The organism is Paraburkholderia sp. EG304 (assembly GCF_046543485.1).
GTDB lineage: Bacteria > Pseudomonadota > Gammaproteobacteria > Burkholderiales > Burkholderiaceae > Paraburkholderia > Paraburkholderia youngii.
Map to the genome: position 1 here is coordinate 55,414 of NZ_JBKGUA010000029.1, position 47,790 is coordinate 103,203.

General features: G+C 62.9%; 40 protein-coding genes (1 of these 40 only partly in view). 20 read left to right on the forward strand and 20 right to left on the reverse strand.

Features of this window, described 5'->3' with window-relative positions:
* From ACLFKU_RS28255 to ACLFKU_RS28270, 4 genes are all read left to right on the forward strand, one after another.
* Nucleotides 1–568, forward strand: the end of a protein-coding gene (locus tag ACLFKU_RS28255) for an ABC transporter substrate-binding protein (RefSeq protein ID WP_368581290.1). The gene continues 698 nt to the left of window position 1, outside the view; 568 of the gene's 1,266 nt are visible here — the last part of the coding sequence; the start codon falls outside the window, past its left edge; it ends in the stop codon at nt 566–568.
* Between the two features lie 91 nt (nt 569–659).
* Nucleotides 660–1,535, forward strand: coding sequence for a branched-chain amino acid ABC transporter permease (locus ACLFKU_RS28260; protein WP_410851261.1), 876 nt, complete (start codon nt 660–662; stop codon nt 1,533–1,535).
* A 23-nt stretch (nt 1,536–1,558) separates the two neighbouring features.
* Nucleotides 1,559–2,485: a branched-chain amino acid ABC transporter permease gene (locus ACLFKU_RS28265; RefSeq protein ID WP_368581292.1), complete on the forward strand. Its 927-nt coding sequence runs from the start codon at nt 1,559–1,561 to the stop codon at nt 2,483–2,485.
* Nucleotides 2,482–4,005, forward strand: a complete 1,524-nt coding sequence (locus ACLFKU_RS28270) for an ATP-binding cassette domain-containing protein (protein WP_410851262.1) — start codon at nt 2,482–2,484, stop codon at nt 4,003–4,005. Before ACLFKU_RS28265 ends, ACLFKU_RS28270 begins: the two co-directional genes overlap by 4 nt.
* Before the next feature lie 34 nt (nt 4,006–4,039).
* On the opposite strand, the gene ACLFKU_RS28275 is transcribed toward ACLFKU_RS28270, so the two are convergent.
* The 3 genes from ACLFKU_RS28275 to ACLFKU_RS28285 form a co-directional block, all read right to left on the reverse strand.
* The gene (locus ACLFKU_RS28275; protein ID WP_368581294.1) at nt 4,040–5,587 is read right to left on the reverse strand and encodes a methyl-accepting chemotaxis protein; all 1,548 of its coding nucleotides are present in this window, start codon (nt 5,585–5,587) and stop codon (nt 4,040–4,042) included.
* A 61-nt stretch (nt 5,588–5,648) separates the two neighbouring features.
* Nucleotides 5,649–7,019 carry a C4-dicarboxylate transporter DctA gene (gene dctA / locus ACLFKU_RS28280; RefSeq protein ID WP_410851263.1) on the reverse strand — a complete coding sequence of 457 codons (1,371 nt, stop codon included), beginning with the start codon at nt 7,017–7,019 and terminating at the stop codon, nt 5,649–5,651.
* A gap of 146 nt (nt 7,020–7,165) precedes the next feature.
* Nucleotides 7,166–8,332 (reverse strand): mandelate racemase/muconate lactonizing enzyme family protein, encoded by a 1,167-nt coding sequence (locus tag ACLFKU_RS28285; protein WP_410851264.1) that lies wholly within the window; start codon nt 8,330–8,332, stop codon nt 7,166–7,168.
* Nucleotides 8,333–8,511: 179 nt separating this feature from the next.
* Between ACLFKU_RS28285 and ACLFKU_RS28290 the strand changes: the two genes are divergently transcribed.
* Together ACLFKU_RS28290 and ACLFKU_RS28295 are read left to right on the forward strand one after the other, a co-directional pair.
* Nucleotides 8,512–9,408, forward strand: coding sequence for a LysR substrate-binding domain-containing protein (locus ACLFKU_RS28290; protein WP_410842391.1), 897 nt, complete (start codon nt 8,512–8,514; stop codon nt 9,406–9,408).
* A gap of 179 nt (nt 9,409–9,587) precedes the next feature.
* Nucleotides 9,588–11,177: a methyl-accepting chemotaxis protein gene (locus tag ACLFKU_RS28295; protein WP_410851265.1), complete on the forward strand. Its 1,590-nt coding sequence runs from the start codon at nt 9,588–9,590 to the stop codon at nt 11,175–11,177.
* Nucleotides 11,178–11,196: 19 nt separating this feature from the next.
* Here ACLFKU_RS28295 and ACLFKU_RS28300 read toward each other — a convergent pair whose 3' ends face one another.
* The 3 genes from ACLFKU_RS28300 to ACLFKU_RS28310 form a co-directional block, all read right to left on the reverse strand.
* The gene (locus ACLFKU_RS28300; protein WP_410851266.1) at nt 11,197–12,042 is read right to left on the reverse strand and encodes a GNAT family N-acetyltransferase; all 846 of its coding nucleotides are present in this window, start codon (nt 12,040–12,042) and stop codon (nt 11,197–11,199) included.
* A 33-nt stretch (nt 12,043–12,075) separates the two neighbouring features.
* A complete protein-coding gene (locus ACLFKU_RS28305; protein ID WP_410851267.1) occupies nt 12,076–12,405 on the reverse strand; it encodes a hypothetical protein in 330 nt (109 codons plus the stop codon).
* A 66-nt stretch (nt 12,406–12,471) separates the two neighbouring features.
* Nucleotides 12,472–13,779, reverse strand: coding sequence for a tryptophan leader peptide (locus ACLFKU_RS28310; RefSeq protein WP_410851268.1), 1,308 nt, complete (start codon nt 13,777–13,779; stop codon nt 12,472–12,474).
* 362 nt (nt 13,780–14,141) lie between these two features.
* On the opposite strand from ACLFKU_RS28310, the gene ACLFKU_RS28315 reads away from it, so the two are divergent.
* Nucleotides 14,142–14,627, forward strand: a complete 486-nt coding sequence (locus ACLFKU_RS28315) for an adenosine-specific kinase (protein ID WP_368581300.1) — start codon at nt 14,142–14,144, stop codon at nt 14,625–14,627.
* 51 nt (nt 14,628–14,678) lie between these two features.
* On the forward strand, nt 14,679–15,581 hold the full coding sequence (locus ACLFKU_RS28320) for an ATP adenylyltransferase family protein (RefSeq protein ID WP_410851269.1): 903 nt from the start codon (nt 14,679–14,681) through the stop codon (nt 15,579–15,581).
* A gap of 15 nt (nt 15,582–15,596) precedes the next feature.
* Here the strand turns inward: ACLFKU_RS28320 and ACLFKU_RS28325 are convergent, their stop codons facing one another.
* Complete coding sequence (locus tag ACLFKU_RS28325) at nt 15,597–17,252, reverse strand: FAD-dependent oxidoreductase (protein ID WP_410851270.1); 1,656 nt, start codon at nt 17,250–17,252, stop codon at nt 15,597–15,599.
* Nucleotides 17,253–17,477: 225 nt separating this feature from the next.
* Here ACLFKU_RS28325 and ACLFKU_RS28330 point away from each other — a divergent pair, with 225 nt between their 5' ends.
* Complete coding sequence (locus ACLFKU_RS28330; protein WP_410851292.1) at nt 17,478–18,137, forward strand: DUF4410 domain-containing protein; 660 nt, start codon at nt 17,478–17,480, stop codon at nt 18,135–18,137.
* Between the two features lie 88 nt (nt 18,138–18,225).
* Here the strand turns inward: ACLFKU_RS28330 and ACLFKU_RS28335 are convergent, their stop codons facing one another.
* Complete coding sequence (locus tag ACLFKU_RS28335) at nt 18,226–19,449, reverse strand: YeeE/YedE family protein (protein WP_410851271.1); 1,224 nt, start codon at nt 19,447–19,449, stop codon at nt 18,226–18,228.
* Nucleotides 19,450–19,988: 539 nt separating this feature from the next.
* Here ACLFKU_RS28335 and ACLFKU_RS28340 point away from each other — a divergent pair.
* Genes ACLFKU_RS28340 through ACLFKU_RS28350 form a run of 3 tightly spaced genes read left to right on the forward strand, consistent with a single transcriptional unit; the run spans nt 19,989 to nt 23,167 of the window.
* A complete protein-coding gene (locus tag ACLFKU_RS28340; protein ID WP_410851272.1) occupies nt 19,989–22,379 on the forward strand; it encodes a filamentous hemagglutinin N-terminal domain-containing protein in 2,391 nt (796 codons plus the stop codon).
* A gap of 55 nt (nt 22,380–22,434) precedes the next feature.
* Complete coding sequence (locus tag ACLFKU_RS28345; protein WP_368581306.1) at nt 22,435–22,590, forward strand: hypothetical protein; 156 nt, start codon at nt 22,435–22,437, stop codon at nt 22,588–22,590.
* A 28-nt stretch (nt 22,591–22,618) separates the two neighbouring features.
* Nucleotides 22,619–23,167, forward strand: coding sequence for a hypothetical protein (locus tag ACLFKU_RS28350; RefSeq protein ID WP_410851273.1), 549 nt, complete (start codon nt 22,619–22,621; stop codon nt 23,165–23,167).
* Between the two features lie 44 nt (nt 23,168–23,211).
* Here ACLFKU_RS28350 and ACLFKU_RS28355 read toward each other — a convergent pair whose 3' ends face one another.
* Nucleotides 23,212–25,227: an acyl CoA:acetate/3-ketoacid CoA transferase gene (locus ACLFKU_RS28355; RefSeq protein WP_410851274.1), complete on the reverse strand. Its 2,016-nt coding sequence runs from the start codon at nt 25,225–25,227 to the stop codon at nt 23,212–23,214.
* 31 nt (nt 25,228–25,258) lie between these two features.
* Nucleotides 25,259–25,726 (reverse strand): CBS domain-containing protein, encoded by a 468-nt coding sequence (locus ACLFKU_RS28360; protein WP_368581309.1) that lies wholly within the window; start codon nt 25,724–25,726, stop codon nt 25,259–25,261.
* An 808-nt stretch (nt 25,727–26,534) separates the two neighbouring features.
* Here ACLFKU_RS28360 and ACLFKU_RS28365 point away from each other — a divergent pair.
* Nucleotides 26,535–26,672, forward strand: coding sequence for a hypothetical protein (locus ACLFKU_RS28365; protein WP_410851275.1), 138 nt, complete (start codon nt 26,535–26,537; stop codon nt 26,670–26,672).
* 20 nt (nt 26,673–26,692) lie between these two features.
* Here the strand turns inward: ACLFKU_RS28365 and ACLFKU_RS28370 are convergent, their stop codons facing one another.
* The gene (locus ACLFKU_RS28370) at nt 26,693–27,628 is read right to left on the reverse strand and encodes a LysR family transcriptional regulator (RefSeq protein ID WP_410851276.1); all 936 of its coding nucleotides are present in this window, start codon (nt 27,626–27,628) and stop codon (nt 26,693–26,695) included.
* A gap of 169 nt (nt 27,629–27,797) precedes the next feature.
* Here ACLFKU_RS28370 and ACLFKU_RS28375 point away from each other — a divergent pair, with 169 nt between their 5' ends.
* The 5 genes from ACLFKU_RS28375 to ACLFKU_RS28395 all read left to right on the forward strand — a co-directional run bounded on the left by ACLFKU_RS28375 (nt 27,798) and on the right by ACLFKU_RS28395 (nt 33,647).
* Complete coding sequence (locus ACLFKU_RS28375; RefSeq protein ID WP_410851277.1) at nt 27,798–29,636, forward strand: assimilatory sulfite reductase (NADPH) flavoprotein subunit; 1,839 nt, start codon at nt 27,798–27,800, stop codon at nt 29,634–29,636.
* An 8-nt stretch (nt 29,637–29,644) separates the two neighbouring features.
* A complete protein-coding gene (locus tag ACLFKU_RS28380; RefSeq protein ID WP_410851278.1) occupies nt 29,645–31,378 on the forward strand; it encodes an NADPH-dependent assimilatory sulfite reductase hemoprotein subunit in 1,734 nt (577 codons plus the stop codon).
* 65 nt (nt 31,379–31,443) lie between these two features.
* Nucleotides 31,444–32,652 carry a class I SAM-dependent methyltransferase gene (locus ACLFKU_RS28385; RefSeq protein WP_410851279.1) on the forward strand — a complete coding sequence of 403 codons (1,209 nt, stop codon included), beginning with the start codon at nt 31,444–31,446 and terminating at the stop codon, nt 32,650–32,652.
* Between the two features lie 58 nt (nt 32,653–32,710).
* Complete coding sequence (locus tag ACLFKU_RS28390) at nt 32,711–33,352, forward strand: peroxiredoxin (protein WP_410851280.1); 642 nt, start codon at nt 32,711–32,713, stop codon at nt 33,350–33,352.
* A gap of 76 nt (nt 33,353–33,428) precedes the next feature.
* Complete coding sequence (locus ACLFKU_RS28395) at nt 33,429–33,647, forward strand: DUF2945 domain-containing protein (protein ID WP_368581316.1); 219 nt, start codon at nt 33,429–33,431, stop codon at nt 33,645–33,647.
* A 112-nt stretch (nt 33,648–33,759) separates the two neighbouring features.
* On the opposite strand, the gene ACLFKU_RS28400 is transcribed toward ACLFKU_RS28395, so the two are convergent.
* The 6 genes from ACLFKU_RS28400 to ACLFKU_RS28425 all read right to left on the reverse strand — a co-directional run bounded on the left by ACLFKU_RS28400 (nt 33,760) and on the right by ACLFKU_RS28425 (nt 40,585).
* Nucleotides 33,760–34,659, reverse strand: coding sequence for an NAD-dependent epimerase/dehydratase family protein (locus ACLFKU_RS28400; RefSeq protein ID WP_410851281.1), 900 nt, complete (start codon nt 34,657–34,659; stop codon nt 33,760–33,762).
* 101 nt (nt 34,660–34,760) lie between these two features.
* Nucleotides 34,761–35,117, reverse strand: coding sequence for an STAS/SEC14 domain-containing protein (locus ACLFKU_RS28405; RefSeq protein WP_368581318.1), 357 nt, complete (start codon nt 35,115–35,117; stop codon nt 34,761–34,763).
* A 169-nt stretch (nt 35,118–35,286) separates the two neighbouring features.
* Nucleotides 35,287–36,735, reverse strand: a complete 1,449-nt coding sequence (locus ACLFKU_RS28410; protein ID WP_410851282.1) for a UbiA family prenyltransferase — start codon at nt 36,733–36,735, stop codon at nt 35,287–35,289.
* Nucleotides 36,732–38,258, reverse strand: coding sequence for a glycosyltransferase family 39 protein (locus tag ACLFKU_RS28415; RefSeq protein ID WP_410851283.1), 1,527 nt, complete (start codon nt 38,256–38,258; stop codon nt 36,732–36,734). Before ACLFKU_RS28415 ends, ACLFKU_RS28410 begins: the two co-directional genes overlap by 4 nt.
* A gap of 287 nt (nt 38,259–38,545) precedes the next feature.
* Nucleotides 38,546–39,424 carry an ATP-grasp fold amidoligase family protein gene (locus ACLFKU_RS28420; RefSeq protein WP_368581321.1) on the reverse strand — a complete coding sequence of 293 codons (879 nt, stop codon included), beginning with the start codon at nt 39,422–39,424 and terminating at the stop codon, nt 38,546–38,548.
* A gap of 342 nt (nt 39,425–39,766) precedes the next feature.
* Nucleotides 39,767–40,585, reverse strand: a complete 819-nt coding sequence (locus ACLFKU_RS28425) for a class II aldolase/adducin family protein (RefSeq protein WP_410851284.1) — start codon at nt 40,583–40,585, stop codon at nt 39,767–39,769.
* A gap of 243 nt (nt 40,586–40,828) precedes the next feature.
* Here ACLFKU_RS28425 and ACLFKU_RS28430 point away from each other — a divergent pair, with 243 nt between their 5' ends.
* Together ACLFKU_RS28430 and ACLFKU_RS28435 are read left to right on the forward strand one after the other, a co-directional pair.
* Nucleotides 40,829–42,157 carry an MFS transporter gene (locus ACLFKU_RS28430; RefSeq protein ID WP_410851285.1) on the forward strand — a complete coding sequence of 443 codons (1,329 nt, stop codon included), beginning with the start codon at nt 40,829–40,831 and terminating at the stop codon, nt 42,155–42,157.
* A gap of 25 nt (nt 42,158–42,182) precedes the next feature.
* A complete protein-coding gene (locus ACLFKU_RS28435) occupies nt 42,183–43,124 on the forward strand; it encodes a LysR substrate-binding domain-containing protein (protein WP_410851286.1) in 942 nt (313 codons plus the stop codon).
* Between the two features lie 232 nt (nt 43,125–43,356).
* Here the strand turns inward: ACLFKU_RS28435 and ACLFKU_RS28440 are convergent, their stop codons facing one another.
* The 3 genes from ACLFKU_RS28440 to ACLFKU_RS28450 all read right to left on the reverse strand — a co-directional run bounded on the left by ACLFKU_RS28440 (nt 43,357) and on the right by ACLFKU_RS28450 (nt 47,490).
* On the reverse strand, nt 43,357–43,842 hold the full coding sequence (locus ACLFKU_RS28440) for a hypothetical protein (RefSeq protein ID WP_410851287.1): 486 nt from the start codon (nt 43,840–43,842) through the stop codon (nt 43,357–43,359).
* Nucleotides 43,843–44,043: 201 nt separating this feature from the next.
* On the reverse strand, nt 44,044–44,313 hold the full coding sequence (locus ACLFKU_RS28445; protein ID WP_410851288.1) for a hypothetical protein: 270 nt from the start codon (nt 44,311–44,313) through the stop codon (nt 44,044–44,046).
* 435 nt (nt 44,314–44,748) lie between these two features.
* Nucleotides 44,749–47,490 carry a winged helix-turn-helix domain-containing protein gene (locus tag ACLFKU_RS28450; RefSeq protein WP_410851289.1) on the reverse strand — a complete coding sequence of 914 codons (2,742 nt, stop codon included), beginning with the start codon at nt 47,488–47,490 and terminating at the stop codon, nt 44,749–44,751.
* Nucleotides 47,491–47,790 lie beyond the last annotated feature (300 nt).

A 47,790-nucleotide genomic window follows, 5' to 3' on the forward strand; every position in this document is an offset into this window, starting at 1 on the left:
GCACCCCGATACGATCACCACCGGCATCAGCCACGTGGGCGTGCAGCCGACCGTGCAATGGCACGACCAGCAAGTGCCGATCCCGATGTCGGGGCAAAGCTCGCAGGCCACGACCACGAGCTTCTGGAAGGACACGAACGGCGCGACTGAAGGCGTGATCACGGCCTCGGCCGCCGCGCCGGGCGTGGCGATCACGCCGAAAACGGTGCCCTTCACGGATGAGTACCAGAAGAAGTTCGGCGTTTCTCCGGCGTATTGCGGCTTCACAAGCTACGACCTCGTTTACATCATCGCGGACGCGATCAAGCGCAACAAGGGCTCGACCGATCCGGACCAGATGGTCGACGCGCTCGAAAAAACCGACTACGTCGGCACGATCGGACGCTGGCAGTTCTATGGCAAGAGCGATCAGTTCACGCACGCGCTGAAGTACGGGCCCGGCTATATCACGGGCATCAACCTGCAATGGCAGAACGGCAAGCAGGTCGCGATCTGGCCCAAGTCGATCGCCAACGGCGCGGTGAAATTCCCGACCTTCATCAAGGTGCAGCAGGCAAGCGCGAACTAGCCGCGCGATGATCGCGACTGTCCGGACCAGCGCATGGCGAAGGCCCGGACAGCGCACGAATCGACACCCTAACCAACATGAAAGGCCGGGCATGTTGCTACTGCAGATTCTCGTCGACGGCTTTGCAATCAGCTCCCTCTATGCGCTGGGCGCGATCGGCTTCACGTTGATCTTCGGCGTCTCCGGCATCCTGAATCTCGCGCACGGCGGCGTGATGCTGGTCGCGGCGCTGATGGGCTGGATGCTCGCGGGCGAGGCGGGGCTTGGCACCTATCTCGGCACGCTGCTCGGCGTGATCGCGGGTCTCGTGACGGCCTTCGTCACCTACCTGATGGTGGTGCGGCCCATCCAACGCTCGGCTGCGATTCCCGGCGAAGAGAAGGAAATCTTCGTGCTCACCGGCACGTTGCTGTGGGGCATCATGATCCAGCAGGGCATGGCGTGGCTCTTCACCGACAACCCGGTGACGATGCGCCCGCTGATCAGCGGCGTGGCGATGGTGGGCCGCGTGCGCGTGCCGTACAACGAAATCATGATCGCGGTGGTCTGCTGGGCCGTGATCGGCATGCTGTGGCTGTTCGTGAACCGCACGCGTGCAGGCAAGGCGCTGCTCGCGGCTTCGATGAATCCGCGCGGTCTCACGCTGCTCGGTTTCGAACTCTCCCGGATCTATCTTCTCGCGTGGAGCATCTACGGCGTGCTGGCCGGCATAGCGGGCGTGCTGCTCGCTTCGTTCCTTGGCGTGAGCACGAACAATGCGGGGCAGCTGACGGCCAGCGCGTTCTCGATCGTCGTGCTGGGCGGGCTCGGCAGTGTATCGGGCTCGTTGATGGCCGCGTACGTGGTGGGTTATCTGGAGACCGTCACGGCCTATCTGATCGCGCCGACGCTGCGCCCGCTGCCCGCGTTGCTGCTGCTGGTGCTGGTCGTGTACGTGCGGCCCCAGGGCTTCCTGGGACGCCGCTAACAGTGCGAATGGAGCGTACCCCTATGTCCGTTCTTCTCCGTTCGCGTGGCGCATGGATCGCCGTTGCGCTCGTCGTGATCGCCGCGACGTTGCCGTGGTGGCTTTCCGGCTACATCCTCGGCGTGCTCACGGTGGCGTTCTACTTCGGCGTGTTCGCGATGTCGTGGGACCTGTTGTTCGGCTTTGCCGGCGAGGTCAACTTCGGGCCGACGTTCCTGATCGGACTCGGCGCCTATTCAGCTGCGATCCTCAACGCCAGATGGGGCCTGCCCATACCCGTTTGCGTGCTCTCGGGCGGCGGCGTCGCGCTGGTGGGCGGCTTGCTGCTGGCGGTGCCCGCGCTGCGGCTGCGCGGTCCTTACTTCGGGCTGGTTACGCTCGTGGCCGTGCTGCTGCTGCAGAACGCCATCGTGATCTTCGCGGGCATAACGGGCGGCGAGATCGGCATGATGGTGCCGGACGTGATGTCGGTCGATGCGAACCATAACTACTGGATCGCGCTCGCGTTCCTGATCGTTTGCGCGATCCTGCTGTTCGGCCTGTCGCGTTCGGCAGTCGGTCTGATCCTGCAGGCCAGCGGTCAGGACGCAACCGGCGCGCAGGCGCTGGGTTTCAATGTCACGCGGCACAAGCTCGTGGCCTTCTGCATCAGCGCCGTTTTCTCGGGCGTGGCAGGCGCGATGCTGGTGTTCTACCAGGGCACGGCTTCCGTGAGCACGGTGGTGGATCTCAGCGTGGGCGTGCAGATCATCATCGCGGCCGTGCTCGGCGGACGCCGCACGATACTCGGCGCGGTGCTCGGCTCGATCTTCCTGATCGTCGCCGGCGAGTTCCTGCGACCGCTCGGTCAGCTCAACACGTTCGTCGTCGCGGCGGTCGCACTGGCTGCGCTGCTGTTCTTTCCGGACGGCCTGCTCGGCAATCTGCTACGCGCGAGGGAGCGCCAATGAACGACACGCCGCTGCTCTCCGTACGCGGGCTGACCAAGCGCTTTGGCGGCCTCGTCGCGGTGAAGGATATCGGCTTCGACATCCGGCCCGGCGAGATCCTCGGTCTGATTGGACCGAACGGCTCGGGCAAGTCCACGGTCATGAAGCTGATCATGGGCATCGAGCGGCCCAATGCGGGGTCGGTCAAAGTGAACGGCGTGGAGATGGCCGGCTGGGCGCCGCACCGGATCGCGCGCGCGGGCGTGGGCATCGTGTTTCAGCATTCGCGGCCGCTGCATCGGCAAACGGTGCTGGAACACATCAAGCTCGCGCTGCTGCCTGATTCGCTCGTCAAGCTCGCTGCCGAACCCCACGTGCACCAGCGCGCGCAGGAAATCGCCGAGCGGGTGGGCCTTGCCGGCGTCATGCATCGGCATCCCGCGACGCTGCCGTTTGCGGATCTGCGCCGCATGGAGATGGCCAAGGCGATTGCGCGCGACCCGCAGGTCGTGCTGGTGGACGAGCCGTTCGCGGGACTGACGGTGGCGGAATCGCACGCGTTTTCCGAGCTGATTCGCGGCTTTCGCGCCGAAGGGCGCGCGGTGCTGCTGGTCGATCACAACGTCAAGAGTTTGTCCGCGCTCGCCGACCGCGTGCTCGCGATGTACCTCGGCGAGCGTGTCGCCGAAGGCACCGCCGAACAGGTGATGCAGAACGAGACGGTGCGCCGCGTCTATCTGGGCAGCAAGCTGGAGTTGCGCCAGCGCACCGGCGCCGCGGGCAATGCGAAGCCCACGATCCTCGAGGTGAGCGGTGTGCGCGTGCTCTACGACAAGGCTTGCGCACTCGACGACGTCAGTCTGCAAGTGCGCGAGGGCGAGTTCGTCTCGGTCGTTGGGCTCAACGGCGCGGGCAAGACGACGTTGTTCAACGCGCTCTCCGGCCTCGTGCCGTACAAGGGGACGATTCGCTTCGACGGGCGCGATCTGCGCGGAATCAGCGGTGCGGCGATCTCGCGCGCCGGCCTCGTGCAATGCCCGGAAACGCGCGAGCTATTCGGCGACATGACGGTACGCGAGAATCTCGAGCTCGGCGGATATCATCTCGCCGACACGGCGCGCGCGAAACAGCTGTCGTGGCTGTTCGATCTGTTTCCGATCCTGAAGGCGCGCCAGGGACAAACCGCGCGTACGCTGTCCGGCGGCGAGCAGCAAATGCTCGCGATCGCGCGCGCACTAATGACCCAGCCGAAGCTGCTGATTCTCGACGAGCCGACTCTCGGCCTCGCGCCCGTGATTCTCGAGCAATTGTCGAAAGCGCTGGATTCGCTGCAGAAATCCACGCCTATCACCGTGTTGCTGGGCGAGCAGAACGTCAGGTTTGCGCTGCCGCATGCCGATCGCGTCTACGTTCTCGAACATGCGCGCATCATCTGGGAGGGCAGCGCTGCGCGCTTCGAGGCGGAGATGGGGCGCGGCTTTCTCGAGGCGGTGCCTGCCAATGACGCCGACACCACGGCCTCCGGCGTCTCGCGGACCTGAAGCGCGGAGCGGCACGCGAGCCTATAGCGTGGCATCAGGCCATGGAGGCAAAGCGGAAGCGGCCAGCCGCCTGCGTCAGCAGGCCAGTCTGCTCGGTTAGCGACGCGGCCGCGGCGGCTGCCTGCTCGACGAGCGCGGCATTTTGCTGCGACATCTGATCCATCTGCGTAATCGCGCGATTGACTTCCTCGATGCCATCGCTCTGTTCGGCCGAAGCCGTCGCGATGTCGCTCATGATCGACGTGACGCGACCGACGGCCGTCTGTACTTCGCCCATCGTCTCACCGGCCCGGCCGACGAGGCGCGAACCGTCGGCGACGCGCGCGGTCGACGCGTCGATCAGCTCCTTGATTTCCTTCGCCGCGGTCGCCGAACGCTGGGCAAGATTGCGCACCTCGCCCGCGACGACGGCAAAGCCGCGTCCTTCCTCTCCGGCGCGAGCGGCCTCGACAGCCGCATTCAACGCGAGGATGTTGGTCTGAAAGGCGATACCTTCGATCACGCCGATGATCTCGCCCATTCTCTTCGCGCCGTCGTGAATGTCGCTCATCGCGTCGATGACCTGACGCACCACGTCCGCGCCCGCACCGGCCGTCGCCTTCGTTGCGTCGGCCAACTCGCGCGCCTCACGCGCGTGCGCCGCGTTCTCCGTGACGGCATTGGTCAGTTGTTCCATGCTCGCCGCCGTTTCCTCGATGGACGCCGCCTGCGCCTCGGTGCGCGCCGACAGGTCCGCGTTGCCGGCCGAAATTTGCTGGGTCGCGGACGCGATCGACTCGCTGCCGCGCGCGATCTGTTCGATCATCGTGCCGATGTCCTTCTGCATCTGCCCAACGCTTCGGATGAGGCGACCCATTTCGTCATTACTGTCGAAGCGCAATTGCTGCGACATGTCACCCTGAGCGAGTCGCTCGACATGGCGCACCGTCATGTCGATCGGGCGCGCGATTGCGCGCAGCAGCGTGAAGCCGCAAGTGACACAGGTCAGAAGACCGACGGCGATCGCAATCGCGGTAATGGTCACGAGGGTGTCGTAGCGGTCCTGCGCTGTCATGTAGCGGTTATTGCCTTGCGCGTTGCGAAACTTGTCCAGCTCCGCGGATTTCTGCGTTAGAGCCGCCGCAAACGGCGGCATAACGACCATCGCGATATGGTCGGCATCATCGTGATCGCCGCGGCTCATTGCGTCGATCATCGGCTCGAGTGCGCCACGCAGCATCGCTTCGCGGGCGTCGGCGACGGCCTTCGACAAGGCCGCCTCCGCGTCGGAAACGGGCAGTGCGCGGTACTCTTTCCAGGCCTTGTCGGAGACCGCAAGGTAGTTGCGCGCCTTATCGATGAGAGCGGCTCGATCCGCCGCCTCCGGGTGCAGCAGCACGCGATCGAGCGTGGTGCGCACTACGGTCAGGTTCAGGTTGGACTTGCCGAGCGCGGTTGCGGCGGCCACGTCGTTGGTGTACGCCTGCGCAACGGCATGGTTCGAACCACGCATGCCGGCGATACCCAGTACGCCAGTCACCGTCAGCAGGAACCCGAGCAAGGTGAGGGTGGCGAGAAGACGGAACTTGATGGTCAGTTTCATGCTGAATTCGGAAGAGTGAGATACCGCTGGGTTAACGGCACCCATTCCGAAAAGTTCAGTTCTATTGATGGTTCGGTGAGCCATCGAGGAGCGCCTCCGCTTCGGTCGGCGATGCCGAACTGACCGCGGGTTGCGCGGCAGGACCCGATGTTTGGACGTGAGCCGTGTTGTCGCGATTCAGCACCGCGCGCGCCAGCTTCCAATCGAGTTGCCTTTCCCAGCGAGCGACGACGACAGTGGCAACGCCATTGCCGATCAGGTTCGTGACCGCACGCGCCTCGTTCAGAAAGCGGTCCACGCCGAGCAGCAGCACGAGGCCTTCGACGGGAATCTTGTGCATCGAGGCCAGCGTCGCGGCCAGTGCGACGAATCCCGCCCCGGCCACGCCCGCTGAGCCTTTCGATGTGAGCAGCAGCACGCCGAGCACGAGCAACTGGTCCCAGATACTAAGGTGGACGTTCATCGCCTGGGCGATGAACAGCGCCGCCATCGTCAGATAAATCGCCGTTCCGTCGGCATTGAACGTGTAGCCGGTGGGCAGGACCATGCCGACGACGGGGCGAGGGCAGCCCATCGCCTCCATCTTGATCAGCATCTGCGGCAACACCGCTTCTGTCGACGCCGTGCCGAGCGTAATCAGAATCTCGTCCCTGATGTAGCGGAGAAACTTCCATAGCGAAAGCCCGCACATCTTCATGACAAGGCCAAGCACGACGAACACGAAGAAGAACGAGGTCAGGTAGAGACAAAGCATCAGCTCGCCGAACGATGCCAACGTGCCGATGCCGTATTTGCCGATCGTGAAGGCCATGCCGCCGAATGCGCCGATCGGAGCCACGTACATGACGATCCGCACCACGCCGAACATGCCTTGAAGGAACATGTCGAGCATGTCGACGAATGGCGCGGTACGGGCTCCCAGCTTCGCCAGCGAGATAGCGAGCAGAACTGAAAAGAAAATGACCGGAAGCATCTCGCCCTTGGCGAATGCCCCGACGATGCTATTCGGAACGATGCTCATGAAGAAGTCGAGCATGCCGTGTTGCTGCGCCGCGTGCGTATAGGTCGAAATCGCGGCGGCATCGATTTGCGACGGATCGATGTTCATGCCGCTGCCGGGCTTGACGACATTGACGACCACCATCCCCGCAATCAGCGCGACCGTCGATGCCAGTTCGAAATAGAGAAGGGCTTTCACGCCTACCCGGCCCGCCTGATGGAGGTCGTTCATGCGCGCGATCCCGACCACGACCGACGCGAAGATGATCGGCGCAAGCAGCATCCGGATCAGCTTGATGAACAGGTCGCCCAGCGGCTTCATCTGCGACGCGAGATCGGGGTAGAAGTGACCCAGCAGGACACCGGCCACGATCCCGATGACGACCTGAACGTACAGCTTGGAAAGTGCTCTTCTTACTTTCGATACTGGCATTTCTGTCTCCTGTGCGTGGCGTCTTCAAAGGGAAAATGCGGCCCTGCCACGCGAAAAGCGTGGGAGGGCCGCATTGAGCCGGCTTCGTTCCGTCTTTTATGAACCATTCGAGCGGGAATGTTGGTCGATGCCGTTGCGAGCGCGCGTTATTCAGCCAGCTTGCGCATCTCGGCGATCAGGTCGGATTTGCCTTCGAAGCCAATGCCGGGCAGCTCCGGCATCGTGATAAATCCGTTCTCGACGCGAACGCCGTCCGGGAAACCGCCGTATGGCTGAAACAGGTCCGGGTACGATTCGTTGCCGCCAAGTCCGAGGCCCGCCGCGATGTTCAGCGACATCTGGTGCCCGCCGTGCGGAATGCAACGGCTTCTCGACCAGCCATGCTGATGCAGCATGTCGAGCGTTCGCAGATATTCGACGAGGCCGTAGCTCAGCGCGCAATCGAATTGCAGCCAGTCGCGATCGGGGCGCATTCCGCCGTAGCGGATCAGGTTGCGCGCATCCTGCATCGAGAACAGGTTTTCGCCGGTCGCCATCGGCTTGTCATAGTAGTTGCGCAGCGTGGCCTGCAACTCGAAGTCGAGCGGGTCGCCGGCCTCTTCGTACCAGAACAGGTCGTACTGGGACAGCGCCTTCGCATAGCTGATCGCGGTATCGAGATCGAAGCGGCCGTTGGCATCGACCGCGAGCTTCTGTCCGTCCTGCAGCACGCTGAGGATCGAGTCGATGCGTCGCAGGTCTTCGTCGAGCGACGTGCCGCCGATTTTCTTCTTCACGACCGTGTAGCCGCGGTCGATGTAGCTGCGCATTTCATCCTTGAGCTTTTCGTGGTCCTGGCCCGGATAGTAGTAGCCGCCCGCCGCATAGACGAAGATCTTGCGGTTGGCCTCGCCGTTGCCGTACCGCTCGGCGAGCAACTGGAACAGCGGTTTGCCGGCGATTTTCGCCACCGCGTCCCAGACCGCCATATCGATCGTGCCGATCGCGACGGAGCGCTCACCGTGGCCACCGGGCTTCTCGTTGATGAACATCGTCGCCCAGATCTTGTGGGGATCGAGGTTGTCGCCGGAGTCGTCGACGAGCGAGGCCGGGTCGGCCTCGAGCAGGCGCGCGATGAAGCGCTCGCGCATCAGTTTGCCCTGGCCATAGCGGCCGTTCGAGTTGAAGCCGTAGCCGATCACCGGCTTGCCGTCGCGGATCACGTCGGTGACGACCGCGACGAGACTCAAGGTCATTTTGCTGAAGTCGATGTAGGCGTTCCGGATCGGGGAACTGATCGGAACGGTCTTTTCGCGGATTTCAACGATTCTCACGCCACTGTCTCCAGAGATTTGAACAGTTATTGAGCCGCACGGGCTGTAATGTGGTGCGTAGCTTAGCCGCGAAAGAGCTTGCTAAAATTCACTTGCGTTCACTACATATTTCACCAAAAGTGAGTACTGCACCCGCATCCGACTTCGAGTTCTTCATTCTCCTTGCGAAACTCAGGAGCATGTCCGGCGCCGCCCGCGCGCTCGATCTCAGTCCGCCGGCGGCGACCAAGCGGCTGGGGATCATCGAGCAGCGGCTCGGCGCGCGTCTGGTCAACCGGACCACGCGCAGCGTCAGCCTGACGCCCGAGGGAGAGACCTATCTGCGCTACGCGTCCCAGATCGTCGGGCAGGTCCGCGAGATGGAGGAGGCCATCTCCGGTGCCCGGCGCGATCCGCATGGGCCGTTGCGCATCAACGCGACGCTAGGTTTCGGCAGGACGACCATCGCACCGCTCGTCTCCGACTTCGCCAAACGTTTTCCGAACGTCGAAGTGCAGTTCGAGGTGACGGACCGGCCGGTCGATCTCGTCGAAGGCGCGTTCGACATGGCGATACGGTTCGGCGAGCTGCCGGACAGTCGGCTGAGCGCAAGGCGCATCATGAGCAATCGCCGTTTTCTTTGCGCGTCGCCAAAGTATCTGGAGCGGTTTGGAACGCCCGAGCGCGTGGAGGATCTGCATCAGCATCGCTGCATCATTCATCGGCAGAACGATGATGCTTATGGCGTGTGGCGCTACATCGTGAATGACCACATCGAGGCGATCAAGGTCAAAGGCGTGCTATCGAGCAATGACGGCGACATTGCGCTTCGGTGGGCGCTCGACGGTCACGGGATTCTGATTCGCTCCGAATGGGATCTGGCCAAGTACGTACAGAGCGGGCGCCTCAAGCTGGTGCTGCCGAATACCGTGCTGCCGTCGGCGGATCTGTTCGTCTATTACCCGAGGCAGCGCAATCAGACGGCGCGGGCGCGAGCCTTCATCGATTTCCTCGTCGATCATTTTCAGGCACCGTTCACGCCGGTCGACCCCACCGTCGAAGCTCCGGAAAGGAAGAAGAGGGGCTCGCGCAAGTGACGTTCATGTCGCCTGGCGTCGCCGCCACAGGTTCATAGCACTTGGTGGGGCGATGCTTTCGATTACCCGACTAAGCTAGTCAGATAACCCTCAATATTTTGAGGGTATTGCCGTTAGAACGTCCATTGACCGACATTCCGGCGCCTTCAGCAGAGCGCGGTGCCTCGCTAACGACTTTCATGCGCAATAACCAGCCTGTAACACAACGCGAATTCGATTTTCCCGCCTCGGAAATGCTTGTCTCGGCAACCGACCTGAAAGGAAGGATTCAGTACTGCAACCCCGCGTTCATTGCGATCTCAGGCTTCACGCGAGAAGAGTTGCTCGGCGCGCCACATAACATCGTCCGGCATCCCGACATGCCGCGCGAGGCCTACGCCGACATGTGGGAGACGATCCGCGCGGGTCAGCCGTGGACGGCGCTGGTGAAAAACCGCCGCAAGAATGGCGACCATTACTGGGTATGCGCGAACGTCACGCCAGTGATCGAGAGCGGTCAGATCGTCGGCTATCTGAGCGTTCGTACCAAGCCATCCCGCAACGAAGTGAGGCTTGCAGAGTCAACCTATGCGCGGATGCGCGAAGGCACGTTGCGCTCGCACAAGTTGCGCCGCGGGAAGCTCGTGCGTACCGGGATAGCCGGCAAGCTTCAGGCACTGACACGCATGTCGGTCGTGGCGCGCATCGGGATCGGCTACGCGATCGCGCCGCTGGTCTTTCCGCTCCTCGGCGCGGTGCAGTACGGCGGGCTGCCGCCGTTGCCGTACTGGACTGCGACGGCCGTCTCCGCAGTGCTGGCCGGCCTCGCCTGGTTCGCGCTGAGTAAGCAGTTGGGTGCGCCGCTCGCGGGGCTCTCCAGTTTCGCCACCCGTATGGCTGCCGGTGACCTGACTGCCGAAATGAGGATCTCGAGGAACGGCGATTTCGGCGACGTACTGAGCGCGCTGAACCAACTGAAGGCGAACCTCGGCGCGATCGTGCTGGACGTGCGTGGCCAGATCGGCGGTGTGGTCGGCTCCGCTCGGGAAATGTCGAGCGGTAATGAGGATCTGGCGCGCCGCACTGAATCGCAAGCGGCGTCGCTCGAGGAAACGGCCGCGACCATGGAGCAATTCACCACCAGCGTGAAGGCCAATGCAGACGCCGCCGCATCCGCGCTCGGACTTGCCCGGGAAGCGCAGGATGCCGCGGCGCTTGGCGGCGAGATCGTCGGTCACGTTGAGCGCACCATGTCCGGCATTACGTCGGCGTCGCAGCGTATCGCCGATATCACGGGCGTGATCGATGGGATCGCCTTTCAGACCAACATCATTGCACTGAACGCGGCGGTCGAAGCCGCCCGTGCCGGCGACGCCGGCCGATCGTTCGCGGTCGTCGCCACCGAAGTGCGCATGCTGGCGCAACGTTGCGCGGAGTCTGCAAGGCAAATCAAGTCCGTGGTGGATCTGACCGTCGCGGAAGTCTCGCAAGGAACGGAACTGATCGACCGCACCGCGTCGCAGATGAAAGTGATCGACGAGACGGTCAGACGCGTACTGACCATCATCGACGATGTGTCAAACGCAAGCGACGAGCAGGCCAAAGGCATCATGCAGGTGAATCAGGCAATCACGCACCTCGACAGCGCGACCCAGCAAAATGCCGCGCTGGTGGAGCAAGCGACGGCCACCGCGCAACGGCTGATCGACTCCGCTCAAGTGCTGGATGAGACCGTGCGCCTTTTCACCATTTCCGGTCAGCGTGAGTCGTCGCTGACGGCCGCTCGATGATCGTTCCGTTGCATTGCCGTCAACCCAGTTCGAACGTACTCACCCCGAACACGCGTTGCACCGGAATCGCCGGCGCGGCGCGCGTGTACATGCGCGCCGTTTCGAATGCGCTCACCATGCCGTAGCGTTGCGCGAGCGCGACGGCAGCCGCGTTGACTTCCGGGACATCGAGCGCGATGACTTCGCCCGCGACGCTCGCGACCAGGCCGTCGAATAGCTCGCTGGCAATCCGTGCGTCGTCGGCAAAGAGCGGCCCGATCTTGTAGCCGCTCCTGCAACGGCGCAGCACGCCGTACCCTCTGATCTGGGCGTTGCGCACATTCGCCAGAGCCAGCGCCTGTGGTTGCGCGATCCAGTCCGCGAGGAAGCGGGAACGGGCGGTCGAAAAACAGGCGCTGTCGTAGGCAAGCAGTTGCGCGAACGGTACCTCCCGCGCGTTCGTCAGCTTGGGCGTCGACGCGGCTCGCACGACGCCCTGAAAGCGGATGTTGCGATACGCGAGCTGGAAGCCGGATTTCCTATAGTTTTGCTGCTGGGCAACGACACCATCGAGGCCGATCGTACGATCTCCCAGATAGCGCATCGCGTGCTGCCAGGTGCGCAGACCGAAACCCCTGGCGCGAAATGCCGGCTTGACGATGTAGAGGCCAATGAAACCGAAACGCTCGTCGTAGGCGACTGCCGAGATGCATGCCACCGGCTCGCCGCGCCAGATACCGACGAAAAAGCCGTTGGGGTCTGCATTCCAGAAGCATCGCGCGTCGTCGAGGCCCGGATTCCATCCCTCTGCCGCAGCCCATTCGATCGCGAGATCGACCTCGCTGGACGACATGTTGCGCACGACGAAATCGCTATGATCATCCATGCTCAAAGGCGGCAACGTGATTGGCTACGACGTCTACGCGGGCGTGAAGACGACAGCGCCATGCCCGGCAACTTGCGCGAAGGTCCGGGCGAAGCGGTAGGCCTGTCCTTCGATGACCAACTGGTTGAACCCTGACCGGGTGGTCTCCAGAAGCGCGTGGACGACCGTGTTCGGAATGGCCGCGCAGCTTGTCCAGTCCGCGTCTGGCTCGCCGGGGTCCCCAAGATAGACTTCGCTATTTTCGCCGTGAGAGAGCACGAAAATCAGGCTCTGTCCTTTGTCTAGCGACAGCTCCAGGTACTCCGAAAGCGTGGATGCCGCCTCGGTCGCTGCATCGCGCGGGGCGCGTGAGGAAGAATTCATAAGTGGCCTTTGGTCGGTCGGGCGTGGCATCCACGGGTAACAAGACACCGCACACCAGCAAGATGATCAGTCCGGCAACTGCCCGGGCGCACCATCCAGAATGCGAAGCTTGTCGTCGATATCGGGAAGCTGATGGCCGGCCGCGCGAAGCTCGTTGACGAGCCGATGCGCAGTTGCACGACACTGCGCCAGCGTCTCATGCAGTCGCGGTTCGCCCCGCAGACCCGTCACCACCTTTTCCAGCTCGGAGGGGGGCTCGCTCAGCAGCGCGGGGACCACCTCTTCTGGCGGAATCAGCGACCCGTGGCTCAAAAGCTGAGCCGTCCAGTCGCATCCATACAGCAGCGCGCGCCGCTCGGTCCGTTTCGCTTCGTCCTGCTCCAGGGTCGCGAGACTGTGCCGGTTCTTGTGAATCGAAGCGCGCCAGGTTGCAAGTATGTCCGCGCGCAACTCCGCAATTGCATTGCCGACGGACGTGCTCTGTCCGCCAACCACGAGCCGGCGTTCATCGAGCCTGTCGACATGGTCCCGGTATCGTTCGAGGAAGGGCTGCCAGTTCAACGGCAATTCGGTCGTCCCGGAGAACGACCGGCTGATCTCGTTGAGCTCGCTCCTGACCTCCTCGATGGCCCGGGCATCGGCAAGCCGTGCCTCATAGACTTCGTGAGCGGTCACCATCTGGCGATGAAGCGCGAACAGCGGATTCTTGTGGCGGCGTTGCAGGTGTCGTTCGGCCGCGCCGGGATGAGCGCTCCATTTCCAGTTGGGCAGCGATTTCGCGTCGAACTCGACCGCGTCTACCATGGGCCGGAATACCGCCAGCCCCTCTTCGGTCGCATGGCGAAAACAGTCGGCCAGCTTGAAGTCATTGCCTTGCAGGTGGATACCTTCGGTCCCCGCATACGGAGAATCCGGCGCGAGCCGCAGGAATGCTGTAGCGAGGAAAAACTCCATCGGCAGCTCGACGGACATACCCTCCAGACGGAAGCTGCGCTGTTGAGCGGAAAGGTCTTCGACAGAATGCGCGAGGCGGTTTTCGAGGTCGAGCAGCGTGTCGATCCTGTCGCCGGCAGACGGTTGCATCGCGTCGGCGAGCAGGCAAAAAGATTCGCGCACCATTTTTGCCGCGATGGTGCCGTGCTTCTCGGCGAAAAGCCACAGCCAAAGGGCAAGCTGATAACCCCGCACCCCGTTTCGGGCGAGCGTTTCGACTTCGGGCGTGAAGGTGATCCCGGGCGCGGCCCAGTTCGCAAACGGTGGCGCGTCGCTGACCAGGTACATGTCCAGAAGCTGCTTCAACGACTCATGGGTCCCGCTCGGCCAGCTTCGCGTCTCGTCGTTCTGCTTCTCGGTCTTCCAAAGTTTCCAGGCCATCGTGGACCTCGCAAGAGTGTGCGGGATGCGGCTTGGTGAAGATACTTGCACACTCGGTCGGGGGCGTAAACCGGCGCTTGACCTTGTTGACTCGGACGGGCTGTTGCGGCGCGATGGGGTGTAAAGCGGGTCAAAACGCTATGACGGAGCCCTCCGTAGCACGATGCCGCGATCACTTGGTTATAGACGCGAACGTCCTTTCCGGGTAGGCCCGCAACGTCGTTCGCCAGACGCCCGGATTTCGTACTAGGCTAGAAGCCGGATCGACGAAGACAGGCTGACGCGCGAACCATCCGCAGTCGGGTTGGCCGGCGTTCGACGTGTTTTCATCGGCGTATTGCCGCAATGCAGCGAGGTCCACCATGCAATTGTCCGCCGTCAAGGTCGTCAAGCCCGAAGCGACCAATTTCATCCTCGGGCAAAGCCACTTCATCAAATCCGTCGAGGATATTCACGAAGCGATGGTCGGCACGGTGCCCGGCATCAAGTTCGGCCTCGCGTTTTGCGAGGCCTCCGGCAAGCGCCTCGTGCGGCGCTCCGGCACCGACGACAGCCTCGTCGAGATGGCATGCCAGAACGCGACCAACGTCGGCGCGGGCCATAGCTTCTTCGTGTTTCTGGGCGACGGCTTTTTCCCCGTCAACGTGCTGAACACGATCAAGGCCGTGCCCGAGGTCTGCCGCATCTTCTGCGCAACGGCGAATCCCGTCGAAGTGCTGATCGCTGAAACGGATCAGGGGCGCGGGATCGTCGGCGTGATCGATGGCTTTCCGCCCGTCGGCACCGAAAGCGCGGAAGACGTTCAATGGCGCAAGGATCTTTTGCGCACGATAGGCTACAAGCTGTAGCGGCTGCGCTTTCACTCGCTTCACACGCACCGCCATACCTGCCGACATGCTATGGAACGACAACGACGCCTGATTCCGGGCACGCTGTGGCCCGCCATTCTGCGACAGACCGACCATGCGCTCGGTTGCGGCGCGCTGCGGCCGATCGACACCCAACAGTGCATGATCGACAGTGGCGGCATCCGTTTTCTCGTGCGTCAGGTGTCGAGCCTGACGCACAAGGAACAACAGCGCGAGCAAGCGCACAAACTGCAGACCGCAAGGCGCCCCGAAGCGAACCCGTTTCTTCCGCCCGACCCGGATCTGTTCGTCGCCGATATCTCGGATACGCATCTCGCGTTGCTCAACAAATTCAACGTGATCGATCATCACCTGCTGATCGTCACGCGCGCATTCGAACCGCAGGAAGCGCTGCTCGATCTTGCCGATTTCGAAGCGCTGCTCGCGTGCATGGCCGAATTCGATGGCATCGGCTTTTACAACGCCGGCACGGAGTCGGGCGCGAGCCAGCCCCACAAGCATCTGCAGATCGTGCCGCTGCCGCTCGGGGACACCGGTCCGCCGGTGCCTGTCGAGCCCTTGCTGGGTGCGCAGGACCGCTTGCCGGAGCTGCCGTTCTGGCATGCGTTCGCGCGCTTCGACGCGGATGATCTGACGCGCGCGGATGCGCCGAAGCTGGCGCTGTCCCGCTATCGCACGCTGCTCGAAGCGGCGGGTGTCGGCGCGCTCGAAATCGATCGCGTGTGGTGTCATGCGGCACCCTACAACCTGCTGGTCACGCGGCGCTGGATGCTGCTCGTGCCGAGATCGCAAGAGCGTGTCGAAGGCGTGTCGATCAACGCGCTCGGGTTTGCGGGTTCGCTGTTCGTGCGTGACGCGGCTCAACTGGACGTGATCGAAAGGCTCGGCCCGATGACGGTATTGGAACGCGCCGCGCTGCCTGCGAATACATAGCGACCGTCAACGAACTCACGCACCGTCCGACTGCAAGTACCTGTGCGCGAAAGCAATCGCCATGCTGCCTTCGCCGACGGCCGAAGCGACGCGCTTCACGGGGCTCAGCCTCACATCCCCGCACGCAAACACGCCAGGCACACTCGATTCGAGCAGATAAGGATCGCGGTGATGATGCGGCCAGCGTGCGGCCTTGACGACGTCGTCGCCGGTCAGAACATAGCCGCGTGCGTCGCGCGCGATTTCGGACGGTAGCCACTCCGTCTGCGCATCCGCTCCGATGAAGACGAACAGGCCGCCGCAATCGTGCCGGCTTACTGCGTCCGTTGTCGAATCGCGAATGTCGATGGCCGTCAGATGCGTATCGCCATGCGCGCCGACGACTTCCGAGCGCAAGCGCACCGCGACATTCGATTTGCCCGCAAGCTGTTCGACCAGATAGCGCGACATGCCCTTTTCGAGCGAATCGCCGCGCACGACGAGCGTCACGCTGCGCGCATGATTGGCGAAGAACAACGCCGCCTGGCCGGCCGAATTGCCGCCGCCGATCAGATGGACGTCGAGCCCGTGGGTCGCGCTCGCCTCGCTGCGCGCCGCGCCGTAGTAGATCCCCTTGCCGATGAAGCGGTCGAAGCCGTCGATCGCAAGCCGCCGCCACGTGACGCCCGTCGCGAGAATGATGGTCCGCGCGTGCACCGCGTCGCCGCCATCGAGATGAATCCGCCGCGTCTTTACATCGATGCGCTCGACCGAGCGCGTCACGAGGATTTCCGCGCCGAGCCGCCGTGCCTGTTGCAGCGCGCGGCTCGCGAGTTCGTCGCCGGAAACGCCATTGGGAAAGCCGAGATAATTCTCGATGCGCGAGGACGTGCCCGCCTGTCCGCCCGGCGCCTCGCGCTCCAGCACCAGCGTGCGCAGACCTTCGGACGCGCCGTACACCGCGGCAGCCAGCCCCGCGGGGCCGCCGCCGATGATCGCCGTGTCGTATCCGTCCAGACGCGGCTGCGTCTGAAGGCCGAGCAGCCCCGCCAGTTCGCGGGTCGCGGGCCGGCTCAGCACCGTGCTGTCGACGAGGCGCAACGCGGGGCACTCGCTTTCCGTTGGACAGGTGCCGGGCCAACGCGCGGCCAGTTCGGGCGCATCCGGCGAAAGCCAGTCGGCGCTGATCTGATTGCGCGCGAGAAACTGGCGCAGCAGCGTGCACGCATCGTCCCAGCGGTTGCCGACGATCGTCACACGCGCTTTCGGCGGCTCGGCGGAAAGGCTTTGCAGCCCGCCGATGCGTTCGCGCGCGAGCGCGCCCATCTTGAACGCCACCTCCGGCGACGCCGCCGCGAGCGCATAGTATTGCGGCGCGTCGACGCGCATCACGCGCGAAGGCTCGGCGGCTCGATAGGCGCCCGGAAACGGCGAACTCAGCGCAAGCGGCACTTCGCCGAAGATCGTGCCGGGCAGACGCCAGCCCAAGGTCCGCTCGATACCGTCGAACGTCTTGATGACTTCCATCTTGCCCGACAGCACCGCGTATAACGCGCGCTCGCCGCCTTCATGAACCGCGAACTCGCCCGCGCACAGATGCAGGTCGGCGGCCGCGTGCGCGAGGTTTTCCAGTTCGCTGTCGGGGAGGGTCGAGAACAGCGGCACGGCGCGAATGTCGTCGATCGTCAGCATGGCTTTGTTTTCCGTTTGTCGGACTCGCGCCAAGGCATACGCGGACAACGCGCGTAGCCACCAACCGCATCGACCCAGTATAGGATTTTCGGATCGCGATGCAGACGATCGAAAGTCCTAAGATGGGTAAAGAGCCTGGATGTGAGTGCCGTAATTCGTCGTTGCCATGCGGCCAGTACCAGGCGATCAGCGCGGAGGTGCGCAATGATGTTTCGATGGCTGCGAATGGTCTGTCTGGCGACGTATGTGTGTGCCAGTGCGGAAGGATGTCTGGCGGCGGATGCATCTGCAGCGCTGGCGGCGCCTGTCGCGCCGGCGGTCGTCTATGTCGCCGATTTCGATCTCGACGCCGCGAATATCACCCCTGACAGCGGGCCGGGTCACCGCGCGCGAGGCATCGTGGGCAATCTGGTGCCGGCGGGTCCGCTGCGCCAGCAGCAGGACCCGCAGGCGCGGGCGCGCGAGATCGTTGCGCTGATGGCGCAATCCTTGACGGACGATCTGAAGAAGGCCGGAGTCGACGCGCGCCGCGTCGCGCCGGGTGAGCCGCTGCCGCACGACGGCTGGCAGGTGCGCGGTGTTTTTCTCAGCGTCGATGAGGGTAACCGGCTGCGTCGCGCGATGGTGGGCATGGGGGCGGGCCAAAGCCAGTTTCAGGTCGCGGTTTCCTGCGATAACCTGGCTGCGCCGGAGTTGCCGCCGCTTTATGAAAGTGTTGAAGAGGGGAAGAGCAGGGATATGCCGGGCGCGGTGATCAAGCTCAATCCGTACGTGATCGCGGCGAAGGTGGTTCTGTCCGGCCGCGATGAAAAGACGGCGGTCAGGAACAGCGCGGCGCAGATAGCCGACCAGATCGCGCAACGGCTTCAGACTGGCGCCAGGTAGAAGACTCGACTTGGTTCAGACGACTTTGGAACTGCGCGGGCGGGGCCGCAGCGCAGCCCTCGCCCGATATGCGGCCGAAGCCGCCCGATCAGCAGCCCGTCTGTTTGACCCGTTCGACCGGCAGGCCGAACAGCGGACGCAGCTTCGTGCCGACCACGTTGCCGAAAAATGCCGCGACGAGCCACAGCCAGCCGTGCAGGCTGCCCGACACGATGCCGCTGAAGTACGCGCCGATATTGCAGCCGTACGCGAGACGCGCGCCGTAGCCGAGAATCAGACCGCCGACGATCGCCGCGATCAGCGAGCGCAGCGGCAGACGCCACACCGGCGCATAGCGGCCGGCCAGCGAAGCGGCGAGCATCGCGCCGATCACGATGCCGATGTCCATCACCGACTTCATGTCGTGGCTGATCGGCGCGGCGAGGGCGGCCGCGTTCGGACCGGTGCTCCACACCGGCCAGCTCGCGACGTCGACGCCCAATGCGGAAAACGCCTTGGCGCCCCACAGCGCGAACGCCGACGTGATGCCCCACGGACGACCCGACAGCGCGAGCGTCACGAAGTTGAGGATCGCGAGCACGACGCCGCCGGCGAGGAGCGGCCACGGGCCATGCAGCCACGGCGATGCGTTCGGTGCGCGCTCCACTTCGCTGACGAGGCGGCCGTGACGGCGCTTCTCGATCAGCACGGTCAGCGCGGCGATCGCCGCGAACACCACGAGGTTCAGCGCGATCCCCGGGACCACGCCGAGCGTCTGCACCAGCGAGATCGGCGGCAGATGCGGCATCGCGGACCAGAACGGCATATGCGCAGTGCCGATCACCGAGCCGATGATGAACGCGATCAGCGTGACCACCATCCGCGTGCTGCCGCCGCCGACCGTGTACAGCGTGCCGGACGCGCAGCCGCCGCCGAGCTGCATGCCAATACCGAACATGAACGCGCCGACCACTACCGAGGTGCCGACGGGCGACACTTCGCCCACCACCGGATGACCGAACAGCGTGCCGGCGGAAAGCGCCGGGAAGAACAGCAGCACGCCGACCGCGAGCATCAGCATCTGTGCGCGCAGGCCGGCGCCGCGGCCGTCGGCGATGAACACGCGCCATGCGGACGTGAAGCCGAACGCGGCGTGATAGAGCGTGATGCCGAGCAGCGCGCCGAGGACGTACAGCGCGGCCTGCTTCACGCTGACGGTCTGCGCGAGATAGATCGCGCCGAGCACGACCAGCGCGAGCGCGACGGCGAGCGGCTTCGGATTGATGTTGACGGCACGGCGAGGCGCGCTGAATGGCGTGGAGAGATCGGACATGATGAGTGGGGCGGACGCGCTTGTCGCGCGAGGGCGGCGCGCCGGTCGAACGGCGCTCGCTGCGCGGGAGGGGCCGCGAATAATCGTTTCGGGAAAGCACGGGAGTATACCGAAATGTCCGGTCGCGGCCGCTGCCTGTCGGGGGGCGCGCTGCGCGATGGCGAGTCCGGGCGCGGACGGTGCCGCGACCCCGCAATGCCCGCCGCATGGGCCTTTGCGGAAATCGACGGTGCTTGGATGTCCGTCGCTTAATAACCCATCGTAATAACGGTATTTCAAACTTGCATTGAAATTGTCATCAACGTGGAAGGCGATGGTAATAACCAGCGTCGCGTCCCGGTCGCGCAACAACATTTCGGGCCGAAATATCGACCAAATTAGCCACGACTTTCAAACCAGGCTGCGATCATGCGGCGAGACTGGTACAAAAGCCTTACGGGAAGGCGCAAATCGTTGAGATTGCCCGCGAGTGGCGACGAGGCGAACTGCTAGTCTTCATACCGGCGCGGCCGTTTCGCGCGAGCCTGGAAGGGGGATGTATGAGAACTCAAAGACCACCTCAGCTGCGGCGACGTGCATCGCCACGTCGTCATTCAAGCGGGCGAATTTCAATCGTCATCGTCGTTTCGCTGACGGGACTCTTCACGACGCACGTTGCGTGCGCGGCGGGGACTTTGCCACAGGGTGGGCACTTCGTCGCCGGCTCGGGAAGCATCGCTCAGAACGACGCCGGCATCAGCATTACGCAGGCGGGCTCGCGCGGCATCATCGAATGGAACAGTTTTTCGATCGGATCGCGCCGCACGGTATCGATCGACAACGGCACGGGCGCCACACTCAATCGCGTGACGGGTAACGATGTGTCGGCGATCTACGGCACGCTGAAGGGCACCGGCAGCATCTACCTGATCAATCCGCATGGCGTGCTGATCGGGCCTGGCGGCGTGGTGTCGACGGGGGGGCGCTTCGTCGCCTCGACCCTGGACGTCCCCAACGATGTCTTTCTCAACCCGCCCGTGATCGGCGGGTCAGCTTACACAGGCAGTTCCACGGCGGATGTCGTCAATCTCGGCAAGATCAGTTCGTCGGGTGGGGACGTGTTCCTGATATCGGCCAACAAGGTCACGAACGCAGGGACGATCGACGCGCCGAACGGCAATGCCGAATTCGCCACGGGCCGTCAGGTGCGTCTGCACGACGGCAGCTATCAGCAAGTCTTCGTGGACGTGGGAAGCGGCGGCACGGTGATGAACTCGGGCAAGGTGCGGTCAGCGATCATCAACGTGCAGGCGGCCGACGGCAACATCTTCGCGCTCGCGGGTCATTCGGGCGCGCTGCGCGCCACCGGCACCGCGACGCGCGACGGCCACGTCTGGCTCGTCGCGAACACCACTGTCAACGGGGTCCTCGTCAATTCCGGCAACGTCGATGCGCGCGGCGCGCGAATCAGCGCGCGCAACGCGGACGGCAGCGGCGGCACGGTCGACATGTCGGGCAAGGACGTCAAGGTCGGCGGCGCGGATGTGCGGGCGAAAGCGTGGAACATCACCACCGGGGACTTCATCGCGGACGGCCCCACTGCCCATACGCTCGGCGCGAGCCTGAGCCACGGCGCGTCGATCTCCGTGATCGCGAACGGCGGGGACGGCAAGCTCGGTGCGACCGGTGAAGGAGACATCGCGATCGACGCCAGCGTGCGCTGGCACGGAGCATCCTCGCTGACGCTCGATGCGGCGCACTCGCTGACGATCGCACCGCAGGCGACCATCGCCAATGCGGGCAAAGGTTCGCTCACGCTGTCCGCCGATACTAATGGTTTCGACAACGGCGGCAGCCTGACCAATCTGGGCACGATCGACTGGTCGCGCAGCAGGGGCATTGTCAGTGGCCAGTACGACATGAACGGCAGCTACACGCCCGGCACGGTGTACACCAACGCATCGTGGCGCCCTGCGCCGTTCAGTGGGCTCGTCACGCAGTTCACGGCCTATCAGCTCGTCAACTCGATGGCTGACCTGAGCGCGGTGAATAACAACCTGTCCGGCAACTATGCGCTCGGCAGCAGGGGGCTGGAATTCGCGGGTGCGCCGGACTTCGGCGGCATCGGCACCGCCGCGAATCCGTTCACCGGTCAGTTCGACGGCATGGGGCATCTGCCCGCGGACCTGCATCTGTCGAGCGCGGCCGATACCGGACTCTTCGGCGTGATCGGCAAGAGCGGCGTCGTGCGCAATTTCACGCTGGCGGACGGCGCCGCGACCTCATCGGGAGGAACGGTCGGCTTGCTGGCCGGCGTCAACTACGGGCACATGGTGAACGTCGGCGCAACCGGCACCATCGATGTGACCGGCAACACGAGTACGGTGGCCGGCGGCCTGGTGGGCGAGAACTTTGGACGTATCGAGCGCTCGTGGGCGGGCGTGGCCATCACCGGCGCGGATCAGGTCGGCGGGCTCGTCGGACTTAACGATGGCCGCATCGGTCAGTCTTTCGCGATCGGCCGGGCAACAACCGGTGCGCAAAGCACAGTCGGCGGACTCGTCGGCACCAACCATGGCGCGATCGCCCAATCGTATGCAGACGAATTCCTGAGCGGCGGCGCGACTGTCGGAGGGCTTGTCGGCAGCAATACGGGCTCCATCCGCGAGTCGTATGCCGCGTCGAGGCTCACGCCGGGCGCGACCGCGACGACAGGCGGTATCGCGGGCACGAACAGCGGCCGCATCGCCGCGAACGTGTTCTGGAACCGCGAATCGTCAGGGGCGGCGGCGGGCGTCGGCGCGGGCACGGCGGTGGCCGACTCGAGCGGACTCACCGATCAACAGTTGCTCGAGCCGGCGAGCTTCGGTCCGACCTGGGATTTCGGCGCGAACGGCACGTGGGTCGCGGGCTATCCGGGGCCGCAATTGCGCTGGCTGGCAGGGCCCTGACATCGAGCGCATCGCCTACCATATAGCCATGGTCGCAACCTGAAAGGAGGCTGCCATGACTCAGTCAATGATGGGCCTGGTAGTGGCGTTGGCGGCCCTGCTGGTCATCGCGTTCGTGTTCGCGCGGCGATACAGGCACGCGCATCCGCAAGAGACTATGACCCAGTGGCTCGACGCCCATCACATGGGCTGGCTACATCACAGGCACTGACTCCGGAGCTTGGCGGGTAGGGTCGCACATGACATTCCGGCGATCGAACTCATCCCGATCGGCATTCGGTCGTGCCTGTCACAGACGCGCCGCGCTGCTCTGCGCGGCGGCATTCGCGCTCGGGGCCTGCGCGCAGCCGTGGGACGCGTTCCATGCGGGCGAACCGGAATCGGCCGTGGTCGCCAGAATGGGGCAGCCGCGCGAGGTCTACAACCTGCCCGACGGTTCCAGGCGGCTAATGTGGCCGACGCAGCCCATGGGGGAAGTCACCGTCGCCGCGGACATCGACCCGACCGGCAAGGTGATCCGCGTCCGGCAAGTGCTGCAGCCGAACGAGTTTTACCGCGCGGAGCCTGACCAGTGGACGAAGAATGACGTTCTGATCAACTTCGGCCGCCCGGAGGAAACGACATACTTTCCAATGTTGAAACGCGAGGTCTGGAGCTATCGCTATCTGGAAGACAACCTGTGGTACCTGCTGTTTAACTTCTATTTCGACGACACCGGCGTGCTGCGCTCAACCCAGAAGAGTCCGGACCCGCTCCACTTGCAGGGTGGCGACAACAAGCCGATGTGACGGCTGCCGGCTCGTTGATATCACGTGTGGCGATTTCAGCTTCGCTAGCGGTCCGGCGACTGCTCGCGCAGGAAGGCCTGCGCCTCCGCCTCCGTCTCATAGACATAAGGTGACAGTCCGCGTCGCGTCAGTGCGTCACCCAGTTTGGCGCGCATGAAAGCGCTGGTGGTAAAGCGCGTCACGCCGAGATAGTAGCGCTGCACCATATCCTCGACCATTTCGACATACGCGTCTTCCAACGCGGGGTCCAGCACGAAACCCTCGTAGTTCACCACCGCATAAACCTTGTGGTCCAGGGGTTCGCAGATGCGGCATACCTGAGTTCGGATCGCGGCGATGTCGTCGGGACGCTTCACCTCGAGACGCGAGAAATTGAGGAACATGATGTTCTTGTCGTCGTCGTAGATGAAACGCGCTTCCAGCGGCAGTCGCAAAACATTCGAGCGCAGGCCCATCGGTTCCGGCAGGAAGATCCGCTCGTCCATCTGCTTCGGCGAACGCAGGATCGGTGCGAAGTCCATCCTGGCCAGAATATCGCGCTCCAGATCGACACCGGGTGCGATCTCGATCAGTTCCATGCCCTCGGCGCGCAGTTCGAACACGCAACGCTCGGTGATGTAGAGGACCGGTTGCCCCGCCGCCGCCGCATACGGGCCGGAAAACGTGCGATGCTCGACTTCGTCGATGAACTTCCTGGCCGTGCCGTCACGGTGAATATGCAGCTTGCCGTCGACGACTGAAATCTGGCTTTGGCCCGCCATGAACGTGCCGACAAACACGACTTTCCTGGCATTCTGGCTGATGTTGATGAAGCCTCCGGCACCGGCCAGGCGCGGCCCGAATCTCGACACGTTGAGGTTTCCCATCCGATCGGCCTCCGCGAGGCCGAGAAACGCGACGTCGAGCCCGCCGCCGTCATAGAAATCGAACTGTGCGGGCTGATCGATGATCGCCTGCGGATTGGTCGCCGCGCCGAAGTTCAAGCCTCCCGCCGGAATGCCGCCGATCACGCCGGGCTCGGTGGTCAGCGTCAGCAGGTCGAGAATTCTTTCCTCGTTGGCGACGCTGGCGATGCCCTCGGGCATGCCGATTCCGAGATTCACCACGCTGTTCGGCTGGAGTTCCATTGCCGCGCGCCGCGCGATCACCTTGCGCTCGCTCATCGGCATCGGCGCCATGCTGCTCGTGGGCACCCGGATCTCGCCGGCGAACGCCGCGCTGTAGGGTGTGGCAAAAGTCTGCTGATGATTCTCAGGCGGCGCCAGCACGACGCAATCGACCAGCACGCCGGGTATCTTGACCTGTCGCGGATTGAGCGAGCCGCTTTCGGCGATGCGCTCCACCTGGACGATCACCAGACCGTGGCAGTTGTGCGCGGCCATGGCGATCGCCAGCGCCTCCAGGGTCAGCGCTTCGCGCTCCATCGTCACATTGCCGTCGGGATCGGCGGTGGTGCCGCGCACGATCGCGACGTTGATCGGGAAGGACTTGTAGAACAGATATTCGTCGTTGCCGATCTGCATCAACTCGACCAGGTTCTCGGTGGTGCGTTCGTTCAGCTTGCCGCCGCCGAAGCGCGGATCGACGAAGGTGCCGAGGCCGACACGTGACAGATGGCCGGGTTTTCGGGCCGCAATATCGCGAAACAGGTGACTGATCACGCCCTGCGGCAGGTTATAGGCTTCGATCTGATTATTTACCGCAAGCCGCTGCAGCTTCGGCACGAGACCCCAGTGTCCGCCGATGACGCGCTTGACGAGCCCCGGCGTCGCCAGGTGGTTCAGTCCGCGGTCCTTGCCGTCTCCCTGACCGGCCGCATAGACCAGCGTCAGGTCGCGGGGCTTTGGGAGGGTGATTAACGCATCCTCGTCACGCGTCGTACAGAGTTCCTCGATGGCAATAGCGATGTCTTCGGCGAAGCCGATGCCGACGAAGCCACCTGTGGCGACCGTATCGCCGGCGCGGATCAGGCGCACGGCATCGCGTGCGGACGCCACTTTGCCGGACGAGCGGGACAGGATGGCCGGTGCAGGCGTCCCCGCGGTTGATTGCGTGCTCACGTTTCACCTCGTCTGATTCGAGCGCGACTGTCTAATAGGCGCCGCCGGTATCGATGGTCAGATGGAGCATGTCGTCCTCGAGAACACGGATGAAATGCTCGTCCTCCTGCAGGAGTTCCTCCAGCACGTCACTGTCGGAAAGCACGCCGATGACGCGCCCGGATTCGATAACAGGCAGGTGCCGGATCCGCTTCGTGTGCATCGATGCGAGGCATTGATCGCAGGTATGTTCGGGCGTCACATAAAACACCTGAGTGGTCATGATGTCGCCGACCCTGGTGTTGGCGGCGTTGCGGCCGAGCACGTCGACTTTGCGCGCGTAGTCCCGCTGGGACAGCACGCCGACCAGATTGCTGCCCTGCAGCACCAGCACCGTCGTCACATCCTTGTCGGCCATCAGCTGGAGCGCGCTGAGCACCGTGTCGTCGGGGCCGACCGAAACCAACTCCCGCGGGTTCCCGGACAGAATTTGCCGTGCTGTCTTCCTCTCCTTTTTCATGAGCGCCTCCACAGAAAGGGGAGCATGTACGGACTCCGCCTGATCAAAGCGAAATCGGAACACGATCGTTCGGGTCCAGCCAGATCTGGCGATCTTTTTTGTCTTCGTTGAATTGCAGTGTAGGTCGCTTGATCTGTGTCGAACGAACATTTTCTGTTCCGGCTTATGTGGAAGAGTGCGGTCGACAAGAACGAGCGGTGCTGCGCGCCACACGCGAGCCTGCGGCGCAGCGGAGTGCGCTCGGGCGTCCGATAACGATCGGCCGATGTGTCGAATTCAGTCGGTGCGCTCTTGCATGGCTCGTGGCGTCTAACCGAAGTCTTATCCCGGCTGATTTATCGCCTTGTAGTAGTTTTCACCGCTGCTATAACGACGTCATGCAATGCAAATCTTATTGGCGTTGCATGACTCATGAAGTCACCACGAGCAGACTTCCGTGCAAAACTTCTGCACGCATCTGCCACCACTCAGCTCATTGCGTTGGCTCAGTGACCAGGTAGTCCTCCCTATATGTTGGTTCCGGTCGCCGATGATTTGCGTCACAGCAAATACGTGGCTCCGCGCGATCAACGTGCGCCCATTTTTCACATTCGCCCGCTCAGGTGAATGTCGATGCGACCTCTATTGCCTTTCGGTTTATGCGAATGATCGACCGCAAATAGCTTCGCATACTTTCGCTCGATATTGCGATTAGAGAAGTTGTCTTTCGTGGCTGATCAGGTTTGCAAATCCGAGTGGCTTTTCAACGTTGCCATCGACCGAGTCGATGGTTCCCAGTTAAGAAGCACAAATACGGTTGGAGAGCGTCATGAATGATCTACCTGCCGGCTCACACAAGATTCACTACGGCGGCACGTTGCATTTGCCGGCGGGTGTGGCCGGGCCGGACCCGGTGGACATGCCGCAAGACGTCACGCTGCTCATAACGGTCGGCTCCGCCCGATGATAGTCCGACCAATTCGGTCGTCACCGCTGTGACACGGATTCGCCCCGATCCGTCCGCCGCCTGCTACCGCGAACGGTCGGCCGTGAGCCCACCTCGTGGTCCGCGCGCGGTTCGTCAAATACAGTGGCGACGGCCCGCAGCCCCTGCCGGACCCGGTCGATAACGTTGCCTTCCTGGCGTCTCGCGTACACCACGTAGGCGGACCATGAGAATTCCGGCGCGCCCGTGACGAGGCGCAGGCGGCCATCCCGCAAAAACGGCTCGGCGGTGCCGATGCGAAAGTAGCCCGATCCGCCAACTGACAGCAGATAAGTCAGCGCCAACGGTCCGAGCGAAATGGACACAGGTGGACTACCGAGTTCAGGGAAGGCCGCCTGATGGTTTGCCTGAAAGCTCGGCCCCCAGTCGACATAGACATACTGGGTGGGGTCCATCGCGCCATCTGGCGCGCTCGTCACCATCACCAGCTTTTCTTCGACGAGCAGTTCCGAAACCAGGTCGGGACGTTGCGGAGGGTTGTAAAGAACGGCAATGTCGAGCGAGCCTTCATGCACGCGGTCGAGCAAGCGCATCGGGCTGTCCACCTCCGCGCGCAGTGCGATCTGCGGGCATTCGCGATGCATCCAGATGAGCCAGTCGGCGAGCAGCGGATGCCACAGGCTGAGTTCGCCGCCCAGACTGACACCCTCTTCGCGTCCGGGCGGGAGCGCCACATGCTGACGAGCTTGTTCCCACACCTGCACGAGGGTCGTTGCATGCCGGACGAAGCGTTCCCCTGCCGTCGTCAGACGGGCGCCAGCCTTGTTGCGCACGAACAGGCGGCGTCCCAGCTGTTCCTCTAGGGTGCGGATGCGCGCGCTCACCGCCGTCTGCGTCAGGTGCAAACGCTCCGCGGCCGATATGAAGCTGCCACTTGCCGAGACTTCGAGAAAGGTGCGAGCCAGTGTGATATCCATCGTTTCATATCAAATTTTTTGCATTCAATTGCAATGATAATCCATTTGCGTGCGGATAACCGGTGGCGGAAAATGGCTGTTGGTTCATCACCAAGCTGACCTGTCGAGGTCCGCGCGACACGCTCACGCGGACCCCCCGGGGCAGCGTACGTCTGGAGTCGATAGAGAGATGGCTGTCGCGGAATTTCGGGACCCGGGGCTGACCGAGGTCCAGTGGGAACACATCAAGGCCCTCACGACCTCGCTCGACTCCCGGCAACTCGTCTGGGTCAGCGGATATCTCGCGGGGTTCGACCAGGCCAACACACTCCGAGCCGAAGCGAGTGCACCGGCTGCTGAAGCCGGCCTCGGCGGCACTTCGGCACGCCGGCTCACCGTGCTCTACGGCAGCGAAACCGGCAACAGCGCGGCGCTCGCCCGCACGCTCGCGGAGCAGGCGGCGCAACGCGGTCTCGTCGCATCGCTGCATGACATGGCGAGCTACAAGGTTCGTCAGTTGAAGGACGAGCAGGATGTCCTCGTCGTCGCGAGCACTTATGGCGAGGGCGATCCGCCGCAATCGGCCACCGACTTCTTCGAGTTCGTCGAAGGACGCAAGGCGCCGAAGCTGAACGGCGTGCGTTTTGCCGTGCTTGCGTTGGGCGACTCGACGTATGAACACTATTGCGAGGCGGGCAAGCGGCTCGACCGCCGTTTCGAGGAGCTCGGCGCCGAGCGCCTCGCGCAGAGAGTCGATTGTGACGTCGATTACGAACAACCGGCGAACGCCTGGATCGAGCAGATCCTTGCGCTTCTGGGCAGTAATTTATCCGCAGGCGGTCATCCGCTCAGCGCGGACCCGCGCGCGCCCGCAGGCGCTGCGGCGCAACGGCGGGCGGCCATCGACAGGCAACATCCGTTTCACGCCCGCGTCATTGAAAACATCGCGCTGACGGGGCGTGGATCATCGAAGGAAACCCGGCATATCGAACTGTCGCTCGAAGGCTCGGGCCTGAGCTTCGAACCGGGCGACGCATTGGGCGTGGTGCCGACGAATGATCCTTTCGTGGTACGCGCGGTACTGCAGGAACTCGATCTCGATGCCTCGCAAGCGGTCGATGTGAAGGGCAACGACACCACACTCGGCGATGCGCTCGGCGCGGGCTTCGAAGTCACTGCACTCACGCCGCGCTTTCTCGAGCATTGGGCACGGCTTTCCGGCGCGGCAGAACTCGAACGTCTCGTCGACAACGCGCATGCTGGCGAGCGAACCGCGTACATGCGCGGCCACCACATCATCGACGTGTTACGGCGGTTTCCCGTCAAGGGTATCGACGCGCAGCACTTCCTCGCCGCGCTAAGACCGTTGCAGCCGCGGCTCTATTCGATTGCATCGAGCCTCGCCGCGGCACCCGATGAAGTGCACCTGACCGTTTCGGCGCTGCGCTACGAACTGCACGGCGAACCGCGCGCAGGCGTAGCGTCGGGTCAATTGTCCGAGCGCATCGAGCTCGATGCTCAATTGCCTGTGTACGTACACCGGAATTCGAACTTCCGGCTGCCCGGAGGCGACGTGCCGATCATCATGATCGGCGCCGGCACCGGCATTGCGCCGTTTCGCGCCTTCATGCAGGAACGCGAAGCTCGCGGGGCCCACGGACGGTCGTGGCTTTTCTTCGGCGAACGCAATTTCCGCACCGACTTTCTCTACCAGACAGAGTGGCAACGGCTGCTGAAAGACAACGCGCTGACCCGGATGGACGTTGCCTTCTCGCGCGACCGGCGCATCAACGGCGAAGGGAAGACCTACGTGCAGCACAGGATGCAGGCGCAGGGCCACGACCTCTTCGCGTGGCTGGAAGAAGGCGCGCACCTATACGTCTGCGGCGATGCAAGCCGCCTCGCGCCCGATGTCCATCACACGCTTCTCGAGATCATCGGCAGCGAGGGCGCGCTCGATACCGAATGCGCGCAAGCGTACCTTCAACAGCTTCAACGCGACGGGCGCTACCAGCGCGACGTCTACTGAGCGAGATGATGACCACCCCACATACCGAACCGGATCGCAGCCGCGACCTGTCACAGCCCGTCGAACGCTTGAGCGCGGACGAACGTCTGAAGGCCGCGAGCGACCAGTTGCGCGGCACGATCGGCGCAAGCCTGGCCGATCCGTTGACGGGCGCCGTAGCCGATACCGACACGAAGCTGATGAAATTCCACGGCATTTATCAGCAGGACGACCGCGATCTGCGCGATGAGCGCCGGCGGCAAAAGCTGGAACCGGCGTTTCAGTTCATGATTCGGGTGCGGATGCCAGGCGGCGTCTGCACGCCTGCGCAATGGCTCAAACTCGACCAACTCGCGCGCGAGAACGGCGGCGAAACACTGCGGCTGACGACGCGGCAAACGGTCCAATTCCATTGGGTGCTTAAAGACGACCTGCGACCTCTCATTCAGGGCCTGCGCGAAGTGCAGCTCGATACGATCTCTGCCTGCGGCGACGACGCCCGCGGTGTGATGTGCTCGATCAATCCGCATCTGTCGTCACTCCATGCCGCTGTCTATGATCTCGCACGCCGCGCCAGCGACCAGGCGATTCCACGCATGCGCGCTTATCACGAGACCTGGTATGGCGAGACACGCATCGAGGGCCCGGAGCCCGAGGAGCCGTTCTACGGCAAGACCTATATGCCGCGCAAGTTCAAGATTGGCTTCGCGGTTCCACCGGTCAACGACATCGATGTCTACACACAGGACCTCGGTTTTATCGCCATTGCCGAGCACGGCGAACTGAAGGGATTCAACGTGGCGATCGGCGGCGGAATGGGACGCAGCGATCAATCGGCGGCGACCTATCCGCGGCTCGCCGACGTGATCGGCTTCGTCGCGCCGGATCAGGTGCTTGCCACCTGCGAAGCCGTGATGAGCGTTCAGCGCGATTACGGCGACCGCAAGGAACGCGCGCACGCGCGCTTCAAGTACACGATCGACGATCTCGGTCTCGACTGGGTCAAAGCCGAGATCGAACGGCGGCTGGGCTTCGCACTCGGAGACGCGCACCAGTTTGCCTTTACGACGAACGGCGACGCACTCGGCTGGCAGACGGGCGACGACGGCGCGCATCACCTGACGCTGTTCATCGAGAACGGCCGCCTGAGCAACGGGCCGGACCATGCGCTGCTCGACGGTTTGCGTGCAATCGCGCGCGTGCACGTCGGCACGTTTCGCCTGACGCCTAATCAGAACATCGTGATTGCTCAGGTGCCCGACGCGAACCGCGAGCAAATCGAGCGGCTCGCCGAAGAACACGGCCTGCTCGCGCACGTTCGTGACAGCGCGTTGCGCCTGAACTCGATGGCCTGCGTCGCGATGCCGACATGTGGTCTGGCGATGGCCGAAAGCGAGCGCTACCTGCCGTCTCTCGTGACGAAGATCGAAGCCTTGCTCGAAAAGCATAGGCTGACGGATGTGCCGATCACGATGCGCATGAGCGGCTGCCCGAACGGTTGCTCCCGGCCCTATATCGCAGAGATCGGACTGTCGGGACGCGCGCCCGGCAAGTACAACCTTTATCTGGGTGGCGGCTTTCACGGGGAAAGACTCAATCGCCTGTATCGCGAGAACGTCGGCGAACAGACGATCCTCGAGTCGCTCGACACGACGCTCGGCCATTTCGCCAGCGAACGCGTCGAGCATGAGCACTTCGGTGACTTCGTCATTCGCGCGGGTTATGTCGATGCCGTGACCTCGGGCCGCGATTTCAACCGTTGATCCAGCGTTTTGCACGGTCTGCTTCGACGATGTCGCTTTACTTGCGGTGCATGAAGGAGAATTGGATGTTTTGGGAAAGAAAGCTGGCCTCGTGGGCGGCCGATCTTCGCGAGCACAGGAATTTGCCAGCACGCGTTTCGCTCTGGAATGGCCAGTCGCATGATCTTGGCGTATTCAGGCAGCCAGCCGTCACGCTGCACGCGAAAACCGCGGCAGTCACGCGACTGCTGCTGTCGCCGCGGCTGGACACGCTGGGAGAAGCCTACGTACAGGGAAAGATCGATCTCGAAGGGGACCTGACCGACATCGTCGATATCGGCTATGCGCTCGCGATGGCTTCGCCGGAGGCGCAGGGCCGGTTGCACCGCCTCGCGCGACATCTGACTCATTCGAACGCGTCCGACCTGCGCGCGATCCGCCACCACTACGATGTGTCGAACGATTTCTACCGGCTGTGGCTGGACCGCCGCATGGTCTACTCGTGTGCGTACTTCGAGAATGGCGACGAGGACCTGGCCACCGCCCAGCAAAAGAAGATCGACCACATCCTCGCGAAAATCCAGCTGAAGCCCGGGCAGACATTGCTCGACATCGGTTGCGGATGGGGTGCGCTCGTGATTCGCGCCGCGCGTAAATTCGGCGCGCGGTGTGTCGGCATCACGCTGTCGAAAAACCACTTCGAGTGGGCGACTGAACTCGTGAAAGCACGAGGTCTGACGGATCGCATCGAAATCCGCTTGCAGGACTACCGCGATGTATCCGGACGCTTCGATCGGATCACCAGCGTCGGCGTGTTCGAACATGTGGGGCGCCAGAATCTTGCCGAATACTTCGCGCACGTGGAAGGACTTCTCGCCGAAGACGGCGTGTTGATGAATCACGGCATCACGTCGACCGATGCGGAAAGCGGCGAGACGCCGTACGGCGGCGTCTTTATCGATAAGTACGTGTTTCCCGATGGCGAGTTGCCTCATCTGAGCCTCACGTTGAAGTCGATGCAGGAGGGCGGTCTCGAAGCGTTCGACGTAGAGAACCTTCGCAAGCACTATGCGCAAACCCTGCGGCTGTGGAGCGCGAATTACGAGGCGAACGCAGCGAAGCTGCGCGAACTGGTCGACGAAAAGACATTCCGGATCTGGCGTCTCTATCTCGCGGGCTGTGCTCACGCATTCGAGAACGACGAAGTGGCCATTTACCAGATCGTCGCGCGCAAGGCGGGCATCCGTGCCAGCAAGCTTCCGTGGTCACGCCGCTATATCTACGCGCCGAACTGATTCATTCCGCGACTCCACGAATTCTCCGTGGGGCGATCTAACCTGAGAGGTCAACATCATGAGTAGTCTTCGTCTGGGCGATACCGCGCCTGACTTCGAGCAGGACACGTCAATGGGGCGGATCCGCTTCCACGAGTGGGCCGGCGATGCATGGGTCGTTCTGTTTTCCCATCCCGCGGACTTCACACCCGTGTGCACGACGGAACTCGGTTTGACGGGGAAATTGCAGCCCGAGTTCGAGAAGCGCAACGTCAAGGCGATCGCCCTTTCAGTCGATGACGTCGCATCGCACAAGGCATGGACGAAAGATATCGAGGAGACGCAGAAAACCGTGGTCGGCTTTCCGATCATCGCCGACAAGGACAAAAAGGTCGCCGCGCTATACGGCATGATCCATCCGAACCAGTCGGGAACGGCCACGGTGCGCGCGGTCTTCATCATCGATCCGAAGAAGACCCTGCGGCTGACGCTGACCTATCCGCTCAGCATCGGCCGTAACTTCGACGAGATTCTGCGGGTCATCGACGCGTTGCAGCTAAGCGATGCACATCAGGTGGCCACCCCTGGCAACTGGAAGAGCGGCGACGAGGTGATCATTCCGCTCACGTTTCAGGACGAAGCCGTTATCAAAGAGAAATTTCCCAAGGGCTATCGTGCGGAGCGTCCGTATCTGCGCTATACGCCGCAACCCGGCGAATAACGGATGAGACGCTCGAGCCGGCTCAGGAACGACGAATGCTGCGATCCTATGGGTTCAACCACTGGAGAGCACAATCATGTCCCATCGACTGAAAACAGGTGATCGCGTCACGTGGAATACCCCGCAAGGCGTGACGACAGGTACGGTCGTCCGCAGGATCATCAGGGATACGGAACTGGAGGGTCAGGTTATCAGTGCGTCGAAGGATGACCCCCGTTACGAGGTCGAAAGCGAGAAAAGCGGTCAGCATGCGGTGCATCGCGCGGACAGTCTGGAGAAGGTGCACAAGCACTGATCTGCGCGGGATCGAGAACGGCGCCATTGCACCCTTCAGCGTCGTTGCAAGGTAGGCAATCAGGACTCGTACGGCATGATTGGGCCGGCAGGGCACCGGCCTGCCATGCCTACTAAACGATCTTCTTCGTTTCGTCGCGCCAGTAGTGTTGCTGTTTCCACCCAACAAGGCGCTTGAGTTTCTCATTGCTGAGCAGAGTCTCGAACTCGCCGAGTTGCTTTCTGACCGGCACGCCCGGGTAGTAGCGCTGGAGCAGTTCCGCGGTGGGTACGTCGGACGATACGTCGTCGGCCGCGACGTTCATGACCTGAAAGCCGAGACCGTCCTTTTCGATGGCGAGCCGGCACGCGCTCGCGAGATCGCGGCCGTCGATATAGCTCCACGCGATCCTTTTGCGCAGTGCCGGGTCTTTGAGCCACTCCGGAAACTTCGCGTAGTCGCTGGGTTCGAGCACATTGCCGATACGGAAGCAGTAAATGTCGGAGCCGGTGCGCGCGTGAAACGCCTTCGCCGTCACTTCGTTGATCACCTTCGACGTCGCGTAGCTGTCCATCGGGTCCACCGGATATTCCTCGTCGAGCGGGAAGTATTCCGGACTGCGGTCGCGGTGCGCGAACACGATGCCGTAGGTGGTTTCGCTCGATGCCACGATAACCTTGCGAATGCCAAGCTTCGACGCTGCGTCGAGGATGTTGTACGTGCCCATCACGTTGATCCGGTACACCTCGTTGTCGGGCGTGATCATGATGCGAGGGATCGCCGCGAAATGCACGATCGCGTCGATCGGCTTGGGTTCGAGGTCGTTGGCGAATTCGCCCGGGGCCGTGCTCGACGCCAGCGCATTGAATACCTGGCCCGCATCGGTGATGTCCGTAATCAACGTGCGTGCGGTGCGCGTTGCCATCGGCACGCGATCGACATTCATTACCTCGTAGCCGTGCTCGACCAGGTCCTGGACGACCCATTTTCCGGCCAGGCCGCTGCCGCCGGTCACAATCACTCGCTTCGTCATGTGCTCCTCTTCTCCTGTTGTGCTTCTTGTGTGGATGGCACTGCATGTCCCTGATGCGGCAGTACCGGTCTCTGCTCAATGCGTCCAGCTGGAGACGACGTTCAGGCGTTGATCCAGGCCCGCGCCTGTTCCAGCTCGTTGACGCGAAACGCCTTGATTTCGGCCTTTGTAAAGAAGCGCGCCAAATGCATCGACGCGTGAATCCAGCCCGCGTCGGCTACCACGGCGGCGCGCTTGACCTTGCGGGCGACGGAGACGCCGAGCGTCAGGTCGGTCCACAGTGCCTTCGGTTCGATTCCGCTGAAATGCTCGATACGTTCGAGCACGCGGGTCTTACCGTTCAGTTCAAGATCGCCGCGCATGCGCTCGATGGCTTCGCGCAGTTCGTGGTCGGTGATTTTGCCTTCGACGGATATTTCGATCACCGGTGAATCGGCTACGGTGTGATACACGATCATGGCAGGACCCCTGGCGACGGAGACGTTACACGCTCAGGCACAGATGAACCTGGCGTCCGATGGTGTTTTCATGGTACCGCTTTCCACACGCCCGGTCAGGTTGCGAGCGTATTGCAGAACGGCAGAGGGCGGCCCCGATAAGCGCACCATCCGACGCATGATCGCCGCTCTATAACGCCATCCAGAAACACGCCGCGCAGAGTGCGATCATGAGCCAGCTCGCGCGGTCCTTCGCCGCAAACAGCACTGGATCGTCGTGCATCTGTCCGCGATGGGCGATCAGCCAAATGCGGCTGACCCAGTACAGCAGGATAGCGCACACCGGCCAGATCATCGGCGGGTGACGATAAAGCAGCGCGGTATTGCGGTCCTGGATATAGAGCGCGAGGACCAGCACGGCGAGATAACCGGATGCGGCGCCGAGCGATGAAATCAGCGCCAGGTCGTCGGACTGGTAGCCGCGCCCGCGTGTTTTCGTCAGCCCGCGCGCCTGCAATGCATGCAGTTCCGCATAACGCTTGACCAGCGCGAGGCTCAGGAACATGACCATCGAGAACGCGAGCAGCCAGAAGCTCAGATGTGCCCCGATCGCGGCTGCACCCGCCACGATGCGCGCGGTGTAAAGCGCGGCAAGCACCACCACGTCGACCATCACCAGCCGCTTCAGGTAAAGCGAGTACGCGAGCGTGAGCGCGTAGTAGGCGAGCAGTGCGAGCGCGAAGCGCAGCGGCAGGCAGCCGAATGCGAGTAGCGCGCCGCCGGCCAGCAATACCGGACATAACGCAACGCCCCAGCGTAGCGGTAACGCGCCGGATGCGAGCGGCCGATTGCGCTTGGAAGGATGATGGCGGTCGTCCTCGAGATCGATCAGATCGTTGAGCAGGTAGACGCTCGACGCACACAGCCCGAAGGCGACGAATGCGAGCCCCGCGGCGAGCGTTGTCGCCGGCTGTCCGAATTGGTGCGCGGTGAGCAGCGGCACGAAAATCAACAGATTTTTGAGCCACTGATGCAGGCGCAGCGCTCTGCCCAGCACCTTCAGGCGCCTCTGCCGGGTCTCGATCACGCGATCGACATTGCCGTGCGCGAGCGCCACGCGCTCGACGCCGCGCTCCGGGTTCACGACCCACGCGCGCGCGGCGCTGGCCAAGACCGGCACGTCGTCGCGCGAAGTGCCCGCGTAGTCGAAGCCGCGCTCCCCGAAGGCGGCGATCAGACGGTCACGCTTGCGTCTCGCGGACAGGTTGACCTTACCGTCGGTCGCATGGACCTCGTCGAAGCAGCCCAGATGATCCGCGATGGCCTGCGCGTAGCGCTGGTGGGTGGCGGTCGCAAGCACGAGCGCACGGCCGGATGCACGCTCCGCCGCCAACTGCGCGAGCAGGGACGCGTCATACGGCAGCCCGGTGACATCGAGATCCGTGGCGGCCGCGAGCCGCGCCTTCAGGCCCGCTTTGCCGCCACGCAGCAGCCAGACCAGCAGTTGCCAGCAGCGCAGCGGCGAGGTCTTCAGAAACGCCCGCGCGCACTCGATCAGAACGTCGGAGCGCAACAGCGTGCCGTCGAGATCGACGACGAGCGGCCGGCCGCGGTCCGGCGTGATCGGCGCATGGCTCACGACTGCGGCACGATCACGAACAGCTGGTAGGGACGCGCGGGCAACTCCCGTCCCCATGCGGTCTTGCCCACCTCGAGCGCAACCGGCGCGGCATGGCTTAGCGACGATCCGGTCGCGATGCAGTCCGAGTCGTCGCCACGGCACACGATCAGCGCGCCTTGGCGCGTGAAATCGGCGGGTGCGACCCAAGGCGTTGCTGCCGGCCAGTCGAGATCCCAGAAGCGGGCGCGGCCGCCGTCATAGAACACCATCGAAGCGGCTTCATGCGTCGAGCCCGCCACGATCGACAGCGGCTGGCTGGTGTGTTCGTGCCACACCGCCTGCGCGGCTGCCGCGAGTTCCGCGCGCGGCTCGGCCGCGTCGTCGGTATTGCGCTGCGCCCCCGTGTAGCCGACCACGGCGGACACCGCGAGCACCAGCGCCCAGTACACCGCCATCGCGCGTATCGCACGCTGCGGCGCGAACTCGACGCGGGCTTGCGCGAGCACGGCAAGCCAGAGCGGCACGATCGCGAACCACTGCGCCATGCCCCAGACCGAGGCCATCTGCGTCTTGCCGATCACGGACAGCACGCCCACGGCGAACAGCGGCCCCAGCGCGAGCCACCAGAGATCCGGGTGCGACGCGGGCCGAACGACGCTCAGCGCCATTAGCCGCGCCGCCCCGCGCGTGCGCACCATCAACAGCACGAAAACGAAACTGAGCGCGAGGTAGCCGATCTGCGCGAGCGTGTAGATGCCAAAGCGCCCGACCGCGGCGAGAAGCGTGCCGCCGGTGCGTTGCGCGGCATACTCGAGCGTCGGGAAATGATTGACCATCATCCAGTGCACGTGCGGGGCCAGCACGGCGACGCCCGCCGCCACCGCGAGCAGCGAATCGACGCTGACGAGGCGCGCCCGCCATGCGGGGCGCGCGAGCAACGCCAGCAACAGCCCGAGCAGCAGCACGATCGTGAAGTACTTGCCCAGCACCGCAAGCGCCGCGCAGGCCCCGAGACCGAGCGCCGCGCCGCCGCGCGCGACGCGGCTGCCCGGCTGCACGTAGCGGACGAAAAAGTAGGCGGTCCACGGCCAGACCGACAACAGGATCGAGTTGGGATTGAATTTGATGGCGAGATTCGAGTAAAGCGGCGATACTGCCATCGCAAGCCCGGCGAAGATCGCGATCTGGCGCGGCACGAAGCGCCCGGCGAGCGCGACGATCCCGGCGAGGCCGACCAGCACGTTCACCGCCGAAAGCGCGAAATAGGCGAGATCGGTATGTGGGAACACGCTGAACCAGGCCGCGGCGACCCACGACGAAAGCGGCGGGTGCTTGGCGTAACCGGCCTGCCACTCGATGCCCCAGACGTAGGTCTCGACCATGTCGCCCTGGATGTCCAGATTGCCGCGCGCGAGCCAGGCGGCGAGCGTCCAGACGACTGCGTGGAAGGGGAGCAGCCAGCCGAGTGATGCGATGCCTGCGGCGGCAGGTTGGTCGGAGGCCGAGGCGAGCGACGGAGGATTCGAAAGCTGGGTCGACATTGAGCGTTTTGGTCTGTGTGCCACCGTACCGGGCGGCGTTTTTAGCCCGGCATTGTAATATGAGCTTATGGAAGAAGTGGGCGAACCTGACAGACCACCCGGCAACCGATGGCGCCGATCGAGTAAAAAAAGGCTTGATGGAGGAAGGACGGTCGCGGCGAAATTGACCCGTGAACGGGTCGCGTCCAGCGACTAACAGAGCTGAGTGCCGCTAATGGGGCTGGCGGTCGCAGTCGGCCGCCAGGCTGATGAAGAGGAACGCCGTCACGACCACACTGCAGACACCCTCACGACAGAAGACGTCCCCATTCATAATCGACCCGATCGGGCAACATGGGACTTACGCCAGCCCCCGGCGTGAAAGTGAGTTCGCCGAAGAACACCCGGTCAGATGGTGCGTACAGGTCGACGCGAACATAATCGAAACCCTCGGACAGAAGCGCCGCCGTATCGAGCAACAGCTCCAGATTGTTCGGTCGCGGTGCCGGCCGCGTGCTGCGAAGGTAGGGAGCAAACTCGAGGTCGATACGGTTCCATTGTGCGTCGTATGTGTCGCCGCGCGTGTTGCTTCCGAAACGGTCTGAGATGACGAAGATATACATCACGGGTCGTCCCGATCCGTTCGCAAAGCAGTGAACCTTGTAGTCGGCTGGAATCATGCCGTGCTCGTCGAGCAGCAGACTCTCGAAGTAAATGCGTGGCTGAATTCCTCGGTAGTGCCGTTCCCGCGCATTTCTGTAGAAATTGGTGGAGAGCCATTGGCTGGCGAGGCACTGGAGATGTTCGAAACTCTGCTGCGACTTGTCCCGGACGATTTCCACAAAATTGTTTCCATGGTTCGCCTTCATGACAAAGGAATTCGGCAACATGTCGAACGTCTTTTGCGTAAAGTCCGAGGGCGCGGAGATGATGGGGATGAGGTATTTCTCACCGATCTTTTCTCTGACGTAATCGCGCACGGTCAGTTTGTCGGTCAAAGCGCTGTATCGCGAGTCCGGCCGCAAGCAACGTAGCAGGATTTTCTCGTTGTAGGTTGTGGGGTGAAAAAGTTTGGGGAAGCGCCCGATGCGCTTGCGATGTAGCAAGCTGAGGAAAACCGCATCGGGAAGAAGCTGTTTCGCGTTGTCTTTCGTCCATTGAACAATGGATTGGGACGGGTAGGTCATTGCACGTCTCCCAACAATGACTACGCACGGGTATCGATATTTCTGAAGCTGCGACTGACAGAAGTTCGATGCAGGCTCAGAGGTTATGATCATTCGGCAAGAAGCCAACGTCAAGAGCGGTGACGCGACAAATATCGCATCACGTGGAGTAGATATTGATATTCACAAAGGCGAGGCCGGCTGATATGGTGATCGCTTGCATACTGCCGCGAATGCGCTCGGTGCCAATGATCAGAAGTAATGGGCCGCTGACCTTGTTCCTGATGTATTTGCAATAAGCGTCATGAGCGCGCTTGAAGTGGAAGGTACCGTACGCATGTGTATCGTCGCTTTGATCAACGACTAAGTGTCGAGCATGCGCGCGTAGTCGTTGAGGTCGCTGTGTTCGCGCAGTATCTGCTTGAATAAGCCCTGAAAACCGAGCCAGGCAACGTAGTCTGACGCCAGATGCCGGCGCGTCGCCCGTGCCTCTTCCGCGCTCAGCGGCTCGAGCGGGCCGGCCGCCTCTGCCAGCAACTGCACCTGCGCGCACCGCTCCATGGCGATGAAGCGATACACGGCCGAATCCACGTTCGATCCCACCGTCAGCAGGCCGTGATTCAATAGGATTGCGGCCTTGCACTCGCCCATGGTCTGCGCTATACGCGCGCCCTCGTCGGTGGCGAGCACGACGATGTCTCCGCGAAATACCACATGGTTTTCGAAGAACAGACACGCTTCCTGATTGATCGGCGCCAGCAGCCGTTCGCGCGCGGCGAACGCGCGGCCATAGGTCGTATGCGTGTGCACGGCGGCCGCCGCCGCATGATTCTGGCGATGCAGCCCGCAATGAATCGCGACCGCCGCCGCATTGACCGGCCCACTGCCGTGGTGCACCGCGCCCTTGTCGTCGATGCACATGAGATCGTCGGGATGGATGGTCGAAAAGTGCTGCGCATATTGATTGACCCAGTAGCGGTCGTGATGCTCGGGATCGCGCATCGTCACATGACCGGCGATGCCCTCCGTCAGCCCGAAGCGCGCCAGCAGCCGGAACGCCGCCGCGAGCTTGAGCTTGCGATGCCGCCGCTCGGTCTCGTGGTCTTTATGGACACGCGGAACCGGCAACGCTCCGCCGATGGGAGTGGGAATCTGATAATCGTCGGAGTCGACCGAGCACATGCGGCACCCTCGATGAAAGAGACGGGACATTGTTATTCTGGTGCGCCAGAAGTGCCGCCGTCCATGGCGGTTTGCGCAATGTCGTGTGAGATTTCGGCACCACTCGCCACGAAGGCCCGTCGCGCATGGCTTTGCACGAGGTTATGCCGAAGCGTCACAGGACAGATACTTTTCGTGGATTGTCATGGAAATTCGGCTAGTGCTAAATGAAGCCACGAAAGGACTCGTGCCCGGACAACACCCATGCAGACTCTCGATACCCAAAGCGCGTTGCCGCCCGATCTGATGAAACGCGTCGTGTGGCGGCTCGCGCCGCTGATGGTGCTGATGTACGTCGCCAACCAGCTCGATCGCGCCAATGTCGGCTACGCGGCATTGACGATGAACGCCGAACTCGGCATGAGCGCCGCACAATACGGGCTGTCCGCGAGTCTGTTCTTTCTGGGCTACATCCTGTGCGAAGTGCCCAGCAATCTGTGCATGCATCGCTTCGGCGCGCGGCGCTGGATGACACGCATACTGGTCTCCTGGGGCCTGCTGTCGTCGCTCACGAGCTTCGTGCCGAACGCGCAATGGCTGTATATCGCGCGGTTCACGCTCGGCGTGTTCGAGGCGGGGCTGTATCCCGGCATGGTCTACTACCTGACGCTGTGGATGCCCGCACGCAATCGCGTCTGGATGATGTCGCTCTTCACGATGTCGATCCCGCTCACCGGCATGATCGGCGCGCCGGTGTCGACGTGGATCATGGAGCATGCGAACGTGTTCGGCATCACCGGCTGGCGCGCGATGATCCTGCTCGAAGGTCTGCCCGCTATCGTGCTCGGCGTGGTCGCGTGGTTCTATTTGCCGGACGGTCCTCACGCATGGCGCGGCCTGAGCGAGAAAGACCGTCAGACGATCCGCGCGGCGCTCATCGGCGAGGAGCAGGCCGCGTCCGCCGCCGTGCAGCCCGGCAACGCGCGCCACGCGCTCACCAACCTGAAGGTCTGGGGCCTCGGCCTGGTTTATTTCGGCATCAACTCGGGCATCATCGGACTGCTGTATTTCCTTCCGCAGGTCGTGAAGACCTTCAAGGGTAGCGCGCAGTACTCGCTCACGCAGATCGGCCTGATCACGTCCGCGCCGTTCGCGGCCGCGGTGGTCAGCGTGATCGTGTGGGGACGTATCGTGAGTCGCAAGCGCATTCATGCGCGCTACGTCGCCGGACCGATGTTGCTGTCGGCAATCGCGCTCGCAAGCGCACTCTATCTGTCGTCGCCGCTCGCGACCATCGCGGTGCTGGCGGTCGGCACGTCCGCGTGCTTCTGCAGCATCAGCACGTTCTGGCAGTTGCCGCGAAACATCCTCACCGATCGCGCGGCGGCGGCGGGGATCGCGCTCATTACGAGCATCGGCGTATCGTCGGGCTTTCTGATGCCGTATCTCATCGGCTGGGTGCGCGATACGACCGGCACGTTTCAGCTCGCATTCATCGGCATCGCGGTGGCGATGACCGCCGGTGCAGGGCTTGCGATCGTGCTCGACACCGAACGTCGGCGCGAGCCCGCCGCAAGCATGGCGCTAAAATGAGCGAACTTCCTATGGAGACCCGCTCGTGTCATTGCGTAGAGGAATTCCGAGCCTGACGGCGTTGCAGGCCTTCGAGGCGTCGGCGCGTCATCAAAGCTTCTCGAAGGCCGCCACTGAACTGCAGCAGGCACACGGCGCCATCTGCAAGAAGGTCAACGAACTCGAATCCAGCCTCGGCGTCGAGTTATTCCGGCGCGTCAGCCAGCGTCTGGTGCTGACCGATGCGGGCGCCGATTACGCGCATCGCATCCGCGTGAATCTCGAGCAGATTCGCCAGGACACGCAGCAACTCGTAGCCAATCGCGAACGCTCGACGCTGCGCGTCGCGGTAGGCGTCACCTTCGGCGCGCAATGGCTGGTGCCTCGGCTGCCGGCTTTTCATCGCGCGCAGCCGAAGATCCAGGTACGGCTGATTGGCCGTGATCAACCAACGTACTTCCACGACCTGAACTTCGACGCCGCGATTCACTTCGAGCAGTCGCCGCTGCCGGGACTCGCGAGCAGGGTGCTGATGGCGGACGACGAAGTGTGGATGGTCGCCTCGCCATCAATGGCCGATGAACTCGCCGCGCAGGACATCGTCGAGATGCCGTGGATTCATACGCGCGATCTGCCCGCCGCCTGGATGACGTGGAGCGAAGCCGCCGCGCACGAAGCCATCGAACACACGCCGCGCAACGGCAGCGACCACTCGTTCGACTTCTTCATCATGGCGATTCGAGCAGCGGTCGCGGGCTTGGGCCTCGCGCTATTGCCGCGCGTGCTGATCGAGCAGGAGCTGGCGTTGGGCCAGTTGGTGCGCATCGGCGGATATGCGGCGATCAATGCGCAGAAGACTTATCTGATGTTTCCGGAGCAGCGGCGCGAGTGGGCGCCATTCGTCGCTTTCGCCACATGGCTGGACGAGGAGATGACACGTTATCGCGCGCAACGTCGAGCATTGCCGGAAGAAGCGCCGCAATGCTGACGTGTCGAGCAATGCTATTGGGGTGAATGGCAACGGCGTGCTTTACCGTGGAAGCTTTCGAAAGTCTGGGTGGCTCGCACAAGACCGAATACGACTTCGAACCCTCGCTACTGGCATGCTCAATCCTGCGGTTGATAGGAAACCTTGGGCATGCGATCTGACGCGACTGCGCGTGCAAGATTTTTGCGAGGGAACCAGTTTCGGAGTCGACCGCATGGGTCGGCGCATATCGCTAATTCATATTCCAGGTGATCTTGTTATTCACCTCGACCGCATGCGTGCCCACGGCGGGTGGGTGCAATAGCTGTCCCGAGAATGTCCCCGAACCGCTTATTCCTTTGTACTTGCCGGTACCTCCGGTCAAAGTTTGAGTGTCCGTTTCAAAGGTGAGGTTGATCTTGTCACCGTCCACATCAGTTTCGGTGCAAGCGCCCTTTACTTCATATTTGCCGCTTCTAGCGCTTTCATAGAAAAGGCAGTGAACCGACATACGATCGAAAGGCTTTTCGCCGACCGAATTGCGCGTGATCCCGAACCCCTCAATCAGCAAACTGGACCCTTGATCGCCCATGTCGATGGTGGCCAGTTCGTGGTTGATAGCGTAATTCGTGTAGGTCGTGCTACCGTGCCGAGGCATATTGAACGTCTGGGCCAATGTCGCGCCGGCGGAAACAGTCATGGATGCGGCCAATGCCAATTTTCTTAACGTTGATTTCATTTTCCCTGCTCCGTTGACTACTTCGAAACTCGTACTACATTGCGGGCTCCACAGAACTGTTATAGATACTTGGTTTGAATAGAGATAGTGTGGGTAATGCTTGCAGAAAGGATGGCGATGCACCCTTGGTGCAAGCAAAACACTCCTGCGACGGCGCCGGCCAGTGACTTCGGTCAGCCGTTGCATGACCGGACAGTCGCCTTATTGACCGCTCTTCGCTGTATTTAGGGCATCGTTCGGCGGCATCGAGTGCGTATCGGACTCGTTCTTGCCGAAATCATTTTTGCCCGGTATCGCATCCAACGGGCTCGACACAGGGTCTCCGTTACGTGTCATGCCGGAAGTTGCCGCGCCATGCGCGCTACCTCCGCCGCTTCCACCATTGCCATTTCCGCCCCCCTGAGCAAACGCGACGCCTGCCACCATAGTAACGGCTGTGCAAGCCAAGGCCACCTTCAGTGCATACTTCATGATGCGTCTCCTACAAGTTCGACGAGATTGATTCGCGTCGGGACTGATGTGCCGCTCACGACGACAAACCGTTTGCGTGGCGGCAGTGCGCAAGCGGTTGAATTCGGCTCGAATACGCTGGATGCGCGTGAGCGAGGGCCCGTGATGAGGATTAGTCGCGCGCCGCCGCCATTAATGACGCAGCGGTCGCCGCATCCATGCGCGATTCGTTGCAATATGCGAGTTCGCTGGCAAGAGCAGCGTAGGCACGGCGGGGTCGGGTCGCACGAAGGGATGCCGAATCAACGCCGAAATTGCGCCGAAAGATGTGACCACGACGACGGCGTATTGAAGGCAATCGGTTCGATTGGTGGAAGATGACTTGTGCTTCAGGCGGGCGCGGGCAGCCGCGGTTTCCGGTGCAATGAGTCCAAATCCGCCGCGTCGCTTTTCGTTCTATCGAGCCGGAAATGCCATTGCTGTGACTTGCTCGACATCGAGCCGCGCGCCTTCGCTGGCAAATCGATCACGTTCTTCGGGCGTGAATGACGAGCGGACAATGTCTCGCGCATGCTCGTAGCTGGACACCGCATGCGGAGGTATCCAATCGCGGTAACCAAGGTCTGCCTGCAGAAGGCGCCTGTCAATCCAGGCAATTGTCCTCGCGGCGTCGGCGAGACGGCCCTGCCGCACCAGCAAATGCGCTACGTAGCAGTAGGGACAGGTCATCGGACCATCCGCATGCATCGACAGCGTGCAAGCGCTGCGCAGTTCGAGCTCAGCCGTTTCGATGTCGTCGAGATAAACGAGCGCCGCGCCGCGTACAACGAGGATTTGCGACCGCAGGTGGACACTTCCGGTCACGCTGGCGCTGTCGAGAATATCGTTACATCGCCGCAATGCGGAAGCGAAGTCGCCCGCCATCAAGTCGCAGGCGGCCAGCAAAAATTGGCAGCGGTCTCCGAAGAAGCTGTCGCCACGGCGATGCCCCTGCAATGCCGCATTGGCTAGTCTTCGCGCTTCCTCGGGAGTGCCATCGATATAGTACGCGCAAGCCGCTCTGCACCAATCGGTGTACGTTTGCAACCACGACGGCCATGCGTCGTCGAACAGGGCTTCTGCCTCGGCCAGTGCTGCCTTCGCCGCGTCGCGATCGGTCAGCATGGCAAACTGGAGCGCTGCAACCATCAAGGAGCTGAAGACTCCGAAGCGGTCGTCCAGGCTTTGAAAGAGTCGAGCCGCCTTCAGTGCCGAAGCGGCCTGGCGCTTCGTCTCCGTACGCATGCGCAGGTCCGCGACGGCAAACCAGAAGCGCGCTGCCAGTCGAGGCGGCATTGACTCGTCCACCCAGGGTTCGATCGTGCGGTACAGCCGCGCGCCTTCGTCGTTGAAGCCGCGTGCATCCCATAGCGTGTCCGTGGCGGCGGCAAGCTCGACCGCGATCCGGCGATCGCCCGTCGGTCCAAGTGCCCACGCCACGGCTGCGCGCACATTGTCCAGGTCTGGCGCGATGCGACGCATCCGCGCCAGAGGCTCCTCGAAGGGATCGTCTCCGGCCAGGTTCTCCGCTAGCGCTTCGGCGTGGCGCCGGCGCGTCGCATCGAGCGCACCGGTGACGGCGAGCCGCTCCAAGGCAAAGGACCGGCTGCTTTCGAGCAGCCGGTAGCGCGGCATTCCGCCGCCTTCAATCATCACGAGCGATTTGTCCACCAGCGAGGCCAGGTGATCAATGACTGCCCAGCTATCGATTGTCTGGTCGCTCGCTGCGCGCTGTGCGGCTTCGAGCGAGAAACTGCCCATGAACACGCCGAGCCGGTCGAACACGGTCTGCTCGGGCGCCGTGAGCAGCCCATAACTCCACTGCAGCGCCCGCCGCAAAGTCTGATGGCGAGGCAGCGCGGTTCGAGTTCCGCCCGCCAGCAGCCTCAACCGCTCGTCGAGCCGCAGCCTCAGCCCATGCAGTCCGAGGAGCGCCCCCCGCGCCGCGGCGAACTCGATCGCCAGCGGAATCCCATCGAGCCGCCGACAGATCTCGACCACATCGCCCACGTTGCCGCTGCCGACCGTGAACTTCGGATCGGCGGCCTGGGCGCGGGCGACGAACAGCTGAACCGCGCCAAAGCCCAGCGCGACGGTCGCGTCGGCGCTCGCGGGCACGGCCAGCGCGTCGAGCCGGAAGATCTGCTCCTGATCGATATGCAACGGTTCCTGACTGGTGACCAGCACCCGCACGCCCGGTGCGGCGGCCACGATCCGCGCGACCAGGTCCGCGGCAGGTTCGAGCAGGTGTTCGCAGTTGTCCAGCAACAGCAGCAGTCGCTGATCCCTGATCAGTTGCACCAGCGACGTGAGTCCCCCTGCTTCGAGCGCGATCTGGTGTCCCAGCACGCGCGCCACGGTCGGCACGAGAAGTTGAGCGTCCGCCAGCGAGGCCAGTTCGACGAGCCAGGCGCCGTCTGCATAGTCGTTGCGCAGCCGGTGCGCCACGGCCTGCGCCACCCGTGTCTTGCCGATGCCCCCGGGGCCAACCACGCTCACGAGCTGGCAGATTTCCAGCAAACGCGCGAGCGTGGCGATGTCGTCCGCACGCCCATAGAGCGGTGGCATCTGGGCCGGCAGATTGCCGGTCGCGCGTGCTGACCTCGTCAGGGAAGCGCGCTCTTCCCCAGCGGACTCTGTGTTCGAAGGGACTGCTCTTCTGACAGCCGTATCGACGAAATCAGAAGAAGACTGCTTCAGCGCCGCTTCCCGAACCGATTGCGGCACGCCGATGTCCCCATTGAGCGCCACCGATGACGAAGGTGCCGTCAGGTCCGGGCCTTCGGCGGAAAATGACCCGACTGGCCGGACGTCGAAAATATAGCCCCGGCGCGGCACCGTCCGAATTAACTGCTGACTTCGATCGCCCAGCGCCGCGCGCAATTCACCGATGCACTGCACCAGCGAATCGTCAGTGACAATAACGTCGCGCCATACGGCCTCGATGAGTTCGATCCTGCCTAGCAGGCGGCCGGGGTGCTGCGCCAGATGCAGCAATAGCGCAAAGGTCTTGGGTCTGAGGGCAACAGGGCGTCCCTCGACGCGCAGTTCGCCGCGCCCTTTATCGATGTCGAATCCGGGGTAGTGCAGTACAAATACGATGGCGTCGCTGACGGAGTCCGGCGTCGTGATGAATTTCGCGGAATTTTCGGCGTTCATTCGGCCAATCGTCGTGTGAGTCGACGCCTCCCTGACTATCCTTGTCCGAGTCATCCATTGATGGAGCATATGACTCTAGGGACCTCGCCGCCAGTGTTTGATGCCTTTTCCGACGCAAGCGTGCATTCGCGCGCTATCCGACAAGGTCCGTTCTGCGCAAGATCATCTTTTAGCAGGCTGTTGAAATACCTCCCGCGCACGTCATCCGCGCGGGAGGGGTAAACGTTGAAACAAAGAACCGGACAACACTGAGACTGAAGCGATGCGCGGAGCGGACGGCTATACCGAGTCGATGTTCAC

What these genes read in the sequence shown, in the direction of transcription:
- ACLFKU_RS28335 (WP_410851271.1), bottom strand. Translation starts at nt 19,449, where the DNA reads ATGTCCGATCTCTCCACGCCATTCAGCGCGCCTCGCCGTGCCGTCAAC.
- ACLFKU_RS28300 (WP_410851266.1), bottom strand. Translation starts at nt 12,042, where the DNA reads ATGGATGATCATAGCGATTTCGTCGTGCGCAACATGTCGTCCAGCGAG.
- ACLFKU_RS28415 (WP_410851283.1), bottom strand. Translation starts at nt 38,258, where the DNA reads ATGTCGACCCAGCTTTCGAATCCTCCGTCGCTCGCCTCGGCCTCCGAC.
- ACLFKU_RS28320 (WP_410851269.1), top strand. Translation starts at nt 14,679, where the DNA reads ATGGAACGACAACGACGCCTGATTCCGGGCACGCTGTGGCCCGCCATT.
- ACLFKU_RS28265 (WP_368581292.1), top strand. Translation starts at nt 1,559, where the DNA reads ATGTCCGTTCTTCTCCGTTCGCGTGGCGCATGGATCGCCGTTGCGCTC.
- ACLFKU_RS28395 (WP_368581316.1), top strand. Translation starts at nt 33,429, where the DNA reads ATGTCCCATCGACTGAAAACAGGTGATCGCGTCACGTGGAATACCCCG.
- ACLFKU_RS28275 (WP_368581294.1), bottom strand. Translation starts at nt 5,587, where the DNA reads ATGAAACTGACCATCAAGTTCCGTCTTCTCGCCACCCTCACCTTGCTC.
- ACLFKU_RS28365 (WP_410851275.1), top strand. Translation starts at nt 26,535, where the DNA reads ATGAATGATCTACCTGCCGGCTCACACAAGATTCACTACGGCGGCACG.
- ACLFKU_RS28345 (WP_368581306.1), top strand. Translation starts at nt 22,435, where the DNA reads ATGACTCAGTCAATGATGGGCCTGGTAGTGGCGTTGGCGGCCCTGCTG.
- ACLFKU_RS28350 (WP_410851273.1), top strand. Translation starts at nt 22,619, where the DNA reads ATGACATTCCGGCGATCGAACTCATCCCGATCGGCATTCGGTCGTGCC.
- ACLFKU_RS28370 (WP_410851276.1), bottom strand. Translation starts at nt 27,628, where the DNA reads ATGGATATCACACTGGCTCGCACCTTTCTCGAAGTCTCGGCAAGTGGC.
- ACLFKU_RS28380 (WP_410851278.1), top strand. Translation starts at nt 29,645, where the DNA reads ATGACCACCCCACATACCGAACCGGATCGCAGCCGCGACCTGTCACAG.
- ACLFKU_RS28445 (WP_410851288.1), bottom strand. Translation starts at nt 44,313, where the DNA reads ATGAAGTATGCACTGAAGGTGGCCTTGGCTTGCACAGCCGTTACTATG.
- ACLFKU_RS28375 (WP_410851277.1), top strand. Translation starts at nt 27,798, where the DNA reads ATGGCTGTCGCGGAATTTCGGGACCCGGGGCTGACCGAGGTCCAGTGG.
- ACLFKU_RS28360 (WP_368581309.1), bottom strand. Translation starts at nt 25,726, where the DNA reads ATGAAAAAGGAGAGGAAGACAGCACGGCAAATTCTGTCCGGGAACCCG.
- ACLFKU_RS28430 (WP_410851285.1), top strand. Translation starts at nt 40,829, where the DNA reads ATGCAGACTCTCGATACCCAAAGCGCGTTGCCGCCCGATCTGATGAAA.
- ACLFKU_RS28340 (WP_410851272.1), top strand. Translation starts at nt 19,989, where the DNA reads ATGAGAACTCAAAGACCACCTCAGCTGCGGCGACGTGCATCGCCACGT.
- ACLFKU_RS28330 (WP_410851292.1), top strand. Translation starts at nt 17,478, where the DNA reads ATGGTCTGTCTGGCGACGTATGTGTGTGCCAGTGCGGAAGGATGTCTG.
- ACLFKU_RS28420 (WP_368581321.1), bottom strand. Translation starts at nt 39,424, where the DNA reads ATGACCTACCCGTCCCAATCCATTGTTCAATGGACGAAAGACAACGCG.
- ACLFKU_RS28270 (WP_410851262.1), top strand. Translation starts at nt 2,482, where the DNA reads ATGAACGACACGCCGCTGCTCTCCGTACGCGGGCTGACCAAGCGCTTT.
- ACLFKU_RS28450 (WP_410851289.1), bottom strand. Translation starts at nt 47,490, where the DNA reads ATGAACGCCGAAAATTCCGCGAAATTCATCACGACGCCGGACTCCGTC.
- ACLFKU_RS28315 (WP_368581300.1), top strand. Translation starts at nt 14,142, where the DNA reads ATGCAATTGTCCGCCGTCAAGGTCGTCAAGCCCGAAGCGACCAATTTC.
- ACLFKU_RS28425 (WP_410851284.1), bottom strand. Translation starts at nt 40,585, where the DNA reads ATGTGCTCGGTCGACTCCGACGATTATCAGATTCCCACTCCCATCGGC.
- ACLFKU_RS28295 (WP_410851265.1), top strand. Translation starts at nt 9,588, where the DNA reads ATGCGCAATAACCAGCCTGTAACACAACGCGAATTCGATTTTCCCGCC.
- ACLFKU_RS28305 (WP_410851267.1), bottom strand. Translation starts at nt 12,405, where the DNA reads ATGAATTCTTCCTCACGCGCCCCGCGCGATGCAGCGACCGAGGCGGCA.
- ACLFKU_RS28440 (WP_410851287.1), bottom strand. Translation starts at nt 43,842, where the DNA reads ATGAAATCAACGTTAAGAAAATTGGCATTGGCCGCATCCATGACTGTT.
- ACLFKU_RS28260 (WP_410851261.1), top strand. Translation starts at nt 660, where the DNA reads ATGTTGCTACTGCAGATTCTCGTCGACGGCTTTGCAATCAGCTCCCTC.
- ACLFKU_RS28290 (WP_410842391.1), top strand. Translation starts at nt 8,512, where the DNA reads ATGTCCGGCGCCGCCCGCGCGCTCGATCTCAGTCCGCCGGCGGCGACC.
- ACLFKU_RS28390 (WP_410851280.1), top strand. Translation starts at nt 32,711, where the DNA reads ATGAGTAGTCTTCGTCTGGGCGATACCGCGCCTGACTTCGAGCAGGAC.
- ACLFKU_RS28325 (WP_410851270.1), bottom strand. Translation starts at nt 17,252, where the DNA reads ATGCTGACGATCGACGACATTCGCGCCGTGCCGCTGTTCTCGACCCTC.
- dctA (WP_410851263.1), bottom strand. Translation starts at nt 7,019, where the DNA reads ATGCCAGTATCGAAAGTAAGAAGAGCACTTTCCAAGCTGTACGTTCAG.
- ACLFKU_RS28400 (WP_410851281.1), bottom strand. Translation starts at nt 34,659, where the DNA reads ATGACGAAGCGAGTGATTGTGACCGGCGGCAGCGGCCTGGCCGGAAAA.
- ACLFKU_RS28405 (WP_368581318.1), bottom strand. Translation starts at nt 35,117, where the DNA reads ATGATCGTGTATCACACCGTAGCCGATTCACCGGTGATCGAAATATCC.
- ACLFKU_RS28310 (WP_410851268.1), bottom strand. Translation starts at nt 13,779, where the DNA reads ATGGCCTGGAAACTTTGGAAGACCGAGAAGCAGAACGACGAGACGCGA.
- ACLFKU_RS28385 (WP_410851279.1), top strand. Translation starts at nt 31,444, where the DNA reads ATGTTTTGGGAAAGAAAGCTGGCCTCGTGGGCGGCCGATCTTCGCGAG.